Here is a 56958-nt window from a genome sequence, read left to right on the forward strand (position 1 = left end):
CAGTATAATTATTGTTAATTTTTCTTTACAGCGACTGCTGCTACTGTAACTCCCATAAATGTAAAAGGGCAGAATTTGCACAAATTCTGCCCTTTAAGTAGAATATAAAGTTTGTAAGATTATTCTGTTGTTTCGCCTTCCCAGTTTGAGAATCCTCCAATGAGGTTATATGTATTGCCAAACCCTTTTTGATCCATTATAGCGCAGGCTTGACCACTTCTATTGCCACTTCGGCAGTAGACATAATAATTTTTATCCTTATCTAACTTTTCAATTTCATCGATAAATTCCTGCCCTTTATAGATGTCTATCATTTTAGCTCCCGGGATGTAGCCTTCCTCTATTTCTTCTTCGGTCCTTACATCAAGGATCACAGCTTTATCATCCTGAGCTATTTTCTCTCTCCACTCTTCCTGATTTAATTCTTTCATGATTTTTTCTCATTTAAGTTATGTTCACAAATATAAGAATCACCTGCTCTTTTTTAGCCCCTTTCGATTCGGGGATTGCGTGGAAAGCAGAAAAATTTTCAAAAAATATTTTTTTAGAATAAATTCCCTTCTATATTTGCTATTCAAATGAACCTGATCAACAAAAATAACTGGTGGTGGAAATTCTTACGTCAATCGTCGTGAGCAACACCTCCTGTAATAATATACAAAGGCTTGTCAATCACGACAAGCCTTTTTTTATGCTCATAATTCAGTAAAAACAATGAATATGTACAATCTTACCACTACTTATAAAAAACTTCTGGCAGATACTTTTACTCCGGTAAGTGTTTACCTGCGGCTGCGGGATATCTTCCCCAACAGTCTCTTGCTTGAGAGTAGTGATTACCACGGTAACGAGAACAGCTTTTCCTACATTTGCTGCAACCCTGTAGCAAGCGTAAAGGTTGAAAAAGGGCAGTTTATTGAATCATTTCCCGACGGCACTTCCAATGAAACTCAAATAACTCCCAAATTTGACGTGCCTGCTGCTATTCATGAATTCTCACAAAAATTTAAAACCACGGGTCCCGACTTTAATTTTATTAATGAAGGCCTCTTTGGATACATCGCCTATGACGGGGTGCAGTATTTTGAAAAACTCGACCTGTCAAAAAAGAAAGATGATCTTGAGATCCCCGAGATCAATTACTCTGTTTATCAAAACATCATTGCGATCAACCACTTTAACAATGAAGCATATATTTTTGATCACAGCTATTCCGAAAAAACCTACCTCGATCAAATAGAACAGCTCCTAAAGGTGAAGAATTTCGCCTCTTATCCTTTTTCTACGGAAGGGGAACCTGCTTCTAACGAGACCGATGAAGGTTACCGCAACATGGTGATAAAAGCAAAGGAACATTGCCATCGTGGAGATGTCTTTCAACTGGTACTCTCCCGAAGGTTCTCTCAGGGCTTCAAGGGTGACGAATTCAATGTTTATCGTGCCTTACGCAATGTGAATCCTTCGCCATATCTCTTCTATTTTGACTACGGAAGCTTTAAGATCTTCGGAAGTTCGCCCGAAGCACAATTGGTAGTCAAAGAGGGCAAAGCAGAGATCCATCCCATTGCCGGCACCTTTAAACGCACCGGAAATGACGAACAGGATGCAGCCAGTGCTAAAGACCTGGCATCCGATGAAAAGGAAAACGCAGAGCATGTAATGCTGGTTGACCTTGCCCGCAATGATCTTAGCCGAAGCAGCAAAGAAGTAAAAGTGGAAAATTATAAGGAGATCCAGTATTTCTCCCACGTAATTCATTTGGTAAGTAAAGTCACCGGACAAAAAAATGAAGAGGTGAGCACCATGCAGATGGTTGCAGATACTTTCCCTGCAGGAACCTTAAGCGGAGCACCAAAACACAGGGCTATGCAGCTCATAGAGCAATATGAAAATGTGAACCGGGACTTTTATGGGGGCGCCATTGGGTTTATGGACTTCAACGGAAATTTTAATCATGCCATTATCATCAGGTCGTTCCTAAGCAAAAACCACAGGCTCTACTACCAGGCAGGTGCCGGAATAGTATCAGGATCAACTCCCGAAGGTGAACTTCAGGAAGTGTACAACAAAATAGGAGCATTAAAAAAAGCATTGGAGCTGGCTGAAGAAATCTAAGCCTCACCAGACCCCTCCAAACGAGGGAAATAAAAAAAAGAAGAATGGAAAATAAGCAATATAATACCAGCAATTCCCACCCCTCAGGGGAGGGCCAGATGGGGGAGAAAAAAACTCCTTCCGTGTTGGTGATCGACAACTACGATTCCTTCGTCTACAACCTTGTACATTACCTGGAGGAGCTGGATTGTAAAGTCACGGTTCGTAGAAATGATGAACTGGAACTGGAAGAAATTGAGAAATACGACAAGATCCTGCTTTCTCCCGGCCCGGGAATACCAGATGAAGCCGGACTTTTAAAAGAGGTCATCTCTACCTACGCCGCCAAAAAGAGCATTTTTGGAGTGTGTTTGGGTCAGCAGGCCATTGGTGAAGTTTTTGGAGGAAAACTCATCAATCTAAAGCAGGTGCACCATGGGGTAGCTTCAAAAATTAAACTCTGTGTGACCGATGAACCTCTTTACAGCGAATTGGAAAATGAACTGGAAGTTGGCCGTTACCACTCCTGGGTAGTAGACCGGGCACTTCCCGATTGTCTGCAAGCCACTTCTTATGATGAAAACGGGGAAGTAATGTCCCTGCGCCACCGGGATTTTGATGTGCGCGGAGTACAGTTTCACCCCGAGTCGGTTTTGACCCCACAAGGGAAAAAGATGATCGCCAACTGGATCAATAGTCCGGTGAAGAAATCTACGGAAGAAAAGAATGACCAGCAACCTGAAACAATTTAGCAGCATGAAAGACATTTTAAACAGGTTGATCAACCACGAAACTATTTCAAAGGAAGAAGCCAGGAATGTGCTGGTAAACATTTCTGCAGGAAAGTACAATCACAGTCAGATTGCCGCTTTTCTTACCGTCTATATGATGCGCAGCATCACCCTCGAAGAGCTCGAAGGTTTCAGGGATGCCCTACTCGAAATGTGCCTTTCTACAGATCTTGCACAGTATGATCCTATTGATCTCTGCGGAACAGGAGGCGATGGCAAAGACACATTTAATATTTCAACTTTGGCCTCCTTTGTGACGGCAGGTGCCGGTGTAAAGGTTGCAAAACATGGGAATTACGGCGTTTCTTCAGGCTGCGGCAGCTCGAATGTGATGGAGCATTTGGGAATAAAATTCAGTAATGAACAGGATTTCCTGAAGCGCAGTATGGACGAAGCCGGAATTTGTTTTCTTCACGCTGCACTTTTTCACCCGGCCATGAAAAATGTAGCTCCTATACGTAAGGAACTGGGTGTAAAAACATTTTTCAATATGTTGGGACCAATGGTGAATCCCGCATTTCCAAAAAATCAGGTGGTTGGGGTATTCAGTCTTGAACTCGCGAGAATGTACGCCTACCTGTACCAAAAAACTGATAAGAATTTTACCATTTTACACGCCCTTGACGGGTACGACGAGATCTCCCTTACCGGAAATACCAAATTGATCACCAATAACGCCGAAGCCGTTTTACGCCCGGCCGATCTTCAGCTGAAATCGATTAAAGCATCTGAAATTTCGGGAGGGAATACTGTGGAATCGGCGGCAGAGATCTTTATGAACGTGCTTAAAAATCAAGGTACGGCCGCCCAGGAGAATGTGGTTTGCGCCAATGCTGCCGTAGCGATAAACACTGCAAAAAACACAGGCCTCGAAAATGCCTTTTTAGAGGCTAAAGAAAGTCTGCGGTCTGGTCGCGCCCTTACAGCCCTTGAAAAACTTCAGCAATTAAATTAAAGCTTAGCATGAACATACTTGATAAAATAGCAGCAAGAAAAAGAGAAGAAGTAGCGTTTTTAAAGGAAGAAGTGCCAGCAGAATCCCTGCAACTCCTGCCCCACTTTAACCGGAGATGCATTTCTTTAAAGGAAAATCTTAAGAATTCTTCCACAGGGATTATTGCCGAATTTAAACGTCGCTCCCCGTCTCACCCCGAGATCAACCTGGAGGCAGATGCTGCCACAGTCACGGCAGGTTATGAAACTGCAGGCGCTTCGGGGATTTCGGTGCTTACAGACGAAGAATTCTTTGGCGGAAGTCTTGACGATCTTGCCATAGCACGTGAAACCGTTAAACTACCATTGCTTCGGAAGGATTTTATGATCGATGAATATCAAATCATTGAAGCAAAAGCCATGGGTGCCGATGTGATTTTATTGATCGCAGCCATCCTGAAGCCTGACGAGATCAAAACCCTTTCAAAAAAGGCAAAAGATCTTGGCCTTGAGGTATTGCTGGAAGTTCACAATGAAGAGGAGCTCAAAAATGCCATTTTTGACACCGTAGATATGATTGGCGTCAATAACCGAAACCTCAAGACTTTTGAGGTAGACCTGCAAACGAGCAAAGATTTAGCTGAAAAGATCCCTAATCAATTTGTGAAGATCTCTGAAAGTGGGATTAGTGAAACTTCAGCAATTACAGAGCTTCAAAAAAGCGGATTTAAAGGATTTCTTATCGGCGGAAATTTCATGAAGACCGAAGATCCGGGAAAAAGCGCTTCAGAATTTATTCAGAAATTAAAATAAAAACCCATGAACCTGAAACTGAAGATCTGTGGCATGCGAGAGCCCGAAAATATGAGCAGGATTGCGGCTTTACATCCCGATTACCTGGGACTCATCTTTTTTGAAGGTTCTCCGCGGAATGTTGTTGGGGAAATCTTTCAGGGGGATCAAAAAATTAAGAAAACAGGAGTTTTTGTGAATGCTTCCGAAGAAAACATCCTGGAAAAGATTGAAAAATATCAACTTTCGGCACTTCAGCTACACGGAGAGGAAAGTCCGGAATTTATCAACAACCTGAAGCAGAAGATTTCCGAAGAAATTGAGCTAATCAAAGTTTTCAGTATTGGAAATGAGTTTGATTTTGAGAAGCTGCAGCCGTATGAAGGTGTTGTGGATTATTTCCTTTTTGACACCCTGGGAAAAAGTAAGGGTGGCAACGGCATCAGGTTTAATTGGGATGTACTGCAGGATTATCCTTCTACCACTCCATTTTTCCTTAGTGGCGGGATTGGACCCGATGATGCAGCCGCAGTAAAAGAACTTTACCATACCTTCCAAAAAAGGCAAAAAGAAGAGCTCTTTTACGGCATTGACATAAACAGTAAATTTGAAACTGCCCCGGCAGTAAAGGATGCCGAAGCTTTGAAGACCTTCAGGGAACGGCTATACAATTAAAAATTATGAGTTATCAAGTAAACGAAAAAGGATATTACGGAGATTTTGGCGGCGCCTTTATTCCCGAAATGTTATACCCAAATGTGGAAGAACTCCGTTCCCGCTATTTGAATATCATGCAGGAAGAGAGTTTTCAGAAGGAATTCCGCCAGCTGCTGAAGGATTATGTAGGGCGGCCCACCCCGCTTTATTTTGCTGAAAGATTTAGCGAGAAATTCGGCACTAAAATATATCTGAAGCGCGAAGATCTCTGCCATACGGGGGCACATAAAGTTAATAATACAATCGGGCAGATCCTTATGGCAAAGCGCCTGGGCAAAAACCGAATTATTGCTGAAACCGGGGCAGGCCAGCACGGCGTTGCCACTGCGACGGTTTGTGCTTTAATGGGCATTGAGTGCGTGGTGTATATGGGCGAGATTGACATTAAAAGGCAGGCGCCAAATGTGGCCCGGATGAAGATGCTGGGCGCTACGGTGGTGCCGGCAAAATCGGGCAGCCGAACATTGAAAGATGCCACCAATGAAGCCATCCGCGACTGGATCAACAATCCGGTAGACACGCATTACATCATTGGTTCGGTGGTGGGGCCTCATCCCTACCCCGATATGGTAGCCCGTTTCCAGAGTGTTATTTCTGAAGAGGTGAAAAAGCAGTTGCAGGAAAAAGAAGACCGTGAAGCACCAGATCATGTGGTAGCCTGTGTGGGCGGAGGCAGTAATGCCGCCGGAATTTACTATCACTACCTCGACAATGAGAAAGTAAATATCATCGCTGTGGAAGCCGCCGGGGAAGGAATACTTACCGGAAAAAGTGCTGCAACCTCGGCTCTTGGCCGCGAAGGGATTATTCACGGTAGCAAAACCCTGCTGATGCAAACCGATGACGGGCAGATCACCGAACCTTATTCCATCTCCGCCGGACTGGATTATCCGGGGGTTGGGCCTATGCATGCGAACTTATTCAGGACCGGCCGCGGGGAATTTATTTCGGTTACCGATGAAGAAGCCATGGCTGCCGGGTTGCAACTTTGTAAGCTGGAAGGGATCATTCCGGCGATTGAAACAGCCCATGCTTTAGCCATTTTTGACAAAAGAAAATTTGAAAAAGATGAAGTGGTTGTAGTGAACTTATCGGGTCGCGGGGACAAAGACCTGAATACTTATATAGAACATTTTAATTTGTAAATAAAGCAGACCTCACAGGTTTTAAAAACTACCGTCATCCTAAACTTATTTCAGGATCTAATGGAAGCTGAAATTCCCGACAGTTAGGGACAGCTTAACGTAGAAATAAATCAAACCTAACAGGTTTTGAAAACCTGTTAGGTTTAAATCAGAATAAATGAACAGAATCAAACAAAAACTCCAGGAAAATTCTTCAAAAAAGCTGCTTTCCATCTACTTTACCGCCGGTTATCCTCAACCTGAAGATACAGTTACAATTTTAAAGGAACTACAAAGCAGCGGTGTAGACATGGTTGAAATTGGATTGCCCTTTAGTGATCCTTTGGCAGACGGGCCGGTAATTCAAAGAAGTTCGGAGATTGCGCTGGAAAACGGCATGACCACCACAAAACTTTTTGATCAGTTGGAGAACATCAGGGAAACCATTAATATTCCGTTGTTGATCATGGGATATTTTAATCCGATACTTCAGTACGGGGTGGAGAAATTCTGCCGCAAGTGCAGTGAAACAGGTATTGACGGACTTATTATTCCCGATCTTCCGCTGGAAGAGTATCAGCTGCATTATAGAGAGATATTTCAGCAGTACGATCTGCTTCCGGTGTTCCTGATCACGCCTCAAACTTCCGAAGAAAGAATAAGAGAGATTGATGAAGCTTCCGAAGGGTTTATCTATATGGTGAGTACCGCCGCGGTGACCGGAGGAACAGGAGGTTTTGGAGACACGCAAAAGGAGTATTTTACCAGGGTGTCAAAAATGGCATTAAAGAACCCTCTTATTGTAGGATTTGGAATAAAGGATCGCGAGAGTTTTGAGCAGGCTACGGCGGTGACGAATGGCGCAATTATTGGCAGTGCTTTTATCAAGCAGCTTACTAACGGAGGCACCTCCGGGATTTCGGATTTTATAAGTTCCATAAGATAATTAACCCTCTTATTAACAAGTATTTAATAGAGCTCGGGTATGAATTTTCGTATCTTGAAGTGAATTCAAAAAACGAAATTATGGGACGTATAGAAGATAAACACGATAAAAGAAAAAGAAGTAGTGATAATGATCCTCTTAGTGGCCAGATAGGAAACCGCGATAGGGAAACGAACGAATTTGATCTTGAAAAAGACAATATCAAAGACCAGCAGAACAAAAAGTAATGGGCAAGGGTGAAAAAAAGACCAAAACCGGTAAGAATCCGCTCAATACCTTCGGAAAGCTGCGACCCAAAAGAGGGAAATTTACCACGAAACCACAGCAAATAAAAAATCCGCTAGAAAAAGAATCCGTTTAGTCCTCAAAAAACTGACGGTATTGCAAGACCCTGAAATCAATTGTATTGAATTCAGGGTCTTGTTTTTTTAAGTGTTTGTACAGCTCCATACTTCCAATAGCCCTGTTCGCAGATCCCGACGGTGCGGTGAGTGATACCGTATTGATTGGCCGCCCATCCAGCAGGAACTGGTGTACCCTGGGCACATCATTGGAAATCACCTTGATCTTAATATCATGATGCTTTAGGAGCTTTCTGAAGAAGAACTCAGGGCCGTTTTTACTGTTTCCGCCGGTAAATAACAACGTATCTATTTCTGGATGTTTCCGAAGGATTCCGATAAGATCCCGCAACTCTACGTGGAGCATTCCGAGGTCTGAGGCGTCTATTTTGTCCCTCCTGCAACTTTCTACCGTATCGCAAATCCCAATCCCCTTACTCGCCAGGAAATCCTTTCGCTGTTTTACGGCTTCGGGAGTATTCTCAAATTTGAGATCCAGATCAAAGATCCTGTCGATGATTTGCCACAACATCCCGTCCCTGCTGCCATAGCAAAAATCCACATCATCTTCTTTTAATTCCCCTGTTGTAAACCGGGGTGGTGGCAAGGTGCCAACAATGAGTTTCGTAGCATTTTCGGGAATAAATGGTTTGTAGGGATGTTGGTGATGAAACAGGTTCAAGGTTTAATGTTTAAGGTTTATCTCACGATCCAGGTTGCAGGTTACAAGTCTGACAAGGTGTTGCGGGTTGCGCAAAAATCAATATTGGAATTTGGTGCTTGAAATTTGGTGCTTTAATCTCAATTCTCAGTACTAACTTCTCAATACTTTTATTGCGTAATAGGCACGGATTGCAAATCCGCGCCATCTATTTCTCAATACTCAGTACTAACTTCTCAATACTATTTAAGCACAACCACCAGATCATCGGCATACACCATGTCTCCTTCTTTGAGCACGATCTTGTCTACTTCTCCCGCAGTATTGGCGGTGATGGTAGTTTCCATTTTCATAGCCTCGATCACAAACAGCGGCTGATTTTTCTCCACTTTTTGCCCCGGCTCCACCTGGATATTTGACAGGGCTCCCTGTAGTGGTGCGCCTACCTGCTTTTTGTCGTTTTTATCGACTTTTTGATGTACTACTTTCTCTACCTTAACAGATCGGTCTTTAACTTCTACTGCCCTGGTTTGGCCATTTACTTTAAAGAAAACTTTTGCCATTCCGTCTTCATCGGTTTCTCCAATAGACAGGAATTCGATAAGCAGCGTTTTACCACGGTCAAGATCTACAATGATCTCTTCTCCGGGTTCCATCCCATAGAAGAAATTCTTTGTAGGCACATTCATTACTTCTCCAAATTCTACATGGTGGTTATAAAAATCTGTAAATACTTTTGGATATAATTTATAGGAAAGGAAATCGGTGATCTCCACGTCCCTGCCCATTCCTTCACTGAAGGTTTTTTCAAATTCGGCAAATTCCTTTTCAAAATCTATGGGTTCCAAATGTGCGTTTGGCCTTTCGGTATAAGGTTTTTCATCCTTGAGGACGATCTTCTGGATCTTTTCAGGAAATCCTCCATGAGGCTGACCAAGATCTCCTCTAAAGAAACTTTTTACTGACTGGGGAAAAGAAATATTTTCTCCTTTTTCAAGCACATCTTCTATTGAAAGATTATTACTAACCAGGTACTGCGCCATATCGCCCACCACTTTTGAGCTGGGTGTAACTTTGATGATGTCGCCAAAAAGGTCATTTACTTTGCTGTACATTTCAGTGATCTCGTGAAAACGATCGGCCAGGCCAAGGCTTTCTGCCTGCGGCTTGAGGTTGGAATATTGTCCACCGGGAATTTCATGCTTATAAACTTCTCCCGAACCTGCCTTTAAGCCAGATTCAAAAGGATAGTAGTAGCGCCTTACAGCCTCCCAGTATTGGGAATATTCATTTAGTTTATCTGTATTAAAAGCCCTTCCGCGGTCATGGAACCTCAACATTTCCACTATAGAGTTGAAGTTTGGTTGCGAGGTAAGGCCCGAGAGACCTCCAAGGGCAACATCAACCACATCTACCCCGGCTTCTATGGCTTTAAGGTAAGTTGCCGCCTGAATGGAGGAGGTGTCATGCGTATGTAAATGGATTGGTACATTAATTCTGGATTTAAGAGCCGATACCAGTTCAAAAGCTGCATCGGGCTTCAGGATACCCGCCATATCTTTGATCCCGATAATATGTGCCCCGGCATTCTCAATATCTTTACCGAGCTGCACGTAATAGTCGAGGTTGTATTTTGTTTGTTTCGGATCCATTAGATCTCCCGTATAGCAGATGGTTCCTTCTGCCAGCCCGTTAGTTTTATTTCTAACATGTTCAATACACGGAGCGATGGATTTCATCCAGTTAAGACTGTCAAAGATTCTGAAGACATCAACTCCATTTTCCCAGGCCTGTTCCACAAATTTCTCAATCAGGTTATCGGGATAGGCCGTGTAGCCCACACCATTAGAACCACGCAAAAGCATTTGCAGGAGCACATTGGGCATTGCCGCGCGAAGCCTTCTTAACCTTTCCCATGGATCCTCTTTCAAGAATCGCATACAAACATCGAAGGTGGCACCTCCCCAAACTTCCATACTGAAAACTTCAGGGTGGTTTCGGGCAAAACCTTCGGCTACTTTTTCCATATCATAGGTACGCATACGCGTAGCCAGCAGACTCTGGTGTGCATCACGCATGGTAGTGTCGGTAAAATGCACCTTCCCATCATGTAAAAGCCAGCGAGAAAACTTTTCGGGACCGTATTCCTTTAGCAAATCTTTAGTGCCCCTTGGATAACCGTTATCCTTAAAAGAGGGAACTGCAGGCTTAATAAATTTCTTCTTTTCAGGGTTTTTCACATCCTCACTTCCATTGATGATCACATCTCCCAGGAACTTTACCATTTTTGTCGCCCGGTTGCGTGTCTTCCTGATCTTGAAAAGATCCGGATTATCTTTAATGAAATTCACAGTCACATCGCCCTGCCTGAAGGTTTGATGCGACAGGATATTATCGAGGAAACCAATATTGGTCATCACACCCCTTATCCTGAACTCGGCCAGTGCCCTACGCATTTTTCGGCAGGCGCCATCAAGAGTACGGCTGCTGGCCGACACTTTCACCAGCATAGAATCAAAGAAAGGAGAAACTTTTACACCCTGGTAAATACTACCGGCATCCAGTCTAATCCCAAAACCTGATGCACTTCTATAAGTGGTGATGGTACCGTAATCTGGTTTAAAATCATTTGTAGGATCTTCGGTAGTGATTCGGCATTGCAAAGCATAACCGCTTATCTTAATAGATTCCTGAGATTCAATTTTGATTTGTTTGTCACTCAGTTTATAGCCACCGGCAATAAAGATCTGCGCCTTAACGAGGTCAATATTCGTAATGATCTCGGTGACGGTGTGCTCCACCTGAATCCTGGGGTTTACTTCAATAAAGAAGATCTCCCCGGTTCTGTCTACCAGGAACTCTACAGTCCCAATATTGTTGTAATCTACGGCCTTACAAAGTTTAACCGCATAATCGTAAAGGTTCTGTTTTACTTTTTCATCAAGCCCCATCGAAGGAGCAAATTCAATTACTTTCTGGTATCTGCGCTGTACAGAACAATCCCTCTCAAACAGGTGCACCAAATTACCATGGTGGTCACCCACAATTTGTATCTCGATATGTTTGGGATCTTCCACGAATTTCTCCAGGAAAACGGTGTCATCGCCAAAAGCATTTTTCGCCTCCCTTTTAGATTCATTAAAGCCACTTTTTAGATCATCTTCTGAGCGTATTACCCGCATACCGCGGCCTCCCCCGCCCGATGCAGCCTTAAGCATGACCGGATATCCAATTTTTTCAGCTTCTTCAAGCGCAATTTCAACTGTAGTAAGGTCTTTTTCATTACTCCGAATAACCGGAATATCATTTGCCACCGCAACTTCCTTGGCTTTTACTTTGTCTCCTAAAGATCTAAGCACAGAAACTTTTGGACCTATAAAAATGATCCCGTTTTCTTCACATTGTTTAGCAAATTCGGCATTTTCAGAAAGAAATCCGTAGCCGGGATGAATAGCATCTACGCCGTTCTTTTTGGCCACCTTTATTATGGCTTCTATATCTAAATAAGGTTTTAAAGGATCTTTATCTGCCCCTATCTGGTAAGATTCATCAGCCTTGTAACGGTGTAGCGAATAGCGATCTTCATAGGTATAGATCCCTACGGTTCTCAACCCAATCTCTGTACAGGCCCTAAAGATTCGTATGGCTATTTCTCCTCTGTTTGCTACTAAAACCTTTTTAATTTTCATTTTACGAACTTGCTTTTTTATTAATTTTATTTACTTCTGAAGACTCCTCAAAATATGACATTTTTGGAACCTTATGCAGGTTCAGAAATTAAAAAGAAAAAAGCGGTGAGACACCGCTTTTTTAAATACTTTAACAATTCCTGCTGCTGAAGCTATCTGGTAAAAACCGGCTCGTTTTCATTGGTAGTTTCTTCCGCCGAAAATCTATAGCCATCGCCATCAAAAGCTTTGAGCTGGTCAAGTGTCTGGGCTTCAGATTCAATTAGAAATCTGGCCATAGTACCACGGGCTTTTTTAGCAAAAAAACTGATGATCTTTAATTTTCCATTCTTGAAATCTTTAAATACCGGTGAAATGACCTGCACCTTTAGTTTTGAAGCATCTACAGCTTTAAAATACTCCTGACTGGCAAGATTCACAAAAAGTTCATCTTCTTTAAGTTCATTGTTCAAATAACCGGTCACCTTCTCCTGCCATACCTCATAAAGGTTCTTCTTTCGGTTTACCGGCAATGAAGTTCCCATTTCCAGGCGGTACGGCTGAATAAGATCCAGCGGCCTTAAAATTCCGTAGTAACCCGAAAGGATCCGCAGGGAATCCTGCATAAAATCGATTTTTTCAGTAGGAATGGTATAGGCATCAAGCCCCGTATAAACATCTCCGGCAAAGGCGTAGACTGCAGGCCGGGAGTTTTGTTTGTTATGTTCTTCAGAAAATTCCTGATAGCGGCTGTAGTTAAGATCGGCCAGCTTATCGCTAATGCTCATGAGATCGGCGATTTCTTTTTTAGACATGCGCGAAAGCTTCCGGTTGATGCCGGCTGTAGTTTCCAGAAATGAGGGTTGTGTTCCTCTGGTGGTTGGCAGTTTAGATTTGTAGTCGAGGGTTTTGGCGGGTGATACAACTATTTTCATGGAATGCTCTTAAGAAATTTTCTATTACCCCTCAAAAATATCAAATCCCGACAAGATTTCCTGCCGGGATCGTTTATTCCTTTTGATAGGTCTATCAAAAAAGCTTATTCATCAATGAATTCTTTCTGATTTTTAGCATAATTCCTCCATCGCTCTATACAATCCTGCATATCTTGTGGTACAGGAGAATCAAACCTTAGCCACTCGCCTGTTTCAGGATGTTTGAAGCCCAGGGTTTTTGCATGCAGTGCCTGCCGGGGCAGCACTTTAAAGCAGTTGTCTACAAACTGTTTGTATTTTGTGAAGGTTGTACCTTTCAAAATCTTATCACCACCATAGCGCTCATCATTAAAAAGCGTGTGGCCAATGTGCTTCATGTGAACCCTTATTTGGTGGGTTCTCCCGGTTTCAAGTTGGCAGGAAACCAAAGTCACATATCCCAGCCTTTCCAGGACCTTGAAATGCGTTACCGCCGGTTTTCCTTTATCTTCATCATCTCCCAGATACACGGTGTTTTGCAGTCTGTTTTTGGGGTGGCGGCCAATATTGCCTTCAACCGTACCTTCATCCTCTTCAACATTTCCCCAAACAAGAGCCACATACTCACGCTCGCTGCTTTTGTCAAAGAACTGCTTTGCCAGTTTGGTCATTGCCTTTTCGGTCTTTGCAATAACGAGAAGTCCGCTGGTATCTTTGTCAATCCTGTGTACAAGCCCTGGGCGCTCATCGCTGTTTTGTGGCAGATTTTCAAAGTGGTAAACCAGCGCATTAATAAGTGTGCCGCTGTAGTTCCCATGGCCGGGATGCACCACCATACCTGCTGGTTTGTTGACCACAAGCAGGGAATCGTCTTCATAGACAATATCCAGCGGAATATCCTCTGGCGTGAGCAGGAATTCGTAAGGCGGATGCTCAAAAAGCACCTGTATCACATCTCCCGGCTTTACCTTATAATTAGATTTTACGGGAACTTCATTTACGTGAATATTGCCTTCTTTAGCCGCAGTTTGAATTTTATTACGAGTGGCCTTTTCGATATAATTCATCAGGAATTTATCTACCCGCAATGGCTGCTGGCCTTTATCGGCTACAAACCTGTGGTGTTCATACAGGTCATCATCGTTCTCTTCGGGTTCGGGGTTATTATTTTCAGAAATCATATTCTTCGTCTTCCAGGTCGTTCAAAATTGGGTCTTGTGCGGTACTATCCTCTTCTTCTTCCATTCCATATCTCCTGGAGCCATCGGCAAGCACAAGGTCAATTTTTGAAGTTTTCATCAGTTTCATTCCCGGTTCCAACAGTTGCCCTCTGTGACGCATTTCAAGCACCACATCTTTAGCTACATCGGGTTTATAAGTAATTGTTCCTATTTCAAAACCAAGGGAACGCAAGGTTGGCTCTACCTGCCTGCGCGTTCTTCGGATAAGATTTTCAGGGATTTCAACTTTCGTAAATCCTGAAGGATTGAGCGTCAAATAGATCTTTCGGTTCTCCTTCACCTCTTTCCCCGGAAGCGGCACCTGATCTATCACCGAGTACGGCGGAAAGTCGGGGTTATAATTGGCAGAATCCAGAATTTCCCTGCGCAGGTCTAGTTCCGCAAGCTGCTCATCAACCTTATCCAGGGACAAACGTTCCAGGTTGGGTACGGTAATTCTTTGATCTTGATTTGTAGAATAATCGAGCCATTGAAGTATAATAAAGGCGATCAAAACTACCGCAAATACAGCCAAAACCAATTGAATTAGAAAGGTTTTGCTAAAGAGAAATCGAAAGAAACTCATAGTTTAATTTAAAAGGCAAAGATATAAAATCAGGCGGTTTTGCAGACATTCATTTATTAGTCGCTATTTTTGCTAACGAAAATAATTGGGCGATATTTAATTATGAAGAAAAATGTAGCCATAGCCATGGGCGGCTTCTCCAGCGAATACCGTATATCTATCAACAGCGGTAATGTTGTTTACAAAAACCTTGACCGCAGTAAATACAACCCTTACCGGGTACATATCCTGCAAAAAGAATGGTTTGTCATTGGAGAAAATGACACACCATACCCCATAAACCGCAGCAATTTTACAGTCACCATTGATGGGCAGTTAATCACTTTTGATTGCGTTTTTAACACCATTCACGGTACACCTGGTGAAAATGGCCTTTTACAGGCCTATCTCGAGTTGCTCGACATTCCGCAGACTTCCTGCGATTTCTACCAGTCGGCACTCACTTTTAATAAAAGAGACCTTATTAGTGTGCTCAAACCCTTCGGAATAAAAACTGCTGAAAATTACTTCGTCGATAAAGGAGATGAAGTTGATCCCGATGAAATTATTGCCAAAGTTGGTTTGCCGTGCTTTGTGAAAGCTAATAAAGCCGGAAGTAGCTTCGGAATTACAAAAGTGAAATCGCGTGATCAAATTATTCCTGCCACAAAATTTGCTTTTAAGGAAGATAACGAGATCATTATTGAATCATTTCTCGATGGCACCGAAGTTTCGGTTGGAGTGATCACTCACAACGATGAGATTCTCGCGCTGCCAGTCACCGAAATTGTTTCTGAAAATGAGTTTTTTGACTATGAAGCCAAGTACCTCGGAAAATCTCAGGAGATCACCCCTGCCCGAATTTCAGAAGAACAAACCAAAAAGGTGCAGGAAATTGCAAAATTGATCTACCGCAAGCTGAAGATGAAAGGCTTTTCGAGATCTGAATTTATTTTCCACAACAACGAACCACATTTTATTGAAATGAATACTAACCCGGGGCTTAGTGAAGCCAGTATTCTGCCGCAGCAGGCCCAGGCAGCAGGCATTTCTTTAAAAGAGCTTTTTGGCAGCGCTATTGAAACTGCCTTGAAATCTTAGGTATCAAAAAATGACTATTTTAGAGTAAATTTTTTCAGCATGAAAACAGCAGTTTTTCCCGGTTCTTTTGATCCCATCACCCTGGGACATGTTGATATCATTAACCGCGGACTCCCACTTTTTGACCAGGTCATCCTCGCAATTGGTACCAATTCAGACAAAAAATATATGTTCTCTCTCGAAGAGCGGGTCAGGTTTTTGGAAGAGACCTATAAAGATGAACCAAAGATCAAGGTGATGACCTACAAAGGCATGACAGTGGATTTTTGCAGGGAACAAAACGCCGGATTCATTTTACGCGGCCTTCGTAATGCCATTGATCTGGAATTTGAAAAGAGCATTGGCCAAACCAACTTTAAAATGAGCGGAGTAGAAACCCTTTTCTTTATCACTTCCTCCGGAAAAAGCCATATTTCCTCAACCGTTGTTCGCGATGTGATTCGCAATGGCGGAGATTATCATTTTATGGTACCAGATGCCGTTTCAAAGGAATAAGGAATATTGTTTATTGAATATTTTATTATTATTTATTTTTTGTGGTTTAAAAGGAATACTGCTTACTATTGATTGATAATTGCTGATTGCTAATTGTTCATTGATTTAAAACTTATATCCAACCGCAAGACCACCATAAAACTTACGGGGCATTCCGGGATAGAAGTAGCGCGGGGCATTACCGCCAAATCCTACTGCATTTGGTATTACCGAAGCCGCATAATGTTCATCAAGCGCATTGTTCACACCCCCAAAAATTTCCAAATCCCAGTTCTTATTTATGGAAGTATTGATCATTTCCAGTGGTTTCAGGGCGAGTTTGAAATGCAGGAGGTCATAATGACTCCTAAATTCGGTATTTGCATCATTTAAAGGCATTTCCCCTTCAAACTGGTAAGTAGTTCGCAGGGTTAAGCCAAAGGAAGTGATAATGTCAAGCCCGGCATTGAGGGTTTCCTGCGGCACTGCCGGAAGATCGTTGCCGGAGAAATCTTCTTCCTCATCTATAAATTCGTCAAATTTGAAGGAGTTGTAGGCTGCATTGACAAAGGTGCGTGCCCGTACATTTGCTGAAACAGGGAAATTGTAATTGAGCAACAATTCGATTCCGTTGTGGTCAGTTTTTCCGGCGTTGCGGCCAATATACCGGTCTTCGGCCACTCGTTCGGCTACTAACAGATTTTCCACCTGGATTGAAAACGCGGCAATTTCAGCATAGAGTCGGTTGTTTAGGAAGTTTCCTTTGAAGCCCAGCTCGTAATTAATTCCGGTTTCGGGTTTGAGATTAGTATTGATCAAACCTTCCGGAGTAAGTGTTTCGGCTACCGTGGGAGTAGAAAATCCGTGACTTACCGAAGCATATAAATTCTTACCCGGGGTTACTGTGTAAACGGCACCAATCCTGGGTGACAGCACTTCCTTAAAACTGTAGGCTCCACTTTGGTCTACATCGTCTTCCTCATAAAGGTCACTCAGCTCGTAAGAAGAGGCGTTGAGATTTAATCCGGCTTCCAGTTTAAGTCGCGAGGTCACCTCCTGGTTCCATTGAAGAAATATATTATAGTAACGCCTGTCCTGCTCGTTATGGCTCAAATAACTACCGGGCACACTGCCCTCATCTTCAAACTGCTCGTACAGGTTCTCAAAAGTGGCAGTATCATACCACTCGTTATAGAATTCCACACCAAAGCTCAATTGTGCAGGGGCTCCAAAAATGTCTTTTTCAAGACTGAATTTTGTCCTTGCCCCCAAAGCTGACTGCCCTTCGTTAAGGATATCAAAAGGCCTTGGCTCATACGCATCTCTAAAACTGCCGTAAACACTGGTGATATTTGAAAATTCTTCCGAAAAACGATAGTCATAGGAGAACCCAAGTAGACCTTTGTCGTAAGATTCGTAGCCTTTGGCCGCAGCCCAGGTAAAAGCCGCCGAAGAAGGATCTTTAAGAAAAGTCTCCCGGTTTACCGAACTCGGAATAAATGCTTTTAAGCGCACAAAGTTCCCCAGTACCGACAATTCTCCGTTTTTTCCTGCCAGCACCTGCCCAAAAAGGGTAAAAGAATCCCTGTCATAAGCCGAATTATCACGCCAGCCATCGGTTTCCACATGATTGTAAGTGGCAGTGATGTTGGCCGATTTTGAAGCGTGAGATGCCCGGGCAGTTCCCCTAAAAAGGCCGTAGCTTCCAAAAGTGCCTTTTACATCAGCCTTTGTTCCCTGCTCCATGGCACGGGCAGGAAAAAGAGTGATCACCCCGCCAAGACCTGCGCCATAAACACTTGATGTAGGTCCTTTTATAATTTCTATCCGCTCCAGGGCGGCAGGATCAAGGTCGTCTAACGTTGTCTCCCCTTCGGCGCTAGTTATTGGAATTTCCATAAAGTAAGCCTTTACCCGGTTTGTGCTGTACTGAGACCGTGCACCCACCCCGCGAATGCTCATTTTATTGGTGTTTAAAGCCCCCTGGTGCACATTCACGCCCGGCACGGTACTTATATTCTGCATCACATTAGTTTCATCAAACCTTTGCAGCTCTTCTTCGCTTAATACTGAAACCGACGACGGAGTTTGCAATAATTGCTTCGGAATTATGGTACTTCGCAGCACAACTTCAGACAGGGAACCTTCGGAAGGTGCAAGAACAACAAAAAGATCTTCGGAAGAAGAATTGGCAAGCAGGATTTTTCGGCCGTAGCCGGGAGCTTCAAAAATGAGGTTTACAGGCAATCCTTCCACAGAAAAATTGAATACGCCTGAAGCATCTGTAAAAACAGCTTCAGAAGATTTTCCTGAAGTAATTTTGACATTTTCAAGAGGTTTATTGGTAAAGGCATCAGTTACTTTTCCGCTAATTTGCTGTGCAGAGAGCTTTCCGAAGAAAAATATAGCGAATACCAGGAATAGATATTTTTTCAAGAGTTTCGTTTTAGTTAGTGACCGGGAAGGGGCGTCAAAAATGCCATTTTTGACACCTTTTTCTTCCGAAGAAATGGGCTTTACGAATTTAAGCTTTTTATCATGTTCTGGAAAACCTGCTTTATTCTTAGCAATACTTTATGCTTTTGAAGTTTTTCTTTATGTTTACGGCGGTTAAAATTCCCTGCATGAAAAAAATACTGGTTTTGGCAGTAATTGCCATTGGCCTTAGCTCCTGCGATTTTTCGAACTATATACTGGAGCAGGATTATGATTTCACCACTGTTTTTGAAAAATCGGGAGGAACAGAGACTGCTACCTACCCCGAGATCATTGACTTTTACGAAGATCTTGCCGCGGTGTACCCCAGCATTAATCTGGAGCGCATTGGAGAAACCGATAGTGGCGAACCCCTACACCTGGTGACTTACAGCCTTAACAAATCTTTTGATTTTGAAAGCCTTCGCGAAGACCATAGCATAGTAATGATCAATAACGGCATACACCCGGGCGAGAGCGACGGGATTGATGCCACCATGATGTTATTTAGAGATCTTGCACAAGATTCTATAAGCCTGCCTGAAAACACGGTGATTGCGGCTATCCCGGTGTACAACGTTGGCGGCGCGCTTAACCGCAACTCCTTTTCCCGTACAAACCAGAATGGGCCTAAAGCTTATGGTTTTCGGGGAAATGCAAGAAATTATGACCTCAACCGCGACTTTATAAAAGCCGACACCCGAAACACCCGTAGCTTTTACGAGATCTTTCATAAGGTAGACCCCGATCTTTTTATTGACACCCACGTGAGTAATGGCGCCGATTACCAGTACACCCTTACCCATGTAATTACACAGCACGACCAGATGGGAGGAGCTTTGGGAAATTATATCAAAAAAGATCTAAGGCCCGCCGTTGAAGAGGCCCTGAAGAAAAAAGACTGGGAAATGACCCCTTACGTGAATGTGTTTGGAGATGTGCCCGACAAAGGTTTTACGCAGTTTCTTGACACCCCGCGCTACTCGACCGGGTATGCTGCCCTTTGGAACACTCCCGGAATAATGCTGGAGACGCACATGCTTAAGCCTTATGACAAGAGGGTTTATGGCTCCTATGAATTTCTGCGCTCCATGATAGACATTGCCGATAAAGATACCGAACTTCTTAAAAAGCTGAGGGCTCAGGACACCAAAGCATTTAAAACCAAAAGTACTTATGCTTTTGATTTTAAGGTGGACAGCAGCAAAGTTTCGGAACTACAATTTAAGGGGTATGAGGCAGAAAGGTTCCCGAGTGAAGTCACCGGATTTGAAAGATTAAAATATGATACTACCCGCCCTTTCACTAAAAAAGTAGATTACTATGATAGTTTCACGGCCTCCCAGAAAGTGAAGATTCCCCAGGGTTATATTGTGCCGCAGGCGTGGTGGCCAATCCTGGACCTGCTTGAACTAAACAATGTGGAGATGGTTCCTTTTGAAAAAGACACCAGTATGGTGGTAGAAGTCTACAGGATAAAAAACTACGAAACCAGAACTGCACCTTATGAAGGGCATTACCCACATTTTAATGTAGAGGTAGAAAGCAGCAGGAAAAAAGTAAATATTAAACAGGGCGATCTTTTTATTCCTATTGAACAAAAAGCAGCAAAGTACTTGCTGGCAACACTTGAGCCCCAGGCACCGGATTCCTTCTTTAACTGGAATTTCTTTGACAGCATTCTGCAGCAAAAAGAAGGCTTCTCCCCATACGTGTTTGAGGAGGTAGCAAGAGAATTTCTAGACGATTATCCTGAAATTGAAAATGAATTCCTGGCTAAAAAGAAGAACGACCCCGAATTTGCTGCCAACTGGTATGCACAACTGGACTGGATTCACAAGAAGAGTGAGCACTATGAAGTATCACATTTGCGATATCCCGTCTTTAGAGTGAGCCGGTAAAATTTCTTCGGGAAAAAGGAGTTTAATATTGGCGTAAGACTTTTTCAAAGCTTTTTGCGCCTTTTCCATACTTTTCCATTTTACCTTCTCTATACCTTCACTCTCTTCGGGGATGAGTTCGCCGTCATAATCGGTCCTCATTTCATACCAGTAGGTAACTTTAAGCCTGTACCGGCCTTTTCTTTGAAACACGTGATAAGTAGTTTGCAGGAATTTAGAGATTTCGAGGTTTTTCACCCCCGTCTCTTCTTCTACTTCGCGAATAGCCCCTGTCTCTATACTCTCTCTCTTTTCAACTTTCCCTTTGGGTAGATCCCACCGGCCGTTTCTAAAAATAAATAACACCTCATCCTTTTGATTTAGTACAAATCCTCCACCGGCTGTGACTACAGGTAACTTCTTAAAAAGGTGCTTTAGAAGCTTCTCTTTTTTCTGGTGATAAAGATTAACGTAGAGCAATTTTCCCTTGTTGATCTTTTTGATAATCCTTTTTAATTTAACCTCCTTTAACGGAATAGATACATATTTCTCTCCCAAATCCTTTTCTGTTGAGAGAATAATAGGAACATCATTTACAAAAACTTTATACATTTGCAGTATGATTTTAGACAAGGAAACGGCTCGCAAAACTGCTGAGTTATTATTGCAAATTAAGGCAATAAAATTAGATGCACAACAAGGCTTTAAATGGGCCAGCGGTTGGAACTCTCCAATTTACTGTGACAATCGCATTATCTTATCCTATCCTCCCATCCGCAACTTTGTACGGGAACACATGGCCCGCCAGGTAGAACAGCTTTACGGTAAAGCCGATGTTATTGCCGGCGTTGCCACAGGAGCAATAGGAATAGGGATGCTGGTAGCCGAATACCTAAGCCTGCCATTTGCTTATGTGCGCCCGGAGGCAAAATCTCACGGCCGCCAAAACCAGATTGAGGGCAAAGTTGAGGAAGGGCAAACCGTTGTGGTGATTGAAGACCTCATTAGCACCGGTAATAGCAGCTTAAATGCCGTAAAAGCACTACAGGACGCCAACCTTCAAATAAAAGGTATGCTGGCCATCTTTTCTTATGGCTTTGATACTGCAGACCAGAATTTTAAAGATGCGAATATTGAGCTACACACCCTTAGCAACTATGAATATCTATTGGAAGTAGCCCTAAAAACAAATTATATCAATCAAACCGAAAGCGAGCTACTAAAAAGCTGGAGAAATGATCCGGCTAACTGGAAAAAATAAGATATGGAATTACAGAGCGACAAAGTAACAGTACAAAAGAGTCAGCAGGAATTGTTCAATTTCCTTACAGACGTGAACAATTATGAGCAGATCATGCCAGAGAGCAAAGAGAAATTTCAAGTGAAAAGTCAGGACACTTTTGCTTTCGCGTTGAAAGGAATGCCAGAGATCGCACTGCAGATAAAAGAAACCCGCGAGCCAGAAAATATTAAACTGGGTTCTACTTCAGACAAGTTTGATTTTTCTCTTGATGTGGAGATCCAGTCTTTGGGAGACAATCAGAGTGAAGCCCAGTTGTTTTTCCACGGAAAATTCAATACCATGATGGCTATGATGGTAAAAGGACCTTTGAAGAAATTCATTTCGAATTTAGCTGAAAACCTCGCAAAGATTTAATAGCAAAGACTAATTTCTTTTAGGTCGTATTCGGCAACCTCTTCCTCTTCCCCTTTTTGCACCAGGAGCTTACCTGTTGGGCTAACATCGAGGATCATTCCTGTAAAAAGGTTGCCCTTGGGATCTTTAAAGGTAGAGGGAACTAACCTGCGAAAAAGAGCATTTTTATAAGTGTTTAAAATTACTTCGGAGCTTTCTTCGGAAAGTTCCGAAAATCCTTTTTCAAGCTCCGCAAGTACAACATTAAGCACCTCCTCAAGACTGAATTCCTTTCCGGTGGCAGTCTTCATGGAACCGGCCTGGGGCAGATCTTCAAAGTTTTGCTGATTAACGTTTAGCCCAATCCCAATAATAGACCCCGTCACTTTACCTTCAGAAATAATATTTTCAATAAGTATACCCGCCAGTTTTCGATTAGCTGACAAGATGTCGTTTGGCCATTTTATTTTTAATCGTGGCAGGTCAAATTTTTCGAGAGCCGAAATCAGAGCCGTTGCAATAGCGGCACTCAGCACAAACTGATGGGCCGGATCTATATTTGGTCGGGGTAAAAACACCGAAAAAGTGAGGTTTTTACCATCTTCAGCACTCCAGGAAGTACCACGTTGCCCCCTGCCCAGGGTCTGTTTTTTTGCAACCACACAGGTAAGAGGTAAGTGAGGATTTTCTTTTAAAAGCTCTCGCGCAAACGAATTTGTGGAGTTGATGGCACTAACTTTGATAAGGTGCATACGAAGGATAGATAATGCAGGCGTTAAATGTTATGAAAACCAAGGTTCAAAAAACCTTAAAAAGTAATAACTTTGCGCAAAGAAAATAAATTTAATGATAAAAAAAGAAGCTAACAACGATATACTTATAGCACACATAATCAAAGGAATCGAAGAAGTTAAAGGGAATGACATTGATATTCTTGACCTTAGGGAGATAGAAAATACTGTATGTGACTACTTCATCATCTGCAATGGTACCTCAAACACACAGGTAAACGCCATTGTTAATTCCATTCAAAAAACCGTTAGTAAATCGCTTAAAGATAAACCCTGGCATATAGAGGGATCTGATAATGCCGAGTGGGTACTAATGGATTACGTGAGCGTGGTAGTACATGTTTTTCAGAAGCACATTAGAGAATATTATGACATTGAAAGTCTTTGGGGGGATGCAAAATCCACTTCAATCAATACAAATTATTAAGAGTTAAGAAAGAACGCATGGCCAAAGAGCAACCTAAAAATAAAGAGCCAAAAAAACCAAAGTTTAGCGCATACTGGATTTATGCAGCTATTATCCTGGTGTTTTTGGGGATAAACTTCTTCAGTGATAGTGGGTTTAACGAACCTACCAAGACCAACCCTGCCGAATTCCTGAACTATTTAGAACAGGGAGACGTAAAGAAAGTGGTTATTGTTAACCGCAATCAGGCAAAAGTATTCCTTACCGAAGAAGCCCAGGCAAAAGAAGTACACCAAAAGGCAGTACAGGATGAGCTATTTCCAGGTGGAGATTCTCCGGCCTATACGTTTGAATTTGGTGACCTTCAAAACCTTGAGGATGACATAAGAGAGGTAAAAGCTGAAAGTAATGTTGACACCCCTGTGGTTTTTGAGACCCATCAAAATGTTTGGGGCGATATATTACTTACCCTGTTGCCATTTATTCTGATTATTGGAATCTGGATCTTCATTATGCGTCGTATGAGCGGTGGAGCCGGTGGCGGTGCAGGCGGACAGATTTTCAACATAGGAAAATCAAAAGCCAAGCTCTTTGATCAAAATACCGACGTTAAAGTTTCTTTTAAAGATGTGGCCGGTCTTGAAGGAGCCAAGGAAGAAGTACAGGAAATTGTAGATTTCCTAAAAACTCCAGATAAATATACCTCCCTGGGAGGAAAAATACCAAAAGGTGCTTTACTTGTAGGACCTCCGGGTACCGGTAAGACCTTGCTTGCAAAAGCTGTGGCAGGAGAAGCCAAAGTTCCTTTTTTCTCACTATCAGGATCCGACTTTGTGGAGATGTTTGTAGGTGTTGGAGCTTCGAGGGTAAGAGACCTGTTTAAACAGGCAAAAGAAAAATCTCCAGCTATTATCTTTATTGATGAGATTGATGCTATAGGACGTGCCCGCGGAAAAAGTAATTTTTCGGGATCTAACGACGAGCGTGAGAACACCTTAAACCAGCTCCTTACAGAAATGGATGGTTTTGGAACGAACACCAATGTAATTGTGTTGGCAGCTACCAACCGTGCCGATGTGCTTGACAAAGCCCTTATGCGCGCCGGAAGGTTTGACAGACAGATCTATGTTGACCTGCCTGATGTTAGGGAGAGAAAAGAAATATTTGAAGTACATCTTCGCCCGCTAAAGAAAGTGGCCGACGAGTTAGATACTGAGTTCATGGCAAAACAGACTCCTGGATTCTCGGGTGCCGATATTGCCAACGTATGTAACGAGGCTGCATTAATTGCTGCACGTAATAGTAAAACCGCTGTTGGAAAACAGGATTTTCTGGATGCAGTAGATCGTATTGTGGGTGGTCTTGAGAAAAAGAACAAGATCATCACTCCAGAGGAGAAGCAAGCCATCGCTTTCCACGAGGCAGGACATGCAACCGTTAGCTGGATACTGGAGCACGCCGCTCCTCTTGTAAAGGTTACCATCGTACCTCGCGGGCAATCGCTTGGAGCTGCATGGTATCTCCCTGAAGAAAGGCTTATTGTGAGACCAGAACAGATGCTTGATGAAATGTGTGCAGCCCTGGGAGGACGGGCAGCCGAAAAGGTAATTTTCAACAAGATCTCTACCGGAGCTCTTAGCGACCTGGAAAAAGTTACCAAACAGGCCCGTGCCATGGTGACCGTGTATGGATTAAATGAAAAGGTAGGAAACCTCACTTATCACGATTCTTCAGGCCAGAGTGAATATAATTTCACCAAGCCTTACAGTGAGAAAACTTCAGAATTAATAGACAAGGAGATCTCAAACCTTATTGAAGAGCAGTATCAAAGAGCTATTAAACTTCTTGAGGACAATAAAGACAAGCTTACCAGGCTGGCCGAGATTCTCCTGGAAAAAGAAGTTATATTCAAAGATAACCTCGAGGAGATCTTCGGAAAAAGGCCTTTTAAGAGCCGTGACGAGATCATGAATGGCAACAGCCAGGAAAAAACTGTGCCTGTACAGGAAGAAACTGTTACCGAAAAAACAATTCCCGGTAGCACACCAGGTTCAGAAACGCAGGACACTTCGACTTCCGAAGGAAAATAATCTACAATCCTATCAGTAAAAAATCTTAACTTATCTTAATCTGTAAGTTAAGATTTTTTACCTTTGGGTGAAATGCTACCTTGAGTAATCAGAAACCTATATGAGTCTATTTAGAAACTTTTTGAACCCTAAATCTAAATCAGACAAAGGTCAGGATAAAGTAGAAAGTTCTGACCGTAGCAAGTATATGCCAGATGTTAAGCTCCCTACCGATGAGCGTTTTATGCTCAATTTCAAAAACAACGGCGGCAAATTTCTTTATTGTGAGAGTAATGAAGAATTGATAGAGACGTTTGAAAACATCATGTTGGAGAATGATTGGTATGAAAAAGAAACTTGTTGTTTTGATCAGAATTTACGGGATAAATTTTCCGACCAGAATTTAGAATTCACTAATTCCGGCGAAGCAGCTTTTTTTCTTAGCACCTGCGAATATCTAATTGCCAATGATGGCTCTATTCTTATATCTTCAAATCAAATTAAAGAGAAGAAGCTTAAAGAATTACCCTATAATTTTGTTATCCTTGCCTCTACCAGCAAGCTCGTTGACGCCATTGGCGAGGGCTTAAGAGGCATTAAGTTTAAAAATAAAGACCGTATTCCTTCAAATATTACCACCATCAAGAATTTTGAGAACAACAAAGAAGGGGATTTCATGAGCTACGGAAGTAGTACAAAAAACCTATATTTGCTGCTTCTGGAAGATCTGTAATATGAAGGAAAATATTATTCGGGGTTTATCGGGGGTCATGTATGTATCCATTCTTGTGGTCTCCATATTTGCATCCGAATTCGCCTTCACCACACTTTTCCTGTTATTTGGTGTTATTTGTCTTCGGGAACTTCAAAGACTTTTACATTTAAAAAGTTTCCTGGGATATTTTCTTCTCATCGGGTTGTTCTATATTTTCAGCTATATGCGCTGGAGCCCATATGGCACTTCCCTCCTCTTGCTCATCACCATATTTGTGAACCTGTTTCTTGTAAAAGATCTTATGCTGGTGAACAAAATTCCCCTTTTTGAGAAGAAAAAGTATGTGATCATCATTTTTTACCTCATAGCTTCACTCATCTTTCTCACACTCATACCCAGCTACACAGGAGATTTCACACCCGAACTGGTAGTTGGTATATTTTCACTTATTTGGATAAACGATACTTTTGCCTATCTTGTAGGTAAGAATTTTGGAAAGAAAAAGCTCTTTGAAAGAATCTCCCCTAAAAAAACAGTCGAAGGTTTTTTGGGAGGATTGGTCTTTAGTGCGATTGCAGCCTATTTGGTATATTTCTTCACCGGCCTTCTAAGCGTCAATGAATGGGTGGGACTGGCAGTGATTTTAAGCATTTTTGGCACCCTTGGAGATCTTATACAGTCAAAGTTTAAAAGACAGGCAGGAGTGAAAGACAGCGGCAGGCTAATGCCCGGTCATGGAGGTTTGTTTGACAGGCTTGACAGCATCATTTTTGCAAGCCCTTTTGTTTATGCCTATTTACAACTAATTAACTATGTTTCATAAAGAAGGATATAAAATAATGGGAACCGCAATGATCTTATTGATCATTGTAAACCTGTTGGCACAAACTTTTATTTTCACCTATTGGATTAGGGTTGTTATCCTTATAGGATCTATCGTGCTTTTCTTCCTGGTTCTTCAGTTTTTCAGGAACCCGAAGAGAAATACCGTGGTTAATACCAAGCACGTTATTGCACCAGTTGATGGAAAAGTGGTGGTCATTGAAGAAGTGTATGAGAAAGAATACTTTAAAGATAAACGCTTAATGGTTTCTGTTTTCATGTCTCCCATCAATGTTCACGTTACGCGGCATCCTATTGGAGGGATTGTAAAATACAGCAAGTACCATCCCGGCAAATATCTCGTGGCCTGGCACCCAAAAGCCAGTGAAGAGAACGAACGCACCACAGTAGTTGTTGAAAATGATAGCACCGGAGAGATCCTTTACCGGCAAATTGCAGGTGCTCTTGCCAAGCGTATAGTAAATTACGCCAAAGAAGGCGAAGAAGTGGTTCAGGGTAGCGATAGCGGATTTATTAAGTTTGGCTCCAGGGTTGACGTATTTCTTCCTCTGGGCACCGAGCTTGAAGTTAAACTGAATCAAAAAGTAAAAGGTGGCATTAGTCTCATTGCAAAAGTTTCCTAATCCCGTAGCCATGACTCCCGAAGAAGTTGACAGGGAATTTTTAAGAGCTTATGAAAAAGCCAGCAGGACTTCCCAGAAGCTCCCTCCCGATCTTATGCTTAAGCTCTACGCCTACTATAAACAGGCTACAAAACATTCCCAGGCATATATCCCTTCGGGGAATAGCGACCTCAAAAATGCCTTTAAACTAAACGCCCTGCTACAGGTAAAGGGATTGACAGTTTTAGAGGCTAAAGAAGCCTACATCCAGCTGGTTGAGGAAAATATCCACGATTAATATTGATCAGGATTTTACTGAAGATTTTAGTTTAAACAATCAGTTTAAGCCACACCTGATTTCAATTAGCAGCAATATCTAAAAAAGCAAAAGCCTCAAAGATTTTGAAAATCTTTGAGGCTTTTGCTTTATATCCGAAATTATAATCTGTCTAAGAAAGCGCCTTTATACTGGCAAGAATTGCTTCAATTTTAGCTTCGGCATCAGCTTTTTTCTGCTTTTCCATATCTACCACTTTTGCAGGTGCCCCGCTCACAAACTTTTCGTTAGACAACTTTTTCTCTACCGATTTTAAAAATCCGCGGGTATAGTTCAATTCCTCTTCAAGCTTGGCTTTTTCGGCTTCAACATCAACTGCACCAGTCACAGGAATAAAATATTCATTAGACTTCACCCGGAAAGAAAGAGCTCCTTTTACTTGTTCCTGAGTATAGCCCAAAGATGAGATATTTCCCATTTTCTCAATGATAGGATCAAACGTGCTGCCAAGTTTCTCATTATTGAGTACCTGAAGTTCAATTTGATCTTTGTAAGAAATGTTCTTTTCTTTTCTAATAGTTCTTATCCCCGAAACCACTTCTGAAGCCACTACAAATTCATCTATAAGAGAAGCATCAAATTCCTCATTTTTGGGCCATGAGGAAATGATCAGGGCTTCTTTCTCATTTCGCTGCTTCATTGACTGCCATATTTCTTCTGAAACAAATGGCACGAATGGGTGAAGAACTTTAAGGTTGTTCTCCAGGATCTCTGTAACAGCATCAAAAGTTGCTTTATCCATAGGCTGCCCGTAAGCCGGTTTTACCATCTCAAGGAACCAGGAACAGTAATCATCCCATACCAGCTTATAAGTAGCCATTAAAGCATCACTTATACGGTACTTTTTGTAGTTATCTTCAATCTCGTGCAGGCTCTTCTGAAATTTCGCCCTGTACCATTCCACAGCAATCTTTGCAGCTTCAGGTTGTTCGGCTTTATCTGAAACTTCCCATGAATTTACCAGCTTGAACGAATTCCAAATTTTATTTACAAATGCTGCTCCCTGCTTACATAAATCTTCTTCAAACATAAGATCATTCCCGGCAGGGGAACTCAATAGCATTCCTACCCTCACCCCATCGGCGCCGTAAGCATCTATGAGCCCCAGAGGATCTGGGGAATTACCCAGGGATTTTGACATTTTTCTACGCTGTTTATCGCGCACAATCCCCGTTAGGTAAACATTATTAAAAGGTTTTTTATCTCTGTACTCATATCCGGCAATGATCATACGTGCTACCCAGAAAAAGAGAATCTCGGGCGCCGTTACCAGGTCATTTGTTGGATAATAGTAATTGATCTCCTTATTATCGGGCTCAAGAATCCCGTTAAAGACACTTATTGGCCAAAGCCATGAAGAGAACCAGGTATCAAGAGCATCTTTGTCCTGCTTAAGATTAGAGGCAGTTAATTCATTGTTGCCCGATTTTTCTCTGGCCAGCGTTAAAGCTTCTTCAGGAGATTCGGCTACAACAAAATCTTCGTAGCCCTCTCCATAATAATATGCAGGAATTTGCTGCCCCCAAACCAACTGCCGGCTAATGTTCCAGTCGCGAACATTCTCCATCCAGTGACGGTAAGTATTTACAAATTTTTCGGGTACCAGGTTCACCTCTTTCTCCAGTACGGCATCAAGTGCGGGCCGGGCCAGTTCTTTCATTTTCAGGAACCACTGGTCACTTAGTTTTGGCTCGATTACAGCGCCGGTACGTTCACTGGTGCCCACCTTGTTTAAGTGAGTTTCGGTCTTAACCAGTATACCTTTCTCTTTCAGTTCTTCAACTATCTTTTTTCGCGCCTCAAAACGGTCCATTCCTTCATAATGCATTCCGAAGGAATTAAGCGTAGCATCATCATGAAAAATATCAATCACCTCCAAATTGTGCTTATCTCCAAGCACCTTATCATTTTCATCGTGCGCCGGGGTCACTTTTAAACATCCCGTCCCAAACTCAATATCAACATATTCATCTTCAATAATAGGGATTACGCGCTCACAAAGCGGAACAATTGCCTTTTTACCTTTTAAGTGACTAAACCTTTCATCATTGGGATTAATACACACGGCAGTATCTCCCAAAATAGTTTCGGGCCTGGTAGTAGCAATTGTGAGCGTATCATTTGTTCCTTCAATTTTATACTGAAGGTAGTACAACTGCCCCTGCTGCTCCTGGTACACCACTTCTTCATCTGAAAGTGTGGTTTTCGCCTGCGGGTCCCAGTTCACCATACGGTAACCGCGGTAAATATGGCCTTTACGATAAAGATCAACAAACACTTTTATTACCGAAGCCGACATATCATCATCCATCGTAAATTTTGTACGGTCCCAGTCACAGGAAGCTCCAAGTTTTTTGAGCTGTTCCAGGATTATCCCGCCATGCTTATGGGTCCATTCCCACGCATGTTCCAGAAATTCTTCTCTTGAAAGGGTATTTTTATCTATTCCTTCTGCCTTTAATTTGGCAACTACCTTGGCTTCTGTAGCAATAGAGGCATGATCTGTCCCCGGCACCCAGCAGGCATTGTAGCCCTGCAGCCGTGCGCGACGGATCAACACATCCTGAATGGTGTTATTGAGCATGTGCCCCATATGCAGCACCCCAGTAACATTGGGCGGCGGAATTACGATAGTGTACGGTTCTCTTTCGTCAACTTCAGAATGAAAATAATTATTCTTCATCCAGTAATCATACCACTTGGTTTCAACTTCCCGGGCTACGTAATTTGATGCTACAGACATACTTTGGTGCGGTTTTTGGAATATCTGTGCAAAAGTAATTATAACTTCAGGATTATAAAAGGCGATGCAGCCGATTGCCTTTTTATTTGCTACAATAAACAGATTAGTAGTATATTTACAATTCTGAAAAAACTAAAAACCATGAAAAAATTAATTGCAATTGCCCTTTTTGTTTTTGCAGGCTACGCTGTACAGGCGCAGGAAACAGCAAAAATCGAATTTAAGTCTGAAGTAATAGACTACGGCGAAATAGAGAAAGGCAGTGATGGCGTTCGCGTTTTTGAATTTAAAAATACCGGAAATGTTGCCCTGGTAATTACAGATGTTACTTCAAGCTGCGGATGTACTATCCCCGAAAAACCAAAAGATCCTATTGCTCCCGGAGAAACCGGGGAGATCAAAGTGAAATATGATACCAAAAGAGTAGGCCCAATTAGAAAAACCATCACCGTTTATTCTAATGCCGATGTGCCTGCCAAATCAATAAAGATCAAAGGAAAAGTTCTGGAATAAAACTTTCCAAAAATGACATTTTGAGGAGGTTGTTTTAAAAGCTACCACTCCGTTTTCTGAAGCATTTCAGGAAGTACCTGTAACAAGATTCAGGTTCACGGAAACAGGCTTTTAAAGCAGCCTCCTTTCATTTTCAGTAGTTTTTTTAGCACAAAATACCATTTTTGAAGGGTTTGAAGCTCTACCCTTCTCCCCCTCATAAGTTTTTCTGAAAAAGTTTCGCTTTCTCTACTTCGGAAGTAATAAAAGGCAGCTTCAAAATGCCTTTTTTGGAAGGTAAAGCGCTCTTTCATATTCTCTTTTCGCCAGTTTTGCTGAAGTATTTCAGAAATACCTCATAATTTCAGCTTTTCAAACACCAATATCACTAAGAAATTTAATCTTCATCACAATTCATTGGCAACTCCTGATGCTTTACGCTGAATATCCTTCAGAAAGGATAAAAATCAGGAAAAATATTATTCTCAATTTAAAATTTCGCAACTTTGTAAGCCAAAATTTTAGATATGCCACATATTTCTCGTAAAGGGCAGGCTATGCCCGAATCTCCTATAAGAAAATTAGTTCCTTACGCAGAAGCTGCAATAAAAAAGGGCCGCACCATTTATCAGTTGAATATTGGCCAACCCGATATTAAAACTCCTGCAAAAGCACTTGCAGCAGTCAAAAATACCGATATTGAAGTGCTTTCTTACAGCCATTCTGCCGGTTTTGAAAGCTACCGCAACAAACTGGCTAAGTACTACAGGAACCACGACATTGAGATTACAGCTAATGAATTGATCATTACCACCGGCGGATCTGAAGCTTTACTATTTACCATGGGCAGCATTTGTGATGCTGGCGATGAAGTGATCATTCCAGAGCCTTTTTACGCAAACTACAATGGCTTCGCAACAGCATCGGGGGTTACTGTAGTTCCTGTAAAATCGAAAATTGAGGACAGTTTTGCGCTCCCTCCAATTTCTGAATTTGAAAAGCTCATCACTCCCAACACTAAGGCAATTCTTATTTGCAATCCGGGGAACCCAACAGGGTATCTTTACACAAAAGAAGAAATTGATCAACTGGCCGAGATCGTTAAAAAACACAGCCTCTTTATTGTCGCCGATGAAGTGTACCGCGAATTTGCTTACGACGGTGCAAAACATCACTCTATTATGAGCGTACCGGGATTGGAGCAGAATGCGATCATGATAGATTCTGTTTCAAAACGCTACAGCATGTGTGGCGCACGAATTGGATGTGTAGTTTCCAAAAATGCCGATTTTATGGCCACAGCCATGAAGTTTGCACAGGCACGCCTTAGCCCTCCAACCTTTGCTCAAATTGCCAGCGAAGCGGCCCTCGATACTGAACAGGAATATTTTGATGAAGTTATAGAAGAATACACTTCCAGAAGAAATACCCTGGTGCAGGGCCTTGAACAGATTGAAGGAGTAAGAGTAGCCAATCCAAAAGGTGCATTTTATTGTATTGCTGAATTACCTGTCGCCGATGCCGAAGATTTCGCCAAATGGCTCCTGGAAAGCTTTGAAATGGATAATGAAACCATTATGATCGCTCCTGCTGCAGGCTTTTACTCTACGCCAAATACCGGGACTAACCAGGTGAGGATCGCCTACGTTCTTAAAAAGGAAAATCTTATAAGGGCATTAGAGATCCTTAAAGAAGCGCTTAAGCAGTACAAGGGCTAATGAAAATGCAATCGGATATTTCCCTGAAGCCATATAACACCTTCGGAATAGATGTAAAGGCGCGCAATTTCGTAGAAGTAACTTCTGTAGAAGAACTTCGGGAAGTTTTGAAGAACACTTATGCTTCAGAATTATTCATTCTTGGCGGCGGAAGCAATATGTTGCTCACAAAAGATGTTCAGAAAACAGTGGTTTATATAAACCTCAAGGGCATTGAGATTCTTGAGGAAAACAAGAACGACGTACTGGTAAAGGCCATGGCTGGTGAAAACTGGCATGAGTTTGTCCTGTACTGTATTGACCATTCTTTTGGCGGACTCGAAAATCTTTCCCTGATCCCCGGGAAGGTGGGCACTGCTCCAATCCAAAATATTGGCGCGTATGGTGTGGAACTCAAAGACAGCTTTGAAAGCTGCACCGCATTGGACATCCAAACGCTGCAATTAAAGACCTTTACAAAAGAAGAATGCCACTTTGGCTACAGAGATTCTATCTTTAAGAATGAAGCGAAAGGAAAGTACATTATAACAAGTGTTAGCTTCAGGCTTAGTAAGAATAATCATAAACTGAATACTACTTACGGTTCTATAGATCAATTTCTGGAAGATAAAGGTGTAAAAACACCTACAATAGCCAATGTTTCTGAAGCCGTTATAAGCATCCGCCAATCTAAACTGCCTAATCCGAAAGAGTTGGGCAACAGCGGAAGTTTTTTCAAGAATCCTGTAGTTTCAAAAGAAGTTTTACAAAAGCTACAACAGCAATATCCTGAAATCCCCTTTTACGAGGTTGACGGGCAGCAGGTAAAGATCCCTGCAGGCTGGCTCATAGACCACGCTGGCCTTAAAGGCTACCGTGAAGGAGATGCCGGGGTGCATACCAGGCAGGCACTGGTGCTGGTAAACTACGGAAATGCCACAGGCCTGGATATCCTTCAGCTCGCTGAAAAGATCCAGCAGAAGATCTTGGATATGTTCGGGATCGAAATTTCCCCGGAAGTCAATATCATCTAAAATAAAAAGCATCAAAAAAGGGTTCTAAAAATGACATTTTTGGAACCCTTTTTCCTTTTCTGTTAACTACACCCCCTACTCTTCTGGAGTTATAGTCACTGTGTCAATTCCTTCAGGAAGTAATACTTTATCTATAATATAACCAGTACCGTTTTCAATTTCGAAGCTTTCGGTTATGTTAGCTTTTTCACCTGTAGCACCCGTTAGCACAATGTTATCGCCATCAAGGCTAAAGGTGATGTTTTCTCCTTCCAAAGTGGAAAGTATGAGAGTGCCATTCACATTTTCAATTTCCTGTTTCAGTTCTTCCCGTGTAAAATTACCTTTTACTATGTGGTACGGGATGACAGATTCTGGCGTGGTTTCTAAAATGTCATAGCCCTGCTGCCTGTAAACCCTGCTGTAAGCCCTGTTACTTGGCGCAAACACCATGTAAGGCTCGGTTACCAGGTCTAAAGTATCTTCCACATTCCAGGTGTTGAGACCGGTAGCAAACGTACTAAGCTCGGGGTTTCCTTCAATAGCATCTACTGTTGCGTTCCTTTGGCGTAAGTCTTCGACACCTTCTTCAAAATTCTCTTCCTGTACCTCAAGGCTTGCATCATCTGTCTTGGTTTCATTATTCTTACATGCGCTAAACAAGATCATTACAAATCCGCTTAACATCATTATATTTCTAATCTTCATAGTATTAATATTTTCAGGTTTTATTTAATTTATTAAAAAGCAGTGTAGAGCCGAACAATAAATTATAATCCTGAGTTAAAAATGTCTTCTTCCGAAGCAAGAATTTTTAACCTTCAGTTTCACTTTCACCATTATCCTGACGTTTTTCACCGGGTTGTAACACATTATCAATGATGTGGTAAACCCCGTAGTACTCGTCCATATTTGAAGTCACAATAGCAGCTTTATTGCCCAATACATCTGTAAGTACAATTTTGTCACCTTCAAGGGTAGCCCAGAGTTTTTCACCCAAAGCGGTTCTAAACTCGTACCTGTCATTTTTTGAAGTCCTGATCCTTTCCCGAAGATAATCTACGGTCATTTCACCTTCTACCATGTAATAACGCATAAGATCGGCGTTAGACGTGAGACTGTCGGTATCGGGATTAATTTGCCTGGCAGGGATACGGTCATACGCTGCGTTTGAAGGGGCAAAAATGGTATAAATACCTTCCTTTCCTTCAAATTCTTCTTCAAGCCCTGATCTCTGAAATTCTTCAGTAAAAGCAGAAAGCTCATCATTCTCGCGCATTTTGGCCAGCATGTAGCTTCTCGGCATCGGCCGGTCTGAGCTGCTAAGTTCATCTTTCTTTTCTTCCGCAGGGATAATATCAACTTCTGAATCACTTTTATTTTCTTTATCCTGACAGGATGTAAGCCCGGCAAAAAGAAAAATGATCAAAATTTTTGGTAATTTGTATCGCATATCGTGGGTTTTTTAAGCTTTACCTGCAATTTATTACCTTATAAATCCATTACCTCTCCCGCGGCACTAAATTTTAGTTAAAATTGTGGTAATGAAGCCTTAAGAAAAAAATCCTATTCCCTTCTTATAGTGGTCATTATTCGTTATTTTTGCACAAAATTCTATTTATGGAACTCATATTAATCACCATAGTACTTTTAGGACTGGCTGTTGCCGGGATTGCCATTAAGATTTGGGGAAAGAAAGATGGAAAATTTAGTGGGACCTGTGCCAGTCAAAGCCCTTTTCTCAACAAGGAAGGAGAAGCCTGCAGTTACTGCGGAAAACTTCCCGATGAAGCAAAAGATTGTGATCAACCTCAACCGGTAAAATAATTCCCACCACATAAATGCTAACCATCCTTATTGCCTTTGTTGTCATTGGCCTAATCAACCTATGTTATTACCTGGGATTTTTCAGGTTTGCCCTTGCCAAAAATGAAAGTCAGCCGGCTTATAAGGAGCTACCGGTTTCGGTAATTATTTGTGCCAAAAATGAAGCCGAAAACCTGCGAAATTTTCTTCCAGCGATCCTGTCGCAAGATCATCCCGATTTTGAGGTGGTGGTGATCAACGATGCCTCTGTAGACGAGACTCTTGAAGTGCTTGAAGAATTTCAGCAAAGTGACGACAGGGTAAAAATAGTTGACGTTCAAAACAACGAAGCTTTTTGGGCCAACAAAAAATACGCAATTACCTTAGGCATCAAAAAGGCTAAAAAACCTTACCTTTTATTTACTGATGCCGACTGCCGGCCCGAAACCAGTGAATGGCTTAAGGAGATGAGCGCCCACTTTGAAGACCAAAAAAGCATTGTGATTGGCTACGGCGGGTATTTTATTGAATCCCGCTCCCTACTCAACAAACTTATCAGGTTTGAGACGCTTTTTACGGCAATTCAGTATTTCTCTTATGCCAGTTGGGGCAAACCTTACATGGGTGTAGGCCGCAATCTCGCCTATACTTCCGAAGAATTTTTTGCCCAAAATGGTTTTGCCACGCATTTGCACATAAAATCGGGAGATGACGATCTTTTTGTAAACGGCGCCGCTACTAAAACCAACACCGCCCTTTGTTTTTCACCTGTGGGAATTACCCGCAGTGTCCCAAAATCTACGCTCAAGGCGTGGTTTACCCAAAAAAGGAGGCACGTTTCGGCTGCTTCCCATTACAAAAAAGAACACCGCTTAATGCTGGGTCTCTTCTACACTTCCCAGCTGTTGTTCTGGATCTTCTTTTTTATCCTCTTAAAAAGCCCTTTTTGGCAGGTAGCTTTATTCTTACTGGCGGTAAGATGGATTGTACAGGGAGTGGTATTTTACAACTCGGGCAAGAAGTTTGGAGAAACCGACCTTTTCTGGCTTTTTCCGTTTCTCGAATTGTTCCTGGTTTCGGCGCAATTAGCTATATTTATCTCTAATATTTTTTCAAAACCCACTAATTGGAAATAGAGCCAGACCTCCTTCAGCAACAAATTGAAAAGGCGAAAAAGGGGAAACAAGCAGCCTTTAATTATCTCTTAGACAGGTTTTGGAACGATGTTTACGGCTTTCAGCTTAAGCGCACCCAGAACGAATATGATGCCGAAGATATCACCATTCAGGCTTTCTCAAGAGCCTTCGATAAAATTGACACTTTTGATCCCAAATACACTTTTAAGACCTGGATCATTACCATTTCTAAAAATATTCATGTAGACCTGGTAAGAAAAAAGAACGCTTCAATACGATCTCGCACTACCGATGAAGAAGATGACCGGGTGCACCGAATTCCCGATGAAACGCCCAGTATTGAGGACACCCTAATTACCGAACAAAACCTGGCCCAGCTGCTCATAGACATTAAAAAACTGAAACCGCACTACCAGGAAGTGATCCATCTGCGGTATTTTCAGGAAAAGAGCTATAAAGAAATTGCTACCCATCTTCAGGAGCCTATTAACAACGTAAAAGTGAAGTTGTTGCGGGCAAAAAAGCTGCTGGCCGAGGTCATAGAAAAAAGAACGTCCTAAACGCCATTTTTGAGAAGTTAAGGTGCTTAAAATGCCATTTTCTTCGGAAGATTTTCTGCTAAAAGAGGCAAAACGCAACCGGTATTTAACGTTTGTTTTTAGGCATTCTAGTTGTACCTTTGCTCACCTATGGAAACACAGCAACTCCCTACACAAAGAACGCCTAAACCGAAGTGGTTAAGGGTAAAATTACCTACCGGAAAAAAATACACCGAGCTTAGAAGTGTGGTAGATAAGTATAACCTTCACACGATTTGCACCTCCGGAAGTTGCCCAAACATGGGAGAATGTTGGGGCGAAGGCACGGCGACCTTTATGATCCTCGGAAATATTTGTACCCGTTCCTGCGGATTTTGCGGCGTAAAAACCGGAAGACCCGAAACCCTGGACTGGGATGAGCCCGAAAAAGTTGCCCGTTCCATAAAGCTGATGAAGATTAAACATGCTGTAATTACCAGCGTAGACCGTGACGACCTTAAAGATATGGGTTCTATTATGTGGGCAGAGACCGTGAGCGCGATTCGCCGCATGAACCCCGACACGACTCTTGAAACCCTAATCCCCGATTTTCAGGGAGTGGAGAGAAATATTGACCGTATTATCAAAGTAAATCCCGAGATTGTTTCGCACAACATGGAGACTGTAAAGAGGCTCACGCGCGAAGTACGTATACAGGCGAAATATGAACGCAGCCTTCAGGTTCTAAAATACCTGAAACAACAGGGAGTGAACAGAACAAAATCGGGCATCATGCTTGGTTTGGGTGAGAAAGAAGATGAAGTGATACAAACGCTTAAAGACCTGCGGGAAGTTGATCTAGATGTTGTCACCATTGGCCAGTACCTGCAACCTACAAAACAGCACCTTCCGGTACACGAATTTGTGACTCCAGAGCAGTTCAAAAAGTACGAGACTATTGGGCTTGAAATGGGCTTTAGGCATGTAGAAAGTGGTGCTTTGGTAAGATCTTCGTACAAAGCTCAAAAACATCTTACATAATGGAGGGCGCAAGACCTTCAACCGCATCAAAAGAAAAGATCCGGATTGGGATCAACGGGTTTGGGCGCATAGGCCGAAATCTTTTCAGGCTGCTCTTAGATCATAAAGATCTGGAAGTAGTGGCAATTAACGACCTGGCCCCTGCCGCCACACTGGCTCACCTGCTTAAGTACGACAGCATCCACGGAGTACTCAAAAAAGAGGTTTCTTCCAAAGAAGCTTCCGTAGTAATAGACGGAAAAGAGATACCTGTTTATAATCATACCCACACGGCGGACATTAACTGGAGCCTAAACCGGGTTGACGTGGTAGTAGAGAGCACCGGGAAGTTCAAGAAAAGGAGTGACCTGGAGCCGCATCTTCAGCAAGGTGTCAAAAAGGTGATCTTGAGCGTGCCTCCCGAAGATGATTCCATAAAAATGGTGGTTTTGGGAGTCAATGAGCACATACTTGACGGCACAGAAGACATTATTTCAAATGCTTCCTGCACTACAAATAATGCCGCGCCTATGTTGAAAATCGTAAATGAACTTGCGGTAGTGAAAAAAGCATATATCACTACAGTACATTCTTACACCACCGATCAAAGCCTGCATGACCAGCCCCACAAAGATCTACGTCGTGCCCGTGCCGCCGGCCAGTCGATCGTGCCTACCACCACGGGAGCTGCAAAAGCCCTTACCAGGATATTCCCCGGGCTGAGTGATGTTATTGGCGGATGCGGAATAAGAGTACCGGTAGCCAACGGCAGCCTTACCGACATGACGCTTCATGTAGAAAAGAACACAAGTATCGAAGAAATAAACGCAGCCTTTAAAAAAGCTGCCGCAGGAAGTCTTCAGAATATTCTTGAATATACCGAAGATCCTATAGTGTCTATAGATATTAAAGGCAATCCCCACTCCTGTATATTTGATGCACAAATGACTTCTGTAGTGGGAGATACCTTTGTAAAGATCATAGGATGGTATGACAACGAGATAGGTTATTCCAGCCGGCTCATTGATTTAATTTCCCATGTATCAATTAAATAGTTATATTTATCCACAGTTATTTTGTCCCAATGAAGAACTTTACTCTTTTAATGGTGGCATTTCTTTACTTTTCCTTTTCCTATTCCCAGGGAAAAAGCCTACAGGAAGTAGATGAAATAAATGCCACTATTGAACAACTGTTGGAAAACGCAGAAGAGTCAATTAACAGTATACATTTTGATCAGGCTCTACGCGAATTAAACACGGCACTTGAACTTTCAAGATCTATAGATCATCCAAGGTTAATTGCCCTTTCCAGCAGTATTCTGGCCCAGCTCTATTATGTACGTCATGAACATGACCGTGCAGCAACCGAGCTGCAACGAGCCATATCCATTCAGAGGGAAATAGAAGATGAAGAAGGCCTGGCTTATAGCTATCTTAACTTCGGAAAGATCTTTACTGCGAAGAAAATTTTTGATCGTGCCACCGAGTATTTTGACCTTGCTGAAGCCCTCTACAAAAAACAGGAGGACAGCGAAGGAATTGGAGCTGTAGAGCTCAACCGCGGAATCCTCTACCTCAATACTGCCGAAAGACCACATGCGGCCCTCTCGCTGCTGAATTCAGCCGAAAAAAAATTGCGAATCCAAAACAACGAGTACGAACGTTCCCGGGTTCACTATTACAAAGCACGTGCCTATCAGGCTTCAGGACAACTGGCGGAAGCAATGGCGGAAGCTGAAAAAAGTTTGAAAACTGCCCAAAAAAATAATTTTGCCGGTATGATTCAGCATACCAAACTGGTACAGAGCCAGCTCCAGGAGGAAATGGGAAATTACCAGGAGGCTTTAATGCTGCTTCGTGAGAACAACAAAATACAGGATTCTTTATACAATTTAAATGCTGAGGCCCTTGCCGTAGATGCCAGTGCCCGCTATGGGGTTGATTCTATGAAGAGTACCATGAGCGAGTTGACCCGTAAAAAAGAAGAGGCTGAACGCACGCTTAAAGTCAACAAACTCACCACCATTCTTAGTGTGGCTTTGATCACCATCCTCTCGCTTTTAACGCTTTCTCTATACAAGAATAACAACCTTAGGGCGCGGGCGAACGATTTACTCCAGAAGAAAAATTCAGAATTAATTACCGCTAAAGATAACGCTGAGAAAGCATCACTGGCCAAAGCCCAGTTTCTCTCTACCATCACTCATGAGCTAAGGACACCTCTCTATGCAGTAACCGGCCTTACTCATTTACTGCTGGAAGAAAGCCCTACAGAAAATCAAAAGGAACACCTCAATTCCCTCAAATTTTCTGGGGAATACCTGCTTTCCCTTATCAATAACATTCTTGACCTCAACAAGCTGGAAGCTAAAAAAGTGGAAATGCTTGAAAGTTCTTTTAATCTGAAAAAGAGGATTACAGATGTTCTGATTGCTTTAAAGAATTCGGCCGAAGACAAAAAGACCAAGCTTCACATCGAGTTTGATCCTGAAATTCCGAAGAAATTGAAGGGCGATCCGCTTAAGATCTCTCAGATTCTTATCAACCTAATCGGGAATTCTATCAAGTTCACCGAAGATGGTGATATTTGGGTGCGGGTTAAACGCGTAAGCCAGAAAGACAGCAAGGTGCTGCTAAGGTTTGAAGTACAGGACACCGGCGAAGGAATTAGCAAGGAGAAACAAAAAGCCATTTTTGAGAACTTTACACAGGGTTCACTACAAATAAATCGAAAGTTTGGAGGTACTGGACTGGGGCTTTCAATAGTGAAAAACCTGCTCAATTTAATGGACAGTGAAATTCACCTGGAGAGTGAACTGGGAGAAGGTTCTCTCTTCCATTTTGAACTGAACTTCGAGGCGATGGAACCAGCCAGCCCGCAGGATCAAAAAAGTAACAACGAGATTCCCGAGCCGCTATCAAACGACATTATGCACAATAAAAAGATTCTTATTGTAGAAGACAACAAGATCAACCAAATGATCACTCGAAAGATCCTGGAAAAGAATAAGGTGATTTGTGATGTTGCCGACAATGGAACCACTGCTATTACAAAAGTAAAAGACAACGAATTTGATCTTATTTTAATGGATATTCACATGCCTGGTATTAGCGGGATTGAAGCAACCAGAGAAATACGAAAGTTCAACGAAAGCATTCCCATTATTGCTCTTACAGCGGTAACTTTAGAAGAGAGCCTTGATGAATTCTACCTCAACGGCTTTAATGATATTATACCCAAACCATACAAAACTGAAGAATTCTTTCAGAAAATAAACAAATATTTAAGTCAGCAAAAAGCCACAATTTAAAAATGTGGCACAAGGTTTGAGTACAGGTAGATTCAAGTTATTAAGATGATAGTTTGAATTAGCCAAAAAAAGATAAAAGTGAGACCTTACCGGGTCTCACTTTTTTTTCACATACTCCAAAACAAGTTCGTCAAACTCCTCTTTTCTTTGAAGGAAGCGGCTTTGAATAGGCAGGTAGAAAATTTTCTCCCTTGAAATCTCATTTTTGAGCCGCATATAATCCTTTTCGGTAGTGAGTATAAATTCCTCATGTTGCAGCTCCCGCAGTTCGGCTTCTGTAAAATTGTGATGATCTTTAAACTTCTTATGTTCAAATTTCAGCCCCAGCGCTTCGAGGTGCTCAACCATAGGCTGCGGATTTGCAATACCTGTTACCAGTGTAAAAGGGCTTTTTTGAAGATCCTTTAAAGCAAAAGATCCGTTTCTGCCCATCACTTTTTCACTATATGCTATAGTCGTAAAGAAAACTTCCTGCCCTGCTGTGGGTTTCAGTTTTTTTACGATCTCCATTTGCTCTTCCACAGAAAGGTTTGCAGGGCATTTGGTTACCACAATAACCCTGGCCCTTTTTGCACCCGATGCAGGTTCTCTCAGGTCACCTGCCGGAAGTACAAGGTCGTTCCGGTATAATTTTGAATATGAAGTTAATAAAATATAGAAACCGGCCTTTACCCTTCGGTGTTGAAAGGCATCATCGAGCAGCACTACTTCAGGCTTTGGTTTTACATTCAGAAGTTCTTCTATTCCATGACTTCGGTTCTCATCTACAGCAACCGTTACTTCAGGAAATTTGTATTTAAACTGCAGGGGCTCATCTCCAACTTCCGAAGCTGTTTCGGTACCGGTAAGCAGGATATAACCGCTGGTTTTTCTTCTGTATCCGCGGCTAAGGGTGGCCACCCTGTAGTTTACCTTTAGCAGCTGGGTCAAATATTCTACCATGGGAGATTTACCGGTACCGCCCATACTTAGGTTCCCCACCGCAATAACAGGCAGATCAAAACTGTGAACAGGTAAGATTTCACGGTCGTACAGCTGGTTTCGAACCCGCATCACAGTACCGTAAAGAATAGAAAAAGGATAAAGAAATTTTCTTGCCGACATGAATGCGAAGGTAATTTTTTTCCTGAAACGTAAAAGATCATTTTCAGCCACTTCAGAAAAAAAGATAGTTAAAATTTGCCATTTTTGACACCCTGGTGCAACCGACTTTGCCCCTGCTGAAATCAAAATAAATTTAATCTGAAGAGGAAGACTGAATAAGGTAGCCTGGCCAGATAATTTTTATCTTTGACAAACTCAGCAAAAAAGGAAAAATGTTAGTTAAGGAAATAATTAGGGAGTTAGAAAAATTTGCTCCTACCGCTTATGCCGAAGATTTTGACAATGTAGGTCTGCTCACCGGTTCTCCCGGCAGCGAGGTTTCAGGAATTCTTGTAACGCTTGATACACTGGAAACCGTGGTAGACGAGGCCATTGAAAAGAACTGCAATCTTATTGTCGCTTTTCACCCAATAATCTTTTCGGGGCTTAAAAAGCTTACCGGCAGCAATTATGTAGAGCGGGCTATTTTGAAGGCTATTAAAAATGATATTGCGATCTACGCCATCCACACCGCGCTAGACAATAGTTTCAAGGGAGTTAATGATATGATTTGTGAACAACTGGGATTAATTGAGAGGACAATTCTCATCCCCCAGCCCGGTACCATTAAAAAGCTAGTCACATTTGCACCCAAAAAGAATGCTGCAGAAGTTAGAGAGGCATTATTTGCCGCTGGCGCTGGCACAATAGGAAATTATGACCATTGCAGTTTTAATGTAGCCGGCAGCGGATCTTTCAGGGGAAATGAAGCATCCAACCCTGTGATAGGGAGAAAAGGCGAAACCCATTACGAGGAAGAAATGCAGATTGGGGTGACCTTCCCGAAGCATCTTGAAAAGAACATTCTAAATGCCCTTTTTGACAATCATCCTTATGAAGAAGTGGCGTATGAAGTGACGACCCTCGAAAATCCAAATCAGCATATTGGTATGGGAATGACGGGGATATTAAAGGAAGAGATGGAAGAAAAGGCATTTTTGGAACAGGTAAAAAAGACCTTTGGCAGTGGGTGTATCCGCCATTCGGCGTTACTGGGAAAACCCATCAAAAAAGTGGCTGTGCTGGGCGGTAGCGGAAGCTTTGCTATTAACCAGGCCATCGCGGCCGGGGCAGATATTTTTATCACTGCCGATCTCAAGTACCACGACTTCTATAAAGCTGAGCAAAGACTGGTATTGGCTGATGTTGGGCATTACGAAAGCGAACAGTACACAAAAACCCTTTTGACTACTTATCTTAAGAAAAAATTTGCTAATTTTGCAGTCGTTTTATCAAACACAGAAACCAATCCTATCAAGTATTTTTAACTATGGCAAAAAAAACCGATGTTACTGTAGAAGAGAAGTTAAGAGCATTATACGATCTTCAACTTATAGATTCCAGGGTGGATGAAATAAGAAATGTACGAGGTGAACTTCCGCTTGAGGTAGAAGATTTAGAAGATGAAGTAGCAGGCCTTAATACCCGTTTGGAAAAAATGGATGCCGACCTTGAAGTGATCGATCAGGGGATCAACACCAAAAAAGTTTTGATAGAAAATGCGCAGGCATTGATCAAAAAATATAACGAGCAGCAAAAGAATGTACGTAACAACCGGGAATTCAACGCCCTTTCTAAAGAAGTTGAATTTCAGGAACTGGAAATAGAACTTGCCGAAAAGCAAATCAAAGAGTATCGTGCTCAAATAGACCAGAAAAAAGACGTTATTGAGCAAACCAAAGAGCGGTTAGCTGAGCGCCAGAAGCACCTTGACCACAAAAAAGGGGAACTGGATGCCATCCTTGCTGAAACTGAAAAAGAAGAAAAAGCTCTACTGGACAAATCTAAAGAGTATGAGCAGCAAATCGAAGAGCGCCTGGTAAATGCTTACAAGAGAATCCGTAGCAGCGTGAAGAACGGTTTAGCCGTAGTTCCTGTTGAAAGAGGAGCCTCTGGAGGTTCTTTCTTTACCATCCCACCGCAGGTGATCATGGAAATTGCAGGACGCAGAAAGATCATCACCGATGAGCACAGTGGCCGTATTCTTGTAGACGAAGAACTGGCACAGGAAGAAAGACAAAAGATGAATGAGCTTTTCCAAAGCTTCTAAATTTCATCATATCAATTTTAAAAACCCTTCACGCAAGTGAGGGGTTTTTTGTTGATGGAAATCTTAAGTGAAGAGTTAGATTATTTCTTGATCTCTAACCTGAATTTCAATCTTCTTCTGCGTTAACATCTGTTTCACAGAAATCTATTTTGGATGGCTTATCTTTAAAGACCAAACCTACAACTATGAAAAAGTTACTTTTCATGCTTATTGCGGTGGTGCTTTTTTCCTGTAAAGACAGAAACAACGCTACTTCGGAAACTTCAGAAAGAATAGATACCCAAACAATTTCTGCCGACACCCTGCCGCCCGAAAACCTTCAGAAGGAACGGGACGCCCTGCAAACAGAAAAAGCAACAGCACAGGCATCGGCTTTACCTGCCACAGGATTTTCAGGAAAATATCGAAAGTCAGACAGCGATAAGGGCACAGATTGCAACTGCAACTGTATAGAGGTATCTTATGACAGGCCTACAGAGTGGTGTATAGATAAAGATAAAATGTACATAAGCGCCAGGTGCGAAAAAACTGGGGAAAATACTGCAAACGTCTATTTTATTGCGGCATCAAGAGAAAGTTCTCCCGACAAACCTTTGCCCTGGGACGAATTTGACACCAATACTCCGGTTGCTACCCTCACTTTTCAACCCGATGGCAGCACTGAGCTGGACTGGCTTGGTTTTTCTAAAGATGGGGAAATTATCACAGAATATGCCCTCTACGGAAAAAAATCACTAGAAGGAACCTACACAAAAGAATAGAATATTATGAAATACCTGCTGCTCACTCTTATTTTTAGTCTCACTGCCTGCGGAAATTCTTCGGGAGAAACAGTGACCCTGCCCGAAATTGCCAATGCCGAACCTGTGGAAGCTCCTACCCAGAACGGTCTCAAAAAAGCCTATTTTGCGAGCGGTTGTTTTTGGTGTGTTGAAGCTGTGTTTGAAAGCGTGGTGGGCGTAAAAGAAGCCATCGCGGGATATTCGGGTGGCCATACTGAGAATCCGACCTATGAAGAGAGCAATACAGGCCGTACAGGCCATGCCGAAGCCGTAGAAGTGATCTACGACCCCGAAATCATTGACTTCGAAACCCTTACCGATGTGTATTTTGGATCTATGGATCCTACTCAAAAAAATGGACAGGGGCCCGATATAGGTTCGCAATACCGCTCGATCATCTTTTACCAAAATGCACAACAAAAAAAGATCATTGAACAAAAACTTAAAGAACTGGCAGAACAATATAAAAAGGCCATTGCTGTAGAGGTCTTGCCTTTCCAAAAGTTCTGGAAAGCTGAAGATTACCATCAAAATTACAAGAAGTACAATCCCAATGATCCATATATCCGCAATGTTTCGGTACCAAGAATGAACAGGTTTAAAAATAAATTTCCGCAGCTCCTCAAGGAGAACCAACCTGACTAAGCCTTTAAAAAAGCTAAATTTTGCTTTTCTTTACGCCATCGGAACAAGCCTTCAATAAATGGATATTACCACAGAGAATGTACTCTTAATTGGTTCACTTTTACTTCTTATAAGCATACTGGCAGGAAAAACGTCCTATAAGTTTGGAGTCCCCACGCTTATACTTTTCCTCTCGGTAGGAATCCTGGCAGGATCAGAAGGTATTGGGAAAATTGAATTTGACGATCCTCAACTGGCCCAGTTTATTGGAATTGTTTCTTTGAATTTCATACTCTTTTCGGGGGGGCTTGACACCAACTGGCGCAGTATTAAGCCCATTCTCTGGCACGGTATTTCCCTCTCCACGCTTGGAGTGCTATTTACAGCAGTCTCCCTTGGCACCTTTGTCTGGGCGATTACAGATTTTACTATTTATGAAGGCCTGCTGCTGGGAGCCATTGTATCATCTACAGATGCCGCAGCCGTTTTCTCTATACTGCGATCTAAAAACATGGCCTTAAAAGCAAATATAAGACCCACGCTTGAGCTTGAAAGTGGTAGTAACGACCCTATGGCCTATTTTCTTACTATAGCCTTTTTAGGGCTGGTAGTAAACCAGGATCAAAGCCTGCTTTCTATAATTCCACTTTTCCTTCAGCAAATCCTGATAGGTGCTGCGCTCGGTTTTCTCTTCGGAAAGCTTAGCAAGATCATCATCAATAAGATCACGCTCGATTTTGAAGGCCTTTATCCAGTGCTGGCAGTTGCACTTATGTTCCTGGTGTTTTCGGCTACAGACAGGCTGGGCGGAAACGGATTTCTAGCCGTGTACCTGGCCGGGGTTTATCTGGGAAATCAGGATCTTATCCACAAAAGAACCATTATGCGCTTCTTTGATGGGGTAGCCTGGCTTATGCAGATTGTGCTTTTCCTTACCCTTGGGCTACTTGTTTATCCCAGCGATATTGTGCCTATTGTTGGCCTGGGAATTTTGATTTCGGTATTTCTCATTTTCATTGCGCGGCCCATTGGAGTGATGCTTAGCCTTGCACCTTTTAAGATGAAAATGCGCCGCCGCTGGTATATTTCCTGGGTGGGGCTAAGAGGTGCAGTTCCCATTGTTTTTGCCACTTACCCGCTTTTAGCCGGAATTGAAAAGGCGCACATGATCTTTAATATTGTGTTTTTCGTTTCCCTCACCTCAGTTTTGGTACAGGGAACAACCCTTTCAAAAGTAGCGCACTGGCTACATGTTGCACTTCCAAAAAAGGCAAAAAAGATCTCTCCTGTTGACGCATTTCTTGCTGATGGAACCAAATCTCTAATTAGGGAGATCACCATTCCTTCAGAAAATTTTTCTGTAGGTAAGAGAATTGTAGACCTTCATTTTCCCCGAAATGCCATCATTGCCATGATTTCCCGCAACGGAAAATTCCTTACCCCAAACGGGGCAACTCAAATAGAAGAAGACGACACCCTAATTGTGCTCATGGAAAATCAACGCAACATAGAAGCCGTGTACAACAGCCTGCACCTAAACTATGATCCTGAGACAGAAGACGAAAACAATTTGTAGCATCATTCCTGCCGGGGCATAAAAAAAGAGCACTTAAAAATGCCCTTTTTGAATGGTATGAATGAATGATTTAATCTTCGTCGTCTAGCATAAGGTTAAGAGTAACATCAATATTATCTCGCGTAGCTCTTGAATAAGGACAAATTTCATGTGCTTCGTTGACCAGCTTCTCTCCTGTTTCAACATCCACCCCCGGAATATATGAATCGAGAACTACCGAAAGCTCGAGGTCACCATCCTCTGTGGTTCCCAGTTCTACTGAAGCGGTAACCGAAAAATCGCCGAGGTCTACCTTATGTTTTTTTGCTACAATCTGAAGTGCACTGCCATAACATGCAGAATATCCGGCTGCAAAAAGTTGTTCAGGGTTTGTCTTTTCGGCACCTTTTCCGCCCATAGATTTAGGCATACTTAGGTCCAGATCAAGAATTCCGTCGTCACTTCTCACATTTCCTTCTCTTCCGCCTGTTGTGGTGGCAACACCAGTATACAATGTCTTCATAATGATCTTTTATTTTGTTATTTTAGTAGTTCAATATACAAATAAGATCTCCACCTAAAAACTAATCCCGGTTTGAAAAATAAATCTGCTCTACACGAATCTGAGGGCACTCATCCCTCTTCAGAAGTTAATGCTGTAATGGCAAAAAAGATAAGGGATTCCAGGAGAAAGGAAACCTCCATAGATGAAATCTTCACCCGCCTTAGGGCAGGCGACAAATCGGCTTTAAGCCAGGGAATTACGCTGGTGGAGACTAACCAGCCAAAGCAACAGGAAAAGGCTGCGCAGCTTATCGAAAAATGCCTTCCATACGCCAACAATTCTATAAGGATTGGGATCACCGGTGTGCCGGGAGTTGGAAAAAGCACTTTTATAGAAGCCTTTGGGGTTCACATGGCTGATGCCGGAAAAAAAGTTGCTGTGCTTGCTGTAGATCCCAGCAGCAGCATTTCGGGCGGAAGTATTCTGGGTGATAAAACCCGTATGGAGACGCTGGTAAATCATGAAAATGCTTTTATAAGGCCTTCGCCATCGGGAGATTCCCTTGGCGGGGTGGCAAAAAAGACACGCGAGACCATCATTCTTTGCGAAGCGGCAGGCTTTGATACGCTGCTTATTGAAACTGTAGGGGTGGGACAAAGTGAAACTACCGTGCACAGTATGACCGATTTCTTTTTACTACTGAAACTTGCCGGGGCCGGAGATGAACTACAGGGTATTAAACGCGGAATCATGGAAATGGCCGATGCTATTGTGATCAATAAAGCCGATGGCGAGAACAGGAAACCTGCCGAAAGAGCCCGTGCAGAATTCAGGAGAGCCCTTCACCTCTATCCCGCCAAAGAAACCGGATGGCAACCCAAGGTGTTGCTCTGTAGTGCCTATTACAAAGAAGGTATTTCTGAAGTGTGGGAACTCATTTCAGACTACGAGCAGAAGCTAAAAGAAAATGGAAACTTCAGCAAAAAGCGACATGAACAGAATAAGTTCTGGCTGCTACAAACCATTAATGAGCACCTTAAAAGCAGGTTCTACAATGAACCCGAGATCAAAATTCTGCTTAAGCAACAGTTAGAAGCGCTAGAAAATAATGAAACCACGCCTTTTGAAGCGGCAGCTTTTCTGCTACAGCGTTACAGGGAATTATGAATAAATTTTTTATACCACTCCACTTGCTGGCGCAAACCTTCTTTTAAGGTAGTTTTGGGTTCATACCCGAGCAATTTTTTGGCCTTTTGAATATTGGCCAAAGTCCTTGACTGGTCTCCCTGCCTTTTTGGCTTTACCTCAAGCTTAATCTTTTTCCCCAGGAGCTGCTCAACCATATCAATTCCCTGCTGGGTTTTGTGCTCATCTACCGCACCCAGGTTGATGATCTCCCCATCCAGAATCTCATGTTTTTGAATTGCTTTAAGGATACCCTCTACAATATCCCCCACGTAAGTAAAACTGCGAAGATGCTTTTCACTCCCTTCAAAAATAGGAAAAACCTCATCGTTCATTCCGCAGGCGATAAGTTTGGTATAAAGCTTTTCGGGTCTTTCACGCGGGCCGTAAACCGAGAACAACCTAAGGGAAGAAGCCTTAAGTTCTTTAGCGCGACTCTTTGCCAGTACCAGTTGTTCTGCCGCAAGTTTTGAAACTCCATACCAGGAAGCCGGCTTTGGAGCGACAGTTTCAGGGAAAGTTGCCTCCAGGCCATAAACTGAAGAAGTTGAGATATTAAAAAAATGCTTCAGGTTTGGATTCTTTTCTGCAAATTCGAGCAAATGCTGTGTAGCGCTCACATTATTGCTAAAATATTCATCAAAAGTACTTTCAGAAGAAATGCCGGGCTGGGCTGCGAAGTGCAGGATAAAATCGAAATCTGAAGGCAAAAGCTTATAATCACCGGTCTCCCGAAGATCCATTTTTATCACCTCTATACCTATTTCATAGAGAGATTCAGTATTAATTTTTTTCAGGGAGACATCGTAGTAATCAGAAAAATTATCTACTCCAATGACCTCATAACCTTCTTGTTGTAAACGTTCTGCAGTGTGAGATCCTATAAAACCTGCAGCACCCGTTACCAGTATTTTCATTCTCAAAAAAATTTTCTCCCTAATTATTCAAGGTATTTTACCTCTGCAAAGAAACAAATATTATTTCAAAGAGACTTCTTCACCATCTACCTCACAGGAAATGTAATATTATTACCTTTGCGCCGCATACCTCATATTTAATGAAATACGAATTTACCATTCTGGTCCCTCTGTACAACGAAGAGCCAAATTTGCTTAGAGTAGAGCAGGAACTGGATCTCTATATTAAAAAGGCACCGGTTAAGACCTGCGTGCTTTTTATCAACGATGGCTCTACAGACAATAGTCTGCAGCTTGTACAGGAGATTTCCCGCCGAAATGAAGCCTTTAAATTTATTTCTTTTGATCGCAATTATGGATTGAGTTCGGCTATCAAAGCAGGGTTTGATCATGCAGATACTCCTCTCATAGGTTATATAGATTCTGACCTGCAAACAGATCCCGAGGATTTTAACCTGCTCCTGCAGCACATTGGTGAATATGACCTGGTGACGGGGATGCGCACCAATAGAAAAGATTCGGTAAAAAAGAACCTGTCTTCCCTGATCGCTAACGGCATAAGACGCAGTTTTACCCAGGATGGGATGGATGACACCGGTTGCCCCCTCAAAGTGATCAAGGCCGATTATGCAAAGCGAATCCCTATGTTCAAAGGGTTGCACCGATTTTTACCTGCCATGGTTTTACTGCAAAATGGAAGGGTAAAACAGGTTCCTGTAAGGCACTATGCACGTATAGCCGGAAAAGCAAAATTCCACCTCCTTAACCGGTTGGCAGGCCCTCTTGTAGATTGTTTTGCTTTTTTGTGGATGAAAAGAAGTTACATCAACTACAAAGTAGCTGAAAAAAATGAATAGCTGGCTGGTCTACAGCATTGGGTTTACAGCGCAGATCCTGTTCTCAACCCGGCTCCTGCTACAGTGGATTGCTTCTGAAAAACAAAAAAAGGTGCTTACCCCTGCCCGTTTCTGGAAGGTTTCACTCTTTGCCTCTTTTTTGCTTTTTGTTTATGGCTACCTCCGAAGTGATTTCTCAATTATGCTGGGGCAGGCTCTTACCTATTTTATCTATATAAGAAACATGCAGCTGCAGGGAGAATGGAAAAAAATGGCAAAATGGTTACGCCTTTTCCTCTACTTCTTTCCGGTGTTACTGTTTATGTATTCATACAACAACAACACTTATGATATAGAGAAGTTGCTCTACAACGAAAATATCCCACTGTGGCTATTGGTGCTGGGGTCTTCGGCACAGGTAATCTTTACTCTTAGATTTGTATATCAATGGGCTTATTCTGAAAAGGTTAAAGAATCTGTTTTGCCTTTGGGATTTTGGCTGCTCAGCTTTTCGGGTTCAGTCCTTATCCTTATCTATGCGGTTCTTCGAAAAGATCCCGTACTTTTTGTTGGCCACATAGTGGGCAGCGTAATCTATGTTAGAAATATGGTTTTAATAAGGAGAGAACATGACTAAAAATCAGCAATACCTGCTTTACATCCTGCTTGTATGGGCATTGATCTTCGTGGTGCACCTTGATGTTATTTACATTAATATCATGGAAGCCCGTAATTTTATTACTGCCCGCGAAATGGTGACCAACGATAACTGGATTCTCACTACGCTCAATGCAGAAGCCCGATATGAAAAACCCCCTTTACCCACCTGGCTTACGGCCATAAGTGGAATACTCTTTGGCTTTACCAGTGTATTTGGGCTGCGCCTGCCGGCGGCACTGGTCACCTTGCTGCTGCTGTACACCTTCTACAGGTTATTGCCAAAACTTGAAGTTAGCCTAAAACAATCCTTTTTAGCCACTTTGATTCTCGCCAGCTCATTCTACATAATATTTATGGGCCGCAACGGGCAATGGGATATTTTCACCCATTCTTTTATGCTCGTAGCCATATACTTTCTATGGAATTTTTTCGGCAGTGAAAAAAACCTTCTCAAAAATGCCATTTTTGGAGGGATATTTCTGGGCTTCTCCATAATGAGCAAAGGCCCTGTTTCCCTTTACGCGCTGCTCCTACCATTTCTAATTGCCTATGCAAGTGTTCATAAATTTAAAGGTTTTAAAAAGAAGTGGAAATCTTTCTTAGTTCTCCTGGTTTTGGCCCTGGGAATTGGCGGCTGGTGGTTTATTTATGTAAGGCTGGCTGATCCTGTTGCTTTTATAGAAATTACCTCCCGGGAAGCCACCCGCTGGACGAATTACAATGTGCGGCCTTTTTATTATTACTGGAGCTTTGTTGTTCAAAGCGGCATTTGGACCATCCCTGCCTTTGTTGCCCTCTTATATCCATATTTAAAGAACAGAGTCGCAAATAAAAAAGCTTACAAATTTGCCCTTTTCTGGACCCTTGCAGCCGTTGTCCTTTTGTCAATTATCCCCGAAAAGAAGTCCCGATACCTCCTGCCGGTGCTTATCCCCATGGCTCTCAATACCAGTTTTTATATAGAATACCTTTTCAGAAGGTTTAAAGACCTTTCAAAAAAGGAGGGCTATGTTGTGTACTTTAATCACGGACTCATCGCTGTAATTGGCCTGGCTTTCCCCATTGCAGGATATTTTATGCTGGAGCTTGAAGGGCACTGGTTCTGGTATATTTCGGCTTCGGTGATACTGCTTGGGCTGGCCGTAGCTTTATTGTACTTCCTGAAAAAGAGGAAATATCCTTATGTCTTTTTTCTGACAATAGCCTTTATGTGCGGAATTATGAGCTTCGCCTTTCCGCTTTCAGATGCTTTTCTGAAAAACCCTGACTTCAGAAATTTTGATGAACTTCAGAAGTTTGCTGAAGCTGAAGAATTTCAGGTGTATGAATATGTTTCAGAAACTCCTGAAATTATATGGGAATATGGAGAACCAATTCCGAAGTTACACGCTGACGAGCTACGTTTACCCGAAGCAGACAGATTTGGTATTATACTTCAGGAAAAAGATTCGGCTTTTATAGATACTCTAAAAAGGGATTTTAGAGTGCTGTCTTCCAGGAGATATGACCTCAACTATGTAAGCCCCAAAGCCTCTACGTACAAAAGCAGGCTTATTAGGATGTTTTACCTGCTGGAGCGTCGCCGGGAGTAAAAAACCTACGCCCCAGGAACAGGAACAAACGATAGAAGGCACATCCAATTACAATCCCAAAGAACCAGCCGGTAAGCACATCGCCGGGATAATGCACCCCAAGATAAATGCGGCTGTAGGAAACCAGCAATCCCCAGAAAATAAGTACCGGAAAGATGTGCTTCCAGTAACTTTTAAGGATCATCCCTAAATAAACCACCAGGGCTGCCGAACTCGCCGCATGCGCAGAAAAATACCCAAACCTGCCACATCTCACAGCAACAAAGCGGGAATATTCCATAATACCTGCCTGCCTGCAAGGCCGGGGGCGTTCAAAATAGTGTTTAAAAAGGTTTGCAAGTTGATCTGTACAGGTGATCACTAATGCGACAAGCACCAGGGAAAGCAAAGTTTTCTTCCACCCTAAAGCCCTGTAAAGGAAAAACACCAGCAGTGCGTAAAATGGAATGGAAGCCCATTTATTGGTAATAAAATTCCAGAAATTATCCCAGGCAGGTTCGCCAAGATTGTTGAGAAATAGGAAAAGTTCGTGATCTAGTTCTACCAATTGCTCCATAGGCTATTCATCATATCTCGAAATTTCGCGATCATAAAAGTCGTTAGCCTGTTGAATGAGGCCTTCGGCTTCAGAAGCGAGTTCCTTTTCATCGGAGGCATCAAAATCTTCCAGCCACTCTACTTCATCGTCTTCAAGATTTAATATAAAACGCGGAAATTCAGTATGAATTATAAAAATAGCGTCGGGATAATCGGTATTATCACCTAAGAGGAATTTTGGAAAATCCATAGTTATTCAGATATTTTTTGTTTCTCCGGCTCGTTCGCAACAGCCGAAAAAAGTAATTTTTTGCTCAAAGAATTAAATCGAAGATACAACATAAAAGCAGATGCGCTAAGCCCGGCGAGTAATCCGAACCAAATTCCCATACTGCCAAGGCTGGTTTCCTTTCCCAAATACCAGGACACGGGGAAACCGATGATCCAATAAGCAATGAAGCAAATTACGGTGGGAAATTTGACATCCTGCAAGCCCCTTAAAGCGCCCAGGATCACCACCTGCAAACCATCACTTAACTGAAATAGTGCGGCTACGACTAAAAGTTGTGCTGCCAGTAAAATCACTTCTGCATTATCTATGTACAGCGTGGGCAGCCAATCTTTAAGAAGTATAAAACCTACGGCAAACACTGCTTCAATGAAAAAGACCAGTAAAAATGTGGATAATGCTATACGCCGAAGGTCGTGATAATTTGCTTTTCCCTTTTGATTCCCCACCCTGATTGTGGCGGTAACCCCAAGACCTACTGCGACCATAAAGGTCATAGAGGCAAGGTTGAGCGCAATCTGATTTGCCGCCTGCGGATTTGTTCCCAGGGTACCGGCTAGAAAAACTGTTGCCGTGAAGATAGCCACTTCAAAGAGCATTTGCAGGGCCGTGGGAAAACCAAGGGCAAATAACCTCTTAAAAATGTCAATTTTGAGGAGGCCTTTCCGGGACCAGACAAAATACTGCCGGAATTTTTTCTTCCTTCTTAAGATCTCCCAGATAAACCAGATCATAAAAAACCTTGAGATCAAAGTTCCCATGGCCGCACCTTCCAGTTCAAGGCGCGGAAAGATCCAGATTCCATAAATCAGCAAATAATTGAATACAATATTCACCACATTGGCTATCAAGGTAGCATACATGGCATACCGGGTTTGAGACAGGCCGTCGGCAAACTGCTTATAGGCCTGAAACAGCATAAGCGGGATCATAGAAAAAGCCACAATCTCGAGATATGGTATTGCCAGGTCTACCACTTCGGGTGGCTGGTCAAGATGATAAAGTATTGGTTTTGCCAGCAGGAGCAGGAGAAAAAGAAAAATCCCATTGATCCCACACATGATAATACCGTGGTGAAAATAGCTTTTTCCGGTCTCGATATCTCCCGCCCCATCAGCTTCAGCAATGAGTGGCGTGATGGCAAAAGAAAACCCGATTCCAAGGGAAAGCGCTATAAAGACGAGGCTGTTGCCCAGTGAAACCGCTGCGAGAGGTGCAGCACCCAGCCGGCCAACCATAATATTATCGGCCAGCCCAACCATCACATGTCCCAGCTGGCCCAGCATTACGGGATAGGCAATGTTTAAATTCTTTCCAAATTCTTTTGTGTAGGCAGTAAGTTGCACCCTTATAGTTTAAGGCTGCAAAGATAGAAAGTTTAGTTACCAGACAGCGTTAGCCGACCATACTTTTATTTAGGGATTTCGGGATCGTTCTTAATATCGTCAAATCCGTATTTATCTACAAGATAAACCAGGGAAGCCATAGTGGCCGCTCCAAGTTCAAGTTCGCGTTTATTCACCGATTCAAAAGTATCGGTAGCTGCGTGATGGTGATCAAAGTACCTCTGAGAATCGGGCCTTAGTCCTGCCAGCACCGTGCTTTCATTCCTGAGGGGGCCAATATCTGCCCCGCTGCCTCCTCTTGCAAAATAGTGAATAAGATAAGGTTCAAAAAGGGGTTTCCAGGATTCAATTTTTTCAAATTGTGAATCTCGTGCATCAAATGAAAAACCACGGGGTGTAAACCCGCCAGAGTCACTTTCAAGCGCAAAAATGTGGTTTTCACCATTCTGTTTGGCTACTTCGGCATATTTATTTCCACCTCTTAGGCCGTTTTCTTCATTCATGAACAGCACCACCCGAATAGTTCTCTTAGGCCGAACTCCTGCTTCCTTAAAGAGCCTTAAAACTTCCATTGACTGCACCACCCCGGCACCATCATCATGAGCTCCGTCGCCTACATCCCATGAATCGAGATGCCCTCCAACTACGATGTACTCATCTGGGCGTTCACTGCCTTTTATTTCACCAATAACATTGTAAGACTCTACATCTTCAAAATTACGGCAGTTCATTTTATAGTAAAAATCGAGATCTTTATTCAGCTTTAGCAAGCTGCTAAGGTATTCGGCATCTTTAGTACTTATTGCAGCTGCAGGAATCCTTTTACTGTTGGGCAGGTCTCCATAACTCATTGAGCCTGTGTGAGGATAATCATCTATTTTATGAGAAAGCGATCGCACAATTACTCCTACCGCACCATATTTTGCAGCCTCGGCCGCACCAGAATAGCGTTGATCTACACAACCCCCGTAGGCTTCAAAAGTATGAATGAGATCGGCTCGCATAGGCCGGTTATAAAAAACAATCTTCCCTTCAATTTGTTCTTTTCCATATCTCGCCAAATCTTCAATACCCTGCACTTCAATCACTTTAGCTCTAAGACCT

57 protein-coding genes (1 of these 57 only partly in view) are annotated in these 56958 nt (G+C 42.5%); 38 read left to right on the plus strand and 19 right to left on the minus strand.

All coding sequences use genetic code 11. From position 1 onward, the window contains the following. Positions 1–119: 119 nt before the first annotated feature. The gene (locus OQ279_RS00855; RefSeq protein WP_266067857.1) at positions 120–431 is read right to left on the minus strand and encodes a rhodanese-like domain-containing protein; all 312 of its coding nucleotides are present in this window, start codon (positions 429–431) and stop codon (positions 120–122) included. A 289-nt stretch (positions 432–720) separates the two neighbouring features. Here OQ279_RS00855 and OQ279_RS00860 point away from each other — a divergent pair, with 289 nt between their 5' ends. From OQ279_RS00860 to OQ279_RS00900, 9 genes are all read left to right on the plus strand, one after another. Next, complete coding sequence (locus OQ279_RS00860; protein ID WP_266067858.1) at positions 721–2115, plus strand: anthranilate synthase component I family protein; 1395 nt, start codon at positions 721–723, stop codon at positions 2113–2115. Between the two features lie 98 nt (positions 2116–2213). After that, positions 2214–2846 (plus strand): anthranilate synthase component II, encoded by a 633-nt coding sequence (locus OQ279_RS00865; protein ID WP_266067923.1) that lies wholly within the window; start codon positions 2214–2216, stop codon positions 2844–2846. A gap of 4 nt (positions 2847–2850) precedes the next feature. Next, the gene (trpD, locus tag OQ279_RS00870; RefSeq protein ID WP_266067859.1) at positions 2851–3840 is read left to right on the plus strand and encodes an anthranilate phosphoribosyltransferase; all 990 of its coding nucleotides are present in this window, start codon (positions 2851–2853) and stop codon (positions 3838–3840) included. Between the two features lie 8 nt (positions 3841–3848). After that, complete coding sequence (gene trpC / locus OQ279_RS00875) at positions 3849–4631, plus strand: indole-3-glycerol phosphate synthase TrpC (protein WP_266067860.1); 783 nt, start codon at positions 3849–3851, stop codon at positions 4629–4631. A gap of 6 nt (positions 4632–4637) precedes the next feature. After that, positions 4638–5285, plus strand: a complete 648-nt coding sequence (locus OQ279_RS00880; protein WP_266067861.1) for a phosphoribosylanthranilate isomerase — start codon at positions 4638–4640, stop codon at positions 5283–5285. Between the two features lie 5 nt (positions 5286–5290). Next, a complete protein-coding gene (gene trpB / locus OQ279_RS00885; protein ID WP_266067862.1) occupies positions 5291–6472 on the plus strand; it encodes a tryptophan synthase subunit beta in 1182 nt (393 codons plus the stop codon). Positions 6473–6629: 157 nt separating this feature from the next. Then, the gene (trpA, locus tag OQ279_RS00890; protein ID WP_266067863.1) at positions 6630–7397 is read left to right on the plus strand and encodes a tryptophan synthase subunit alpha; all 768 of its coding nucleotides are present in this window, start codon (positions 6630–6632) and stop codon (positions 7395–7397) included. Positions 7398–7477: 80 nt separating this feature from the next. Then, positions 7478–7624, plus strand: coding sequence for a hypothetical protein (locus tag OQ279_RS00895; RefSeq protein ID WP_266067864.1), 147 nt, complete (start codon positions 7478–7480; stop codon positions 7622–7624). Continuing rightward, positions 7624–7758: a 30S ribosomal protein THX gene (locus OQ279_RS00900; protein WP_266067865.1), complete on the plus strand. Its 135-nt coding sequence runs from the start codon at positions 7624–7626 to the stop codon at positions 7756–7758. The genes OQ279_RS00895 and OQ279_RS00900 overlap by 1 nt, the downstream gene beginning before the upstream one ends. Here the strand turns inward: OQ279_RS00900 and OQ279_RS00905 are convergent. The 5 genes from OQ279_RS00905 to OQ279_RS00925 all read right to left on the minus strand — a co-directional run bounded on the left by OQ279_RS00905 (position 7755) and on the right by OQ279_RS00925 (position 14787). Beyond that, entirely contained in the window at positions 7755–8414 is a 660-nt protein-coding gene (locus OQ279_RS00905) for a uracil-DNA glycosylase family protein (RefSeq protein ID WP_266067924.1), read from the minus strand. The two genes, OQ279_RS00900 and OQ279_RS00905, sit on opposite strands and share 4 nt — an antisense overlap. A gap of 227 nt (positions 8415–8641) precedes the next feature. Next, entirely contained in the window at positions 8642–12088 is a 3447-nt protein-coding gene (locus OQ279_RS00910) for a pyruvate carboxylase (protein ID WP_266067866.1), read from the minus strand. Between the two features lie 152 nt (positions 12089–12240). After that, positions 12241–13002, minus strand: a complete 762-nt coding sequence (yaaA, locus tag OQ279_RS00915; protein ID WP_266067867.1) for a peroxide stress protein YaaA — start codon at positions 13000–13002, stop codon at positions 12241–12243. Positions 13003–13106: 104 nt separating this feature from the next. Beyond that, on the minus strand, positions 13107–14162 hold the full coding sequence (locus tag OQ279_RS00920) for an RluA family pseudouridine synthase (RefSeq protein ID WP_266067868.1): 1056 nt from the start codon (positions 14160–14162) through the stop codon (positions 13107–13109). Next, positions 14152–14787, minus strand: coding sequence for a PASTA domain-containing protein (locus tag OQ279_RS00925; protein WP_266067869.1), 636 nt, complete (start codon positions 14785–14787; stop codon positions 14152–14154). Before OQ279_RS00925 ends, OQ279_RS00920 begins: the two co-directional genes overlap by 11 nt. Positions 14788–14889: 102 nt before the next feature. Here OQ279_RS00925 and OQ279_RS00930 point away from each other — a divergent pair, with 102 nt between their 5' ends. Together OQ279_RS00930 and coaD are read left to right on the plus strand one after the other, a co-directional pair. After that, positions 14890–15867 carry a D-alanine--D-alanine ligase gene (locus tag OQ279_RS00930; protein ID WP_266067870.1) on the plus strand — a complete coding sequence of 326 codons (978 nt, stop codon included), beginning with the start codon at positions 14890–14892 and terminating at the stop codon, positions 15865–15867. A gap of 39 nt (positions 15868–15906) precedes the next feature. Then, a complete protein-coding gene (gene coaD, locus OQ279_RS00935) occupies positions 15907–16362 on the plus strand; it encodes a pantetheine-phosphate adenylyltransferase (protein WP_266067871.1) in 456 nt (151 codons plus the stop codon). A 105-nt stretch (positions 16363–16467) separates the two neighbouring features. On the opposite strand, the gene OQ279_RS00940 is transcribed toward coaD, so the two are convergent. Next, positions 16468–18777 carry a TonB-dependent receptor gene (locus tag OQ279_RS00940; RefSeq protein ID WP_266067872.1) on the minus strand — a complete coding sequence of 770 codons (2310 nt, stop codon included), beginning with the start codon at positions 18775–18777 and terminating at the stop codon, positions 16468–16470. Between the two features lie 188 nt (positions 18778–18965). Here OQ279_RS00940 and OQ279_RS00945 point away from each other — a divergent pair, with 188 nt between their 5' ends. Further along, on the plus strand, positions 18966–20717 hold the full coding sequence (locus tag OQ279_RS00945; RefSeq protein WP_266067873.1) for a M14 family metallopeptidase: 1752 nt from the start codon (positions 18966–18968) through the stop codon (positions 20715–20717). Here OQ279_RS00945 and OQ279_RS00950 read toward each other — a convergent pair. Continuing rightward, positions 20679–21308, minus strand: coding sequence for an NUDIX hydrolase (locus OQ279_RS00950; protein WP_266067874.1), 630 nt, complete (start codon positions 21306–21308; stop codon positions 20679–20681). The two genes, OQ279_RS00945 and OQ279_RS00950, sit on opposite strands and share 39 nt — an antisense overlap. 7 nt (positions 21309–21315) lie before the next feature. Here OQ279_RS00950 and pyrE point away from each other — a divergent pair, with 7 nt between their 5' ends. Both pyrE and OQ279_RS00960 read left to right on the plus strand, forming a co-directional pair. After that, positions 21316–21957, plus strand: a complete 642-nt coding sequence (gene pyrE / locus OQ279_RS00955) for an orotate phosphoribosyltransferase (protein WP_266067875.1) — start codon at positions 21316–21318, stop codon at positions 21955–21957. A gap of 3 nt (positions 21958–21960) precedes the next feature. Continuing rightward, a complete protein-coding gene (locus OQ279_RS00960; protein WP_266067876.1) occupies positions 21961–22353 on the plus strand; it encodes an SRPBCC family protein in 393 nt (130 codons plus the stop codon). Here OQ279_RS00960 and OQ279_RS00965 read toward each other — a convergent pair. Continuing rightward, on the minus strand, positions 22350–23084 hold the full coding sequence (locus OQ279_RS00965) for a biotin--[acetyl-CoA-carboxylase] ligase (protein ID WP_266067877.1): 735 nt from the start codon (positions 23082–23084) through the stop codon (positions 22350–22352). The genes OQ279_RS00960 and OQ279_RS00965 overlap by 4 nt on opposite strands. A 94-nt stretch (positions 23085–23178) precedes the next feature. Between OQ279_RS00965 and rsfS the strand changes: the two genes are divergently transcribed. The 6 genes from rsfS (at position 23179) to OQ279_RS00995 (ending at position 28056) form a co-directional block, all read left to right on the plus strand. After that, positions 23179–23550, plus strand: a complete 372-nt coding sequence (gene rsfS / locus OQ279_RS00970; protein WP_266067878.1) for a ribosome silencing factor — start codon at positions 23179–23181, stop codon at positions 23548–23550. Between the two features lie 17 nt (positions 23551–23567). Next, positions 23568–25619, plus strand: a complete 2052-nt coding sequence (ftsH, locus tag OQ279_RS00975) for an ATP-dependent zinc metalloprotease FtsH (RefSeq protein ID WP_266067879.1) — start codon at positions 23568–23570, stop codon at positions 25617–25619. A 100-nt stretch (positions 25620–25719) separates the two neighbouring features. Next, positions 25720–26331, plus strand: a complete 612-nt coding sequence (locus OQ279_RS00980; protein ID WP_266067880.1) for an LUD domain-containing protein — start codon at positions 25720–25722, stop codon at positions 26329–26331. A gap of 1 nt (position 26332) precedes the next feature. Further along, positions 26333–27136, plus strand: a complete 804-nt coding sequence (locus tag OQ279_RS00985; protein WP_266067881.1) for a phosphatidate cytidylyltransferase — start codon at positions 26333–26335, stop codon at positions 27134–27136. Next, positions 27126–27779, plus strand: coding sequence for a phosphatidylserine decarboxylase family protein (locus OQ279_RS00990; protein WP_266067882.1), 654 nt, complete (start codon positions 27126–27128; stop codon positions 27777–27779). The genes OQ279_RS00985 and OQ279_RS00990 overlap by 11 nt, the downstream gene beginning before the upstream one ends. Beyond that, entirely contained in the window at positions 27748–28056 is a 309-nt protein-coding gene (locus OQ279_RS00995; protein WP_345597361.1) for an acyl-CoA-binding protein, read from the plus strand. The genes OQ279_RS00990 and OQ279_RS00995 overlap by 32 nt, the downstream gene beginning before the upstream one ends. Before the next feature lie 151 nt (positions 28057–28207). On the opposite strand, the gene OQ279_RS01000 is transcribed toward OQ279_RS00995, so the two are convergent. Next, positions 28208–30838 (minus strand): valine--tRNA ligase, encoded by a 2631-nt coding sequence (locus OQ279_RS01000; RefSeq protein ID WP_266067883.1) that lies wholly within the window; start codon positions 30836–30838, stop codon positions 28208–28210. Positions 30839–30979: 141 nt separating this feature from the next. Here OQ279_RS01000 and OQ279_RS01005 point away from each other — a divergent pair, with 141 nt between their 5' ends. From OQ279_RS01005 to murB, 3 genes are all read left to right on the plus strand, one after another. Beyond that, positions 30980–31351, plus strand: a complete 372-nt coding sequence (locus tag OQ279_RS01005; RefSeq protein WP_266067884.1) for a DUF1573 domain-containing protein — start codon at positions 30980–30982, stop codon at positions 31349–31351. 506 nt (positions 31352–31857) lie between these two features. After that, positions 31858–33048, plus strand: coding sequence for a pyridoxal phosphate-dependent aminotransferase (locus OQ279_RS01010; protein WP_266067885.1), 1191 nt, complete (start codon positions 31858–31860; stop codon positions 33046–33048). Beyond that, a complete protein-coding gene (gene murB, locus OQ279_RS01015; protein ID WP_266067886.1) occupies positions 33048–34061 on the plus strand; it encodes a UDP-N-acetylmuramate dehydrogenase in 1014 nt (337 codons plus the stop codon). Before OQ279_RS01010 ends, murB begins: the two co-directional genes overlap by 1 nt. A 75-nt stretch (positions 34062–34136) precedes the next feature. Here the strand turns inward: murB and OQ279_RS01020 are convergent, their stop codons facing one another. Together OQ279_RS01020 and OQ279_RS01025 are read right to left on the minus strand one after the other, a co-directional pair. Next, positions 34137–34748, minus strand: coding sequence for a fasciclin domain-containing protein (locus OQ279_RS01020; protein WP_266067887.1), 612 nt, complete (start codon positions 34746–34748; stop codon positions 34137–34139). Positions 34749–34854: 106 nt separating this feature from the next. Beyond that, positions 34855–35493, minus strand: a complete 639-nt coding sequence (locus tag OQ279_RS01025) for a fasciclin domain-containing protein (protein WP_266067888.1) — start codon at positions 35491–35493, stop codon at positions 34855–34857. Positions 35494–35660: 167 nt separating this feature from the next. Between OQ279_RS01025 and OQ279_RS01030 the strand changes: the two genes are divergently transcribed. The 6 genes from OQ279_RS01030 to OQ279_RS01055 all read left to right on the plus strand — a co-directional run bounded on the left by OQ279_RS01030 (position 35661) and on the right by OQ279_RS01055 (position 41833). Continuing rightward, entirely contained in the window at positions 35661–35867 is a 207-nt protein-coding gene (locus OQ279_RS01030; RefSeq protein ID WP_266067889.1) for a membrane or secreted protein, read from the plus strand. Positions 35868–35881: 14 nt separating this feature from the next. Next, entirely contained in the window at positions 35882–36982 is a 1101-nt protein-coding gene (locus tag OQ279_RS01035) for a glycosyltransferase (protein ID WP_266067890.1), read from the plus strand. Next, entirely contained in the window at positions 36973–37542 is a 570-nt protein-coding gene (locus OQ279_RS01040; RefSeq protein WP_266067891.1) for an RNA polymerase sigma factor, read from the plus strand. Before OQ279_RS01035 ends, OQ279_RS01040 begins: the two co-directional genes overlap by 10 nt. A 129-nt stretch (positions 37543–37671) precedes the next feature. Further along, positions 37672–38541: a lipoyl synthase gene (gene lipA / locus OQ279_RS01045; protein WP_266067892.1), complete on the plus strand. Its 870-nt coding sequence runs from the start codon at positions 37672–37674 to the stop codon at positions 38539–38541. Further along, a complete protein-coding gene (gap, locus tag OQ279_RS01050; protein ID WP_266067893.1) occupies positions 38541–39575 on the plus strand; it encodes a type I glyceraldehyde-3-phosphate dehydrogenase in 1035 nt (344 codons plus the stop codon). The genes lipA and gap overlap by 1 nt, the downstream gene beginning before the upstream one ends. Before the next feature lie 29 nt (positions 39576–39604). Continuing rightward, entirely contained in the window at positions 39605–41833 is a 2229-nt protein-coding gene (locus tag OQ279_RS01055) for a response regulator (RefSeq protein ID WP_266067894.1), read from the plus strand. Between the two features lie 96 nt (positions 41834–41929). Here OQ279_RS01055 and lpxK read toward each other — a convergent pair whose 3' ends face one another. Continuing rightward, entirely contained in the window at positions 41930–42937 is a 1008-nt protein-coding gene (gene lpxK, locus OQ279_RS01060; protein ID WP_266067895.1) for a tetraacyldisaccharide 4'-kinase, read from the minus strand. A 212-nt stretch (positions 42938–43149) separates the two neighbouring features. Here lpxK and OQ279_RS01065 point away from each other — a divergent pair, with 212 nt between their 5' ends. The 5 genes from OQ279_RS01065 to OQ279_RS01085 all read left to right on the plus strand — a co-directional run bounded on the left by OQ279_RS01065 (position 43150) and on the right by OQ279_RS01085 (position 48008). After that, on the plus strand, positions 43150–44244 hold the full coding sequence (locus OQ279_RS01065) for a Nif3-like dinuclear metal center hexameric protein (RefSeq protein WP_266067896.1): 1095 nt from the start codon (positions 43150–43152) through the stop codon (positions 44242–44244). A gap of 2 nt (positions 44245–44246) precedes the next feature. After that, positions 44247–45026, plus strand: coding sequence for a zinc ribbon domain-containing protein (locus tag OQ279_RS01070; protein WP_266067897.1), 780 nt, complete (start codon positions 44247–44249; stop codon positions 45024–45026). Positions 45027–45211: 185 nt separating this feature from the next. Beyond that, positions 45212–45787: a hypothetical protein gene (locus OQ279_RS01075; RefSeq protein WP_266067898.1), complete on the plus strand. Its 576-nt coding sequence runs from the start codon at positions 45212–45214 to the stop codon at positions 45785–45787. A 6-nt stretch (positions 45788–45793) separates the two neighbouring features. Beyond that, entirely contained in the window at positions 45794–46453 is a 660-nt protein-coding gene (gene msrA / locus OQ279_RS01080; protein WP_266067899.1) for a peptide-methionine (S)-S-oxide reductase MsrA, read from the plus strand. A 58-nt stretch (positions 46454–46511) separates the two neighbouring features. Beyond that, complete coding sequence (locus OQ279_RS01085; protein ID WP_266067900.1) at positions 46512–48008, plus strand: potassium/proton antiporter; 1497 nt, start codon at positions 46512–46514, stop codon at positions 48006–48008. 70 nt (positions 48009–48078) lie between these two features. On the opposite strand, the gene OQ279_RS01090 is transcribed toward OQ279_RS01085, so the two are convergent. Continuing rightward, positions 48079–48510, minus strand: a complete 432-nt coding sequence (locus OQ279_RS01090) for an organic hydroperoxide resistance protein (protein ID WP_266067901.1) — start codon at positions 48508–48510, stop codon at positions 48079–48081. 72 nt (positions 48511–48582) lie between these two features. On the opposite strand from OQ279_RS01090, the gene meaB reads away from it, so the two are divergent. Continuing rightward, on the plus strand, positions 48583–49659 hold the full coding sequence (gene meaB / locus OQ279_RS01095) for a methylmalonyl Co-A mutase-associated GTPase MeaB (protein ID WP_266067903.1): 1077 nt from the start codon (positions 48583–48585) through the stop codon (positions 49657–49659). Here meaB and OQ279_RS01100 read toward each other — a convergent pair. Beyond that, positions 49644–50594: an NAD-dependent epimerase/dehydratase family protein gene (locus OQ279_RS01100; protein WP_266067904.1), complete on the minus strand. Its 951-nt coding sequence runs from the start codon at positions 50592–50594 to the stop codon at positions 49644–49646. The two genes, meaB and OQ279_RS01100, sit on opposite strands and share 16 nt — an antisense overlap. Positions 50595–50734: 140 nt before the next feature. On the opposite strand from OQ279_RS01100, the gene OQ279_RS01105 reads away from it, so the two are divergent. Genes OQ279_RS01105 through OQ279_RS01115 form a run of 3 tightly spaced genes read left to right on the plus strand, consistent with a single transcriptional unit; the run spans position 50735 to position 53682 of the window. Further along, complete coding sequence (locus OQ279_RS01105) at positions 50735–51451, plus strand: glycosyltransferase (protein ID WP_266067905.1); 717 nt, start codon at positions 50735–50737, stop codon at positions 51449–51451. After that, positions 51444–52067, plus strand: a complete 624-nt coding sequence (locus tag OQ279_RS01110; protein ID WP_266067906.1) for a lipid-A-disaccharide synthase N-terminal domain-containing protein — start codon at positions 51444–51446, stop codon at positions 52065–52067. Before OQ279_RS01105 ends, OQ279_RS01110 begins: the two co-directional genes overlap by 8 nt. Next, positions 52060–53682, plus strand: a complete 1623-nt coding sequence (locus OQ279_RS01115) for an ArnT family glycosyltransferase (protein WP_266067907.1) — start codon at positions 52060–52062, stop codon at positions 53680–53682. The genes OQ279_RS01110 and OQ279_RS01115 overlap by 8 nt, the downstream gene beginning before the upstream one ends. Here OQ279_RS01115 and OQ279_RS01120 read toward each other — a convergent pair. From OQ279_RS01120 to OQ279_RS01135, 4 genes are all read right to left on the minus strand, one after another. Beyond that, positions 53645–54238: a phosphatase PAP2 family protein gene (locus tag OQ279_RS01120; protein ID WP_266067908.1), complete on the minus strand. Its 594-nt coding sequence runs from the start codon at positions 54236–54238 to the stop codon at positions 53645–53647. The two genes, OQ279_RS01115 and OQ279_RS01120, sit on opposite strands and share 38 nt — an antisense overlap. A gap of 3 nt (positions 54239–54241) precedes the next feature. After that, positions 54242–54469 carry a DUF8828 family protein gene (locus OQ279_RS01125; RefSeq protein WP_266067909.1) on the minus strand — a complete coding sequence of 76 codons (228 nt, stop codon included), beginning with the start codon at positions 54467–54469 and terminating at the stop codon, positions 54242–54244. A 2-nt stretch (positions 54470–54471) separates the two neighbouring features. After that, positions 54472–55854, minus strand: a complete 1383-nt coding sequence (locus tag OQ279_RS01130; RefSeq protein WP_266067910.1) for an MATE family efflux transporter — start codon at positions 55852–55854, stop codon at positions 54472–54474. A gap of 65 nt (positions 55855–55919) precedes the next feature. Further along, positions 55920–56958: the 3' portion of a M20/M25/M40 family metallo-hydrolase gene (locus OQ279_RS01135; protein ID WP_266067911.1), read on the minus strand. It continues 377 nt past the right edge of the window; the window shows 1039 of its 1416 coding nt (coding positions 378–1416); its start codon lies beyond the right edge, outside the window; its stop codon occupies positions 55920–55922.

The organism is Salinimicrobium profundisediminis (assembly GCF_026241755.1).
GTDB lineage: Bacteria > Bacteroidota > Bacteroidia > Flavobacteriales > Flavobacteriaceae > Salinimicrobium > Salinimicrobium profundisediminis.

What these genes read in the sequence shown, in the direction of transcription:
- OQ279_RS00855 (WP_266067857.1), bottom strand. Translation starts at nt 431, where the DNA reads ATGAAAGAATTAAATCAGGAAGAGTGGAGAGAGAAAATAGCTCAGGAT.
- OQ279_RS00950 (WP_266067874.1), bottom strand. Translation starts at nt 21,308, where the DNA reads ATGTATAAAGTTTTTGTAAATGATGTTCCTATTATTCTCTCAACAGAA.
- OQ279_RS00945 (WP_266067873.1), top strand. Translation starts at nt 18,966, where the DNA reads ATGAAAAAAATACTGGTTTTGGCAGTAATTGCCATTGGCCTTAGCTCC.
- OQ279_RS01110 (WP_266067906.1), top strand. Translation starts at nt 51,444, where the DNA reads ATGAATAGCTGGCTGGTCTACAGCATTGGGTTTACAGCGCAGATCCTG.
- OQ279_RS00930 (WP_266067870.1), top strand. Translation starts at nt 14,890, where the DNA reads ATGAAGAAAAATGTAGCCATAGCCATGGGCGGCTTCTCCAGCGAATAC.
- coaD (WP_266067871.1), top strand. Translation starts at nt 15,907, where the DNA reads ATGAAAACAGCAGTTTTTCCCGGTTCTTTTGATCCCATCACCCTGGGA.
- trpA (WP_266067863.1), top strand. Translation starts at nt 6,630, where the DNA reads ATGAACAGAATCAAACAAAAACTCCAGGAAAATTCTTCAAAAAAGCTG.
- OQ279_RS00925 (WP_266067869.1), bottom strand. Translation starts at nt 14,787, where the DNA reads ATGAGTTTCTTTCGATTTCTCTTTAGCAAAACCTTTCTAATTCAATTG.
- OQ279_RS00920 (WP_266067868.1), bottom strand. Translation starts at nt 14,162, where the DNA reads ATGATTTCTGAAAATAATAACCCCGAACCCGAAGAGAACGATGATGAC.
- OQ279_RS00990 (WP_266067882.1), top strand. Translation starts at nt 27,126, where the DNA reads ATGTTTCATAAAGAAGGATATAAAATAATGGGAACCGCAATGATCTTA.
- OQ279_RS01120 (WP_266067908.1), bottom strand. Translation starts at nt 54,238, where the DNA reads ATGGAGCAATTGGTAGAACTAGATCACGAACTTTTCCTATTTCTCAAC.
- murB (WP_266067886.1), top strand. Translation starts at nt 33,048, where the DNA reads ATGAAAATGCAATCGGATATTTCCCTGAAGCCATATAACACCTTCGGA.
- pyrE (WP_266067875.1), top strand. Translation starts at nt 21,316, where the DNA reads ATGATTTTAGACAAGGAAACGGCTCGCAAAACTGCTGAGTTATTATTG.
- OQ279_RS00980 (WP_266067880.1), top strand. Translation starts at nt 25,720, where the DNA reads ATGAGTCTATTTAGAAACTTTTTGAACCCTAAATCTAAATCAGACAAA.
- OQ279_RS00880 (WP_266067861.1), top strand. Translation starts at nt 4,638, where the DNA reads ATGAACCTGAAACTGAAGATCTGTGGCATGCGAGAGCCCGAAAATATG.
- trpC (WP_266067860.1), top strand. Translation starts at nt 3,849, where the DNA reads ATGAACATACTTGATAAAATAGCAGCAAGAAAAAGAGAAGAAGTAGCG.
- OQ279_RS01075 (WP_266067898.1), top strand. Translation starts at nt 45,212, where the DNA reads ATGAAAAAGTTACTTTTCATGCTTATTGCGGTGGTGCTTTTTTCCTGT.
- OQ279_RS00865 (WP_266067923.1), top strand. Translation starts at nt 2,214, where the DNA reads ATGGGGGAGAAAAAAACTCCTTCCGTGTTGGTGATCGACAACTACGAT.
- OQ279_RS01000 (WP_266067883.1), bottom strand. Translation starts at nt 30,838, where the DNA reads ATGTCTGTAGCATCAAATTACGTAGCCCGGGAAGTTGAAACCAAGTGG.
- OQ279_RS00965 (WP_266067877.1), bottom strand. Translation starts at nt 23,084, where the DNA reads ATGCACCTTATCAAAGTTAGTGCCATCAACTCCACAAATTCGTTTGCG.
- OQ279_RS01005 (WP_266067884.1), top strand. Translation starts at nt 30,980, where the DNA reads ATGAAAAAATTAATTGCAATTGCCCTTTTTGTTTTTGCAGGCTACGCT.
- msrA (WP_266067899.1), top strand. Translation starts at nt 45,794, where the DNA reads ATGAAATACCTGCTGCTCACTCTTATTTTTAGTCTCACTGCCTGCGGA.
- OQ279_RS01020 (WP_266067887.1), bottom strand. Translation starts at nt 34,748, where the DNA reads ATGAAGATTAGAAATATAATGATGTTAAGCGGATTTGTAATGATCTTG.
- OQ279_RS01010 (WP_266067885.1), top strand. Translation starts at nt 31,858, where the DNA reads ATGCCACATATTTCTCGTAAAGGGCAGGCTATGCCCGAATCTCCTATA.
- OQ279_RS01055 (WP_266067894.1), top strand. Translation starts at nt 39,605, where the DNA reads ATGAAGAACTTTACTCTTTTAATGGTGGCATTTCTTTACTTTTCCTTT.
- OQ279_RS01105 (WP_266067905.1), top strand. Translation starts at nt 50,735, where the DNA reads ATGAAATACGAATTTACCATTCTGGTCCCTCTGTACAACGAAGAGCCA.
- OQ279_RS00910 (WP_266067866.1), bottom strand. Translation starts at nt 12,088, where the DNA reads ATGAAAATTAAAAAGGTTTTAGTAGCAAACAGAGGAGAAATAGCCATA.
- OQ279_RS01035 (WP_266067890.1), top strand. Translation starts at nt 35,882, where the DNA reads ATGCTAACCATCCTTATTGCCTTTGTTGTCATTGGCCTAATCAACCTA.
- OQ279_RS01070 (WP_266067897.1), top strand. Translation starts at nt 44,247, where the DNA reads ATGGCAAAAAAAACCGATGTTACTGTAGAAGAGAAGTTAAGAGCATTA.
- OQ279_RS01090 (WP_266067901.1), bottom strand. Translation starts at nt 48,510, where the DNA reads ATGAAGACATTGTATACTGGTGTTGCCACCACAACAGGCGGAAGAGAA.
- OQ279_RS01125 (WP_266067909.1), bottom strand. Translation starts at nt 54,469, where the DNA reads ATGGATTTTCCAAAATTCCTCTTAGGTGATAATACCGATTATCCCGAC.
- gap (WP_266067893.1), top strand. Translation starts at nt 38,541, where the DNA reads ATGGAGGGCGCAAGACCTTCAACCGCATCAAAAGAAAAGATCCGGATT.
- OQ279_RS00895 (WP_266067864.1), top strand. Translation starts at nt 7,478, where the DNA reads ATGGGACGTATAGAAGATAAACACGATAAAAGAAAAAGAAGTAGTGAT.
- OQ279_RS01030 (WP_266067889.1), top strand. Translation starts at nt 35,661, where the DNA reads ATGGAACTCATATTAATCACCATAGTACTTTTAGGACTGGCTGTTGCC.
- trpD (WP_266067859.1), top strand. Translation starts at nt 2,851, where the DNA reads ATGAAAGACATTTTAAACAGGTTGATCAACCACGAAACTATTTCAAAG.
- OQ279_RS01065 (WP_266067896.1), top strand. Translation starts at nt 43,150, where the DNA reads ATGTTAGTTAAGGAAATAATTAGGGAGTTAGAAAAATTTGCTCCTACC.
- trpB (WP_266067862.1), top strand. Translation starts at nt 5,291, where the DNA reads ATGAGTTATCAAGTAAACGAAAAAGGATATTACGGAGATTTTGGCGGC.
- OQ279_RS01085 (WP_266067900.1), top strand. Translation starts at nt 46,512, where the DNA reads ATGGATATTACCACAGAGAATGTACTCTTAATTGGTTCACTTTTACTT.
- OQ279_RS00900 (WP_266067865.1), top strand. Translation starts at nt 7,624, where the DNA reads ATGGGCAAGGGTGAAAAAAAGACCAAAACCGGTAAGAATCCGCTCAAT.
- OQ279_RS00960 (WP_266067876.1), top strand. Translation starts at nt 21,961, where the DNA reads ATGGAATTACAGAGCGACAAAGTAACAGTACAAAAGAGTCAGCAGGAA.
- lpxK (WP_266067895.1), bottom strand. Translation starts at nt 42,937, where the DNA reads ATGTCGGCAAGAAAATTTCTTTATCCTTTTTCTATTCTTTACGGTACT.
- OQ279_RS00985 (WP_266067881.1), top strand. Translation starts at nt 26,333, where the DNA reads ATGAAGGAAAATATTATTCGGGGTTTATCGGGGGTCATGTATGTATCC.
- OQ279_RS01025 (WP_266067888.1), bottom strand. Translation starts at nt 35,493, where the DNA reads ATGCGATACAAATTACCAAAAATTTTGATCATTTTTCTTTTTGCCGGG.
- OQ279_RS01100 (WP_266067904.1), bottom strand. Translation starts at nt 50,594, where the DNA reads ATGAAAATACTGGTAACGGGTGCTGCAGGTTTTATAGGATCTCACACT.
- lipA (WP_266067892.1), top strand. Translation starts at nt 37,672, where the DNA reads ATGGAAACACAGCAACTCCCTACACAAAGAACGCCTAAACCGAAGTGG.
- yaaA (WP_266067867.1), bottom strand. Translation starts at nt 13,002, where the DNA reads ATGAAAATAGTTGTATCACCCGCCAAAACCCTCGACTACAAATCTAAA.
- OQ279_RS00860 (WP_266067858.1), top strand. Translation starts at nt 721, where the DNA reads ATGTACAATCTTACCACTACTTATAAAAAACTTCTGGCAGATACTTTT.
- ftsH (WP_266067879.1), top strand. Translation starts at nt 23,568, where the DNA reads ATGGCCAAAGAGCAACCTAAAAATAAAGAGCCAAAAAAACCAAAGTTT.
- rsfS (WP_266067878.1), top strand. Translation starts at nt 23,179, where the DNA reads ATGATAAAAAAAGAAGCTAACAACGATATACTTATAGCACACATAATC.
- OQ279_RS01115 (WP_266067907.1), top strand. Translation starts at nt 52,060, where the DNA reads ATGACTAAAAATCAGCAATACCTGCTTTACATCCTGCTTGTATGGGCA.